Source organism: Streptomyces aurantiogriseus, assembly GCF_014649375.1.
GTDB classification, from domain to species: domain Bacteria; phylum Actinomycetota; class Actinomycetes; order Streptomycetales; family Streptomycetaceae; genus Streptomyces; species Streptomyces aurantiogriseus.
The window spans coordinates 57,672-114,252 of the sequence record NZ_BMSX01000015.1 but is presented as its reverse complement, the minus strand read 5'-3'; the positions used below and the strand labels follow the sequence as shown (position 1 = coordinate 114,252).

Below are 56,581 nucleotides of genomic sequence, written 5' to 3'. Positions count from 1 at the left end.
AGGCCATGGACCAACACCGAGATTGAACACCTGGTCCGCGTGCCGGCCGAGCGACTCACCGCCCTGTTGCTCTTGGGCGCTGAGCGGCGCAGCGTCAGAGGTCGTCGCCCGCGCGCGACGCTTCTGGTCGTCGTCGGCCGCCGTGTCCGCCAACGCAACCGACAGGGCGGGCCAGTTGAAGAAGGACGGGTGACCGGCTCGACACGGGCGCGGGGGCCGGCCGGGGCGGGTTCGACGCGGATGGCGATGGTGCCGCCGGCCCCGGTCATGTGCCGAGAGCCCCTCCGCGTATTGATGCAGCGGTAGGTGCGGCCGCCGCCGGAGTGACCACATCGATTGCCGCGCCCCGCAGTTTCTGGCCACGCGCCAGACATCCGGCGGCGGGTGACCAGGGAGAACGCTGAGCTCATTACCCCTCGCCCACCGGCACCCGCCACACCAGCCGTGCACCGCCGTCCGGAGGGCTGGACACCTCCAGCGTGCCGTCCAACTGCTCAGCCCGGTCGGCCATGTTGCACAGGCCGCTGCGGCGACCCCCGGACGGGATACCGACGCCGTTGTCGGAGACGGTGAGGCGCAGCTCGTCGCCGTCGGTCTCCACTATGATCTCTGCCCGGTCGGCGTGTGCGTGCCGGGCGATGTTGGTCAGGGCCTCGGTGAGGACGGCCATCACATGCTCGGCGGTCTCATTGGGGACGTGGGTGTCCAGCAGCCCTTCCATGCGCAGGCTGGGTGCGAAACCCAGTACTGGGGCGGCCTCCCCGGCCGCGCGGACGATCCGGGCCCGCAGGCCCTGTCCCACGGAGTCCTCGCGCGAGCGTAGCCCGAAGATCGTCGACCTGATGATCTTGATGGTTTCGTCCAGGTCGTCCACGGCCTGCAGCACCCGCTCCGATGCCTGCGGATGCTCGATGAAGCGCCCCGCGCTCTGCAGCGTCATTCCGGTGGCGAACAGCCGTTGGATCGCCAGGTCGTGCAGGTCGCGGGCGATCCGGTCACGGTCCTGCAGGAGCGCGATCCGCTCGGCGTCCCTGCGGTGTTCCGCTAGTTCCATCGCGACCGCGGCCTGGGCGGCGAAGCCCTGCAGCGGCTCGGTCTCCTTGTCGGTGAACACCGTCTGGCCGGCCTCACGGACGAGCAGGACGACGCCTCGTACGCCGTCTGAGCTGCCGACGGGGACGGCCACGGCCGGGCCGAGGCCGGTGAAGCGCGGCGGACCAGGCGAGACCCTCTCTCCGCCTCCGGTCGAGGGCACCCCGGTCTCGCCGCGCTCGCCGCGGGAGACGTCCGCACTGGTGACCGGGGCGGCGTTCGAGAAGGCCCGGCCGATCAGGCTGTCGTCGACGGGCAGGACCAGCCCGCGGTGCGCCTCTGCTTCCTGCCCGATGGCCAGTTCCACTGTGAGCGAGTCGGTGCCCTCCATCGGTACGGCGACCACCGCGAGTGCGGCACCTGTGATCTCTCTGGCCCGTTCGGCGATCAGCCCGAGCACCTCGCCGCGTTCGCTGTCGGACATCAGGCTGTGGGTGATCTCCGCGCTCGCCTGAAGCCAGCGTTCTCGTAGCCGGGACTCTTCGTACAGACGGGCGTTGTCGATCGCCACACCGGCCGCCACGGCCAGGGTCGACAGAACCGACTCGTCCTCCCCGTCGAACTGCGCCCCACCCCGTTTCTCGGTCAGATACAGGTTGCCGAAGACCTGATCCCGCACGCGGATCGGGACGCCGAGGAAGGTGTTCATCGGCGGGTGGTGGGGCGGGAAGCCGTACGAGGATGGATGCTCGGAGATCTTCGGCAACCGCAGCGGCTCGGGGTGCCGGATCAGCTCCCCGAGGATGCCGTGCCCCTCGGGGAAGGGACCGATCCGGGCGATCTGCTCCTCACTGACCCCGACCGTGAGGAAGTCCGACAGCCGCTTGCCGTCCGGTCCGATCACGCCCAGGGCGGCGTACTCAGCGTCCACCAGCACGGCCGCGGCCTGCACGATGCGGCGCAGCGCCTGCTCGAGATCCAGCTCGCGGCCGACCGATAGCACTGCCTCCAGCAGGCTGTGCACCCGGTCACGGGTACCGCGGGCCGCGTCCAGGCGCGCCTGGAGCTCCTCCAACAGCTCGTCCAGCCTCAGCTGGGGCAACCGTACGCGGGCCTCCCCGCTTCCCATGGGGCTTCCCACCGGCGATCCTCCAGGTCCCCTCGGCATACCCACCGCTGACCGATCCGGTCATGTGCCACCGTATCGGTCCACGTCAGGGGACGGTACGGGATCAGGGCGGCGGCCTGGGGCCACGACGGCAGTAGGCGGCGACAGCCGCGGTGATCGGCCACAGGCCCCGGACCCGGTCCATTGGTCCCGGGGTCGGATGCCCGATCGGCCCCTGTCCCGCTTCACCGCCGCGGGATGTGCTGGGAAGGGGAAGGGGGCGTGTCGCCTGCCGCCCCGCCGTACGGCACTGGTGATGAGGTGAAGCGGCATGACCACGGCGATCTCCGTGTCCGGCCTGGTCAAGCAGTTCGGCACGACCCGGGCCCTGGACGGTCTCGACCTGACCGTCCGGGCCGGGGAGGTGCACGGCTTCCTGGGGCCGAACGGGGCCGGCAAGACGACCACACTCCGGATCCTGCTGGGGCTGCTGCGTGCGGACGGCGGCTCGGTGCGCTTGCTGGGCGGGGATCCGTGGCGGGAGGCCGTCAACCTGCACCGTCGTCTGGCCTACGTACCAGGCGAGGTGAACCTGTGGCCCAACCTCACCGGGGGCGAGGTGATCGACCTGCTGGGCGCCCTGCGCGGTGGTCTCGACCTGAAGCGCCGTACCGTCCTGCTGGAGCGGTTCCAGCTCGACCCGGCCAAGAAGTGCCGTGCCTACTCCAAGGGCAACCGGCAGAAGGTGGCCCTGGTGGCCGCGCTGGCGTCCGACGTCGAGCTGTATCTCCTGGACGAGCCGACTTCCGGTCTCGATCCCCTGATGGAGGCGGTCTTCCAGGGCGTCGTCCAGGAGCTGCGGGACGCCGGCCGCACGGTGCTGTTGTCGAGCCACATCCTCGCCGAGGTGGAGACGCTGTGCGACCGCGTCACCATCATCCGGGCGGGCCGGACCGCGGAGTCGGGGACCTTCGACGAGCTGCGCCACCTGTCCCGTACGACCGTCGCCGTCGAGACCCGCAGGCCGCTCGGCACCCTGCGGGAGCTGCCCGGGATACACGACGTCCGCGTGGACGGCACCCGGGCGTGCTTCAGCGTCGACCCGGACGAACTGGGCGGTGTACTGCGCCACTTGGTGGAGTTCGACGTGCGCTCGCTGACCAGCTCCCCGCCGACCCTCGAAGAGCTGTTCCTGCGCCACTACGAAGACGGCGCCGCGGCACAGGCCGCCCCGGGCCCCGGAGGTGCGCGATGAGTGCGCTGACCGGAACGGTTGCGCTCACCCGGCTCGCGTTCCGGCGCGATCGGGTCGCTCTGCCCGCCTGGATCACCGGTCTGTCCGCCCTGATGGCCGCCTTCGCCGCCATGACCGTCGGCGCTCTGGCGACGGAACAGGACGTGATCCACGAGACGGAGTTCATGGCGGGCAACCCCGCGCTGCGGATGCTCGGTCTCGCCTCGGGGCCCACGGTCGGCGGGTACGCGATGATCCGGAGCCATGTCACGCTGGCGATCCTCGCCGTGTTGATGAGCGTCTTCGCCGTGGTGCGGCACACGAGGCAGAGCGAGGCCACCGGCCGCAGCGAGCTGGTCGGTTCGGCCGTCGTCGGACGGTACGGCAGCCTGGCGTCGGCCGTCGTCGTCACGGTGGCCGCGAATGCTGTGCTCGCGGTGGCACTCGGTCTGGCGTTGATCGCGAACGGGCAGCCTGTGGAAGGCTCGTTCGTCGCAGGCGCCTCGATCGCCGGCGTCGGCCTGGTCTTCACCGGAGTCGCGGCGGTCACCTCTCAGCTCTCGTCGAGCTCCCGCGGCGCGAACGGAACGGCCGTGGCGGCGCTGGGATTCGCTTTCCTGCTCAGCGGTGTCGGGAACATGCTCGGCAGCGTGGACACGAGCGGGCTGCGGGTGGTCAGCGCGTGGCCTGCCTGGCTCTCGCCAATCGGTTGGGGACAGCAGATGCGTCCCTTCGGCGGCGACCACTGGTGGCCGCTCATTCTGTTCGCGGCATCCTTCATCGTCCTGCTGGGCATCGCGGGCGCTCTCGCCGCAAGGCGGGACTTCGGCCGAGGCCTGCTCCGGGAGCAGCCGGGGCCCGCCGACGCCCGCCCCGGACTTCTCAGCCCCCTCGGGCTGATCCGGCGTCTGCAGCGCGGTGCGGTGCGCGGCTGGGCGATCGGCATGCTCGGATTTGGGCTGGTCTTCGGCGCCGTCAGCGGCTCGGCCGACGACCTCGAGGGCTCCGCCCGGGAGTGGTACCGGCGCATGGGCGGCACGGACGAGATCGCCGACGCCTACCTCACGTCAATCGTCTCGATGGCTGCTATGGCCATCGCGGTCTGCACCGTCCAGCTCCTCCTGCGGGTGCGCGCCGAGGAGCCCGAGGGCCCGCTGGAATCCGTCCTCGCCACTGCGGTGAGCAGGCCACGCTGGGCTGTGAGCCAGGTCCTGAGCACCTGGCTCACCGCGGCGGGCCTCCTCCTGCTCTTCGCGCTGGGCATGGGTCTGACCGCCGGGCAGGTGCTGGGCGACACCGCCGGACAGCTTCGTGGCCTGACCGGGGCGGTCCTGGCGCAGCTGCCGGGGATCATGGTCATCAGCGGCTGCGTGACGGCCGCCGTCGGAGTGCTGCCGAGGTGGTCGGTCCCGGTCTCCTGGTCGGTGCTCCTCGCCTCCATCCTGCTGGGCCCACTGTTCGGCCCGACCCTGAACATGCCGCAGTGGGCGCAGAACATCTCCGTGTTCACCCACGCGGCCAGGGCGCCGGCGGCGGAGGTCACGGCCGGCCCGATCGCCGTCCTGACCGTGATCTCCCTGGCCCTCGTCGCGGCGGGCACCGTGTCGTTCCGCCGTCGGAGTCTCGTCCTGCCGGCATGAACGTGCTTCGGCTCCTCGGGGCCGTTTGGTCTGGTCGGGCCACGGTCGGGGGCCTGTCGGCCCATGGAGCGGTGCCCCACCGCGGCGGACACTGGAACGAGCACCACAACCCGACTTCAGGAGGCGGGAGCCATGCAGCACCGGATGGTGAGCGACCTCATGACGACATCGGTCGTATCGGTACGCCGGGACACCGGCTTCAAGGAGATCGCCCAGCTGCTCGCCGAGCACGACATCACGGCCGTACCGGTCGTGGACGACGACGAGCGTCCCATGGGCGTGGTCTCGGAGGCGGACCTGCTGCGCAAGGAGGCGGCACAGCTGGACCCGGCCCGTCTGCTGCCGGTCCTGCACCCGAAGCCCGCCGACCGGGCGAAGGCCGAGGCATCGACGGCCGAGGGGCTGATGAACAGCCCGGCCGTGACCGCCAGGCCGCAGTGGACGGTCGTGGAGGCCGCCCAGGTCATGGAACGCCACCGGGTCAAGCGGCTGCCGGTCGTCGACGAGGCCGGGCGGCTGGTCGGTGTGATCAGCCGGGCCGATCTGCTCCGCGTCTTCCTGCGCGGTGACCGCGCCATCCGCGAGGAGATCTCCCGGGACGTCCTCGTCCGCACTCTCGGCATCGCGCCCTCCGCCATCACCGTGCACGTGGTCGACGGCCGGGTCTCGCTGAAGGGCTCCGTCGAGCGCAAGTCCCTGATCCCGGTCGCCGTACGCCTTTGCCGGGGCGTGGACGGAGTGGTCGACGTCTCTGCCGAACTCGACCACCGGCTGGATGACACCTCCGCGACGCCGGAGACGGGAGCGTCACGCCGCGCTCAGCTGGCGCCCTGAGCAGGTCCCCTGGGAGAGGGCCCACCATCGAGACCGGACGGAACAGCCGCCGTCCTCGGCACGCGTGTGTCGAGCCTCGTGCTGTAACCGCCTTGTCGCACCGGCAGCCGGTACCTGATGCTGCTCGGCTTCCTCGCTGAGGCCCCGCCCCCAGGAGCACCACCTGTCGGATGCCGCTCTCCGTCCTGCCCTTTTCACCGCCCCGATCCGCGTGGCGCTTGGCGCCCTGAACGTGTGGACCGCGCAGGAGCATGACCTGACCGCGGTGCCGTGACATCTGCTGGCCTTCGTCCTGATGGCCAGGCAGACCGACGAGCCCCTGCCTTCCCGGGGGTGATGGCGCCTCTGCGGGTGCCTGGCGGAGACGGGCGGCCCGGACGAGGCTGGCCGACAAGGCGTTTTCTCCCGTGTCATCAGGCCGACGCAGCATTTCTCCCACGGCAGACGAGAAAGGCCCTCAATAGACTGGAACCCTTGTCCGCGATGACGTGGTCGGGCCTGCAGCGTGCTCGGCCCAGACCCATGCGCGGGACCCGGATGCGTTCCAGGAGGGGGCGTGCGCAGATGCTGTCGTGGCGTTGGCCAGGTCTCACCAGGATCGCCAGTGGCCGCTCGCGACCATCGCAGGCGAGGTGAATTTTGGTGGTCAGACCTCCTCGGGATCGGCCGAGGGCGTGATCGTCCGGTTCGTCCTGCCGCAGGCGCCCACTTTTCGGCCGGTGGCTGCGGCATGTTGATGGGCGCGGACGATGGTGGAGTCGACCTGGACGAGCCAGTTGATGTCGCCGGCCGCGTCTGCGCGGGCTTGGATCTGCTGCAGGGCCCGGGTGAACACCCCGTCCAGGACGTAACGGCGGAAGCGGGTGTAGACGGTCTGCCATGGGCCGTAGCGTTGGGCCGTAGCGTTCCGGCAGGTCGCGCCAGGAGATCCCGGTCCGGATCTTGTAGACCATCCCGTCGACGACCTGCCGGTCCGATACGCGCGGCCAGCCCGTCGCAGCCCGCGGTATCAGAGGAGCGAGTACTCCCACTCCTGATCGGTGAGCTCATGACGGCGTATCACCCCATCATGATCCACCACCCGACGATCTTTGAAGACGGACCTAGTGGATCCTCTGCTGCTCCAACCACTTGAGGACATCGGTCTTCTTGTAGAGAACCTTGGCATTCCTGCCACGACCCAGCTTGTAGCCCTTCAGCCCAAGCTTCGAAGCTTCTCTGTAGACCCAGCTGGTGGACATGCTGAGCAGCCTTGCAACCTCGGACGTGTCGATGAGGACAGGCTCCACTCGGCGGCGATCGGCCGGTGGACTGGATCGGAGGGAGACTTCGTCGGCAGCGTTGCGTGGCTTCAAGGTCGGCTTGCTCCTTGACATCGGCCGGAAGCCCAATCGGGACTTCGGCTCGACATTTGTTTCTCGTGGGTTGGGTGGCGCCTGTCGCGTGCCACCGCCAAGCGTCATCGCGAGGGCGAAACAATGATCAGAGGAAATGCCGGTTTGGCTAACCGGCGATGCGCGGCTATGTTGCGCGCCGCCGGATCAGAGGACGGATCTTGTTCGACCTGATGGTCGGCTGGTCGAGCCCTGCTGTGGCGATCGTCACGAAGGTCTTCGGGGGTCGTTGCGTACGCTGATCGCGGCCGTTCGTGAGGGACACCCCGGGGACGTGAGGACGACCCCGAGCGCCCCTCCCAGCGCCTGATGCGCCGTCAGAAAAGTCAGCATTCGGTCAGCATGAGTCCTGAAAAACCCAGGGAAAGCTGCCCGAACATGCGACTCGTTGTAGGGTAAGGAAACAGCCCTTGACCTGCAAAAACGCAGGCAGGGAGCCTACTTGTGGGAGTGCCCCGATGTTGCGTACCATGTTCAAGTCCAAGATCCACCGAGCCACCGTCACCCAGGCCGACCTGCACTACGTGGGATCGGTGACCATCGACGCCGATCTGCTGGACGCCGCCGACCTGCTGCCCGGTGAGCTCGTCCACATCGTCGACATCACCAACGGGGCGCGGCTGGAGACGTACGTCATCGAGGGCGAGCGCGGCTCGGGTGTCGTCGGGATCAACGGTGCCGCCGCCCATCTCGTCCATCCCGGAGACCTGGTGATCATCATCAGTTACGCTCAGATGACCGACACCGAGGCGCGGGCCCATCGGCCGCGCGTCGTGCACGTGGACCGCGACAACCGGATCGTGGCCCTGGGCGCCGACCCCGCCGAGCCGGTACCGGGCTCCGACCAGGAGCGCAGCCCGCAGGCCGTGTCCGTCTGAGCCATCGCAGCCACCGCACCAGGAGCGTGCCCATGAGCGACATCCGGATCCGCGACGACCGGCCGGCCGGCCGCCTCGAGGCCCTCGGCGACGGCGACGAAGTCGTGGGCCGCATCGAGTACTTCGTGCTGGAGTCGCCCGGGCGCGCCCTGGTCCCGGTGCACACCATCGTCGAACCCGCCCACGAGGGGAAGGGCATCGCGGGCTCGCTGGCCCGCGAGCTGTACGCGATCTCCGCACGCGAGGAGATCCCCGTCGCCCCTCTCTGCCCGTACGTCGTGAAGTGGGCCGAGCGTCACCCCGAGGAGGCCCCGGCGGCCGACCCGGAGCTGCTCGCCGCCGCCAAGGACTGGCTGCGCGCGCACCCCGGCAGGTTCTGACCGATGGCGCTGGCCCTGCTGCACACCTCGCCCCTGCACGTGCCGGTCTTCGACGCCCTGCGCGACGAGACCCACCCGGACCTGGAACTGCGGCACTTCGTCGACGAGGGCCTGCTGTCACGTGCGCGTGAGCTGGGCCCCGAGGCGGTCGCGGCCGACGTACGGGCCGCTGTGGCCCGTGCCGCCGCGGACGGCGCCGAGGCCGTGCTGTGCACCTGCTCGACCATCGGCGCGGTCGCCGAGGCGGCCGCCTCCGGGACGAACGGCGTCCCCGTCCTGCGCGGCGACCGCCCGATGGCCGCCGCCGCGGTGGCCGCCGGAGAACGGGTCGTCGTCCTGGCGACCGTGGAGAGCACCTTCGCCCCGACCTCCGACCTGATCAAGGAGGAGGCCCACCGCGCGGGCCGCACCGTCACGATCCGCACCCTGCTGGTCGACGGCGCCTGGGCCCGCTTCGAGGCGGGCGACACCGAGACGTGCGCCCGGCTCGTCGCGGCCGCCGCCGACACGGTCACCGACGCCGACGTGATCGTCCTCGCCCAGGGCTCCATGGCCCCGGCTCAGTACCTCGTCCGGACCCCGGTACCCGTGCTCTCCAGCCCCCGGCCAGCGCTGGCGGCCGGGGCGGAGGCGGCGCGGCGGCGTTGAGCTCGCTCCCGGCCGCACCCGGGTGGGTCCGGCCGGGGGCACCCGCTGCCACCACCGGGTGACTGTCCGCGCCACCCCCGGGTACGCGGGGGAGTAGTCCAGAGCCAAGCTTCACCACTGGCCGGAGGACACGATGACCGACCCGCACCCCGACCCCGTCCAGCCTCCACCGACACCGGGCCCCCCGACGCCCGAGCCGTATCCCACCCCGGTGCCACCTCCCGAACCACCCCCGGGCCCCGAACCCACCCCCCAACCACCACCACCGCACCCGGGCCCACCCCCAGAACCGTCCCCGTCCCCGATTCCCCCGGGGCCGGAGCCGGTACCGAACCCGGAACCGGGACCACCACTCACCTGACCGGCGGCAGAAGCGAAAGGTGGGCGACGTATGAACGCCGCCCACCACAACCCCGACAGGGGCGCGGGGCTGTATCCATGTGCGGCTCCGCCGCGTGGGCGCGACCAGCTGCCCCCACGCACCGGTACCCGCCCTACGACCGAAAGCCCCCGGACACCAGGCGCTGCTACGCACCCACCTCCGACCGATCCCCACCCCACAAGGTGTGGAACGAACCCTCCCGGTCCACCCTCCGATACGTGTGCGCCCCGAAGAAGTCCCGCTGCCCCTGCGTGAGCGCCGCGGGCAACCGCTCCGCACGCAACGCGTCGTAGTACGCGAGCGCCGCCGCGAATCCCGGCGTGGGAACCCCCTGCCGCGTCGCGGCGACCAGGACCTCACGCCAGTCGCCCTGCGCGGCGGCGATCTCCGCGGCGAACGTCTCGTCGGACAACAGACTCGGCAGATCCCTCCGCGCGTCGTACGCCGCACGGATCCGGTCGAGGAACGCCGCACGGATGATGCACCCGCCGCGCCAGATCGCCGAGACGGCACCGAGGTCGATGTCCCAGCCGTACTCCTCGCTGCCCGCGGCGATCTCGTGGAAGCCCTGCGTGTACGACACGATCTTCGAGGCGTACAGCGCCTGTTCCACCCGGTCGGCGAAGGCCGCCGCCTCGGCTTCGCCGAGCGCGGCCGGAGTCGGCCCGGCGAGCCCCCGGGAGGCCGCCCGCAGGGGCGCGTGCCCCGACAAGGAGCGTGCGAAGACGGCTTCCGCGATGCCCGACACCGGGACGCCCAGGTCCAGCGCGATCTGCACGGTCCAGCGGCCGGTGCCCTTCTGCTCCGCCTGGTCGACCACCACGTCCACGAACGGCTTCCCCGTCGCCGCGTCCACGTGCGACAGCACCTCGGCCGTGATCTCGATCAGATAGGAGTCGAGCCGCCCGGTGTTCCAGGTGCGGAAGACCTCCGCGATCTGCGCGGGGGAGTACCCGGCGACGTCCCGCAGCAGCTGGTACGCCTCGCCGATCAGCTGCATGTCGGCGTACTCGATGCCGTTGTGGACCATCTTCACGAAGTGCCCCGCACCGTCGGGACCGACGTGCGTCACACAGGGCGCCCCGTCGGCCGCCTTCGCGGAGATCCTCTCCAGCATCGGGCCCAGGGAGTCGTACGACTCCGTGGAGCCGCCGGGCATGATGCTCGGTCCGTGCAGCGCGCCCTCCTCGCCGCCGGAGATGCCGGTGCCGACGAAGTGGATGCCGCGCTCGCGCAGTTCGCGTTCCCGGCGCCGGGTGTCGGCGAAGTGCGCGTTGCCGCCGTCGATGATCATGTCGCCGGGCTCCAGGAGCGGGGCGAACTCGTGGATCACGGCGTCGGTCGGCTCCCCGGCCTTCACCATGACGACCAGGCGGCGGGGCCGCTCCAGGGCCGCCACGAACTCCTTGGCGGTCTCGGCCGCGACGAAGTCGCCCTCGTGACCGAACTCCTCGACCAGGGCGTGCGTACGCGCCACCGTCCGGTTGTGCACCGCGACCGCATAGCCGTTGCGGGCGAAGTTCCGGGCGAGGTTGCGGCCCATGACCGCGAGCCCCGTGACGCCGATCTGGGCTGACGTGCTCATACCGTTGGCTCCTCAAGGGTTCTTTGCTCGGTGGTGCGGGTCGTTCCCCCGCCAGTGTCGTCCGCCGGTCTCATCCGCGCCGGTCTCGTCCCCCGTCAGTCTCGTCCCGCCGACCATCCTGTCGCGCCCGTACGCCGACCGCACGTGTCCGGGCCGTGTGCCGTCGCATCCGGACATACGCACCGTGCGCCCCACCGGCCACAGGACTGGCGCAACAGGGGTTGATTCCCGGTCGAGTTGAGACAGGGCGGCCGATAGTCGTCTTGTCCTGTCCGGTTGGCGGCCCTTACTTTTGCCCCTCCTGACGCATGTCGAGGGGGATCTTCATGGCCGTACGCGGTCGGCACCGCCGGTATCAGCCGAACAGGATCAACCGGGCCTCGCTCACTGTCACGGCGGGCGGCGCCGGCATGGCGATACCGCTCATGGGCACGGGCGTCGCCGAGGCGGCCGACGTGGACACCTGGGACAAGGTCGCCGCGTGCGAGTCGAGCAACGACTGGGACATCAACACCGGCAACGGCTACTACGGCGGGCTGCAGTTCACCCAGTCCACCTGGGAGGCGTACGGCGGCACCGCGTACGCGCCGCGCGCCGATCTCGCCACCAAGGACCAGCAGATCGCCGTCGCGGAAAAGGTGCTGAAGGGCCAGGGGCCCGGCGCCTGGCCGGCCTGCTCGGTCCGCGCCGGACTCACCCGGGGCGGCGACACCCCCGACATCCACCCGAGCGGCACGTCCACCCAGTCCGCCAAGAGCTCGCTGAAGGACGTACAGCCGCAGACCACGCCCCAGTCGCGGGCGGGCACCGCCCGGATGTACACGGTCGTCCGCGGCGACACCCTCTCCGGCATCGCCGACGACCAGGACGTGCGCGGTGGCTGGCAGCGGCTGTACGCCGCCAACCGGGCGACCATCGGGGCCGACCCCGACCTGATCGTGCCGGGCCAGCGGCTGAAGCTGCGTGGCGGGGCGACCTCGACGGCCACGTCCCCCGGCAGCACCTCGGGCACCTCCGGCTCCCGGACGGAGAGGTCCTCCTCGGGCACCGGGGAGGGGTCCTCCTCGGGCACGGAGAAGAAGACAACCGAGAGGAAGACGTCGAGCGGCCACGCCCTCGTCGCCCCGGTCAGCGCCGGCACCGGCACGCCGTACCACGCGACGGGTTCCTCCTGGTCGAAGGGCTACCACACCGGAGTCGACTTCCCCGTGCCCACCGGCACGACCGTGAAGGCCGTCGCGGCGGGCGAGGTCGTGACCGCGGGCTGGGGCGGGTCCTTCGGCTACCAGGTGGTGATCCGGCACGCCGACGGCCGCTACTCGCAGTACGCGCACCTGTCGGCGATCTCCGTACGGGACGGTCAGTCGGTGGGCGCCGGTCAGCGCATCGGCCGTTCCGGCTCCACGGGCAACAGCACGGGCCCGCATCTGCACTTCGAGGTGCGGACGGGACCCGGTTTCGGTTCGGACATCGACCCGCTGGCCTATCTGCGGGCCGGCGGCGTCAGGATCTGATCCGCTCGCGGGGCCGGCCGGGGACGGTCAGCGGGACGTACGGGCCGCCGTAGAACGGCCCGTACAGCGGCGGGGGTTCGGGAGCCTCGGTCGAGGCCGCCACCGGCTCCTCCACGGCCTGGGCCGGTATGAACACGACGTCTTCCCGGAGGTCCTCCCGGACCTCTGCCAGCGCCTTCTCCAGCCGCGCCGTGACGGGCTCCTGCGGGAACCCGCCGGGCAGACCGGCCGCGGGCGTTGCCACTGGCTCCGCCGTCTGCGCGCCCGCGAGCCGCTCGGTCGTCAGCAGGATCAGGCCACCCGCCGCCACCACACCGCAGCTCAGCGCGAGCGCGGTGCCCGTGGTGCCGTAGCGGAAGGTCTCGCCGAACATCGTGATGCCGACCGCGGCCGCCACCACCGGGTTCACCACGGTCAGCGTCGCGAGCGGGGCCGCGAGGCCGCCGCCCTTGTAGGAGGCCTGCGACAGCAGCATGCCCGCCGTGGCCAGGACGCCGATGACGGCGAGGGAGGGCAGGTCGGCCGCCGAGACGCCACCGGTCCAGTCGACCGCGACGGTCTTGGTGAACACGGACGACATGCCGAAGGCTATGCCGGACGCGGTCGCCAGCAGCATGCTGCGGACCGCCGGGTGCCGGTGCGCCGCCCGCCCTGCGATCATCAGGGCCACGACCGCGCCGCCGGTGACGAGGGCCGCGCCTATGCGCTGCGGGGTGGTGAGCGACTGCGCGTCGGCCGCGCCGACCAGGGAGAGCAGACCGGCCAGACCGATCGTCGCCATGATGGCGCCCCGCCAGGCCGTCGCCCCGGCCTTGCGGCCCACGAACAGCGCCGCCATCGGCAGCGCGAACACGATGGTCAGCGCGCCCAGGGGCTGCACGAGGCTGAGGGGGCCGTAGGCGAGCGCCACGACGTGCAGCAGTCCGCCGAGGCCGTTCAGCGCGACCGCCGCCCACCAGCTCGGCCGGCGCAGCGGCGCGTACTGTTCGTCGGGGTGGGACACCGCGACCTGCTCCTGCACGATCGCCCCGGCCGCGTAGGCGACGGCGGAGACGAGCGACAGGACCACGGACAACGCGAGGGCGCTCATGAGCTGTTCCTCTGCGTGAGGCGGGGGCCGGGGGCCCGGCGCGGCGAACGGTCGGCTCTCATGACCAACACGATGCCTTGTAGAACTGTTCCCGTCGTCGTCCCTGAGCACGCAATGGGTCCTACTACCGATGGAGTAGGAAGCGCCCGCACTCCTCCCCAGGGTGGGTGCCACCACTGGGGGATCCCCTGATCGCGTCCCCCTACGCGCCCTTGGTACTACTGCCCTTCGTGGACCTCGACTCCGATCTCGCCGCCCTCCGCCCGCTCGGCGGCTTCTTCGTCCTGCGCACCGCATCGCCCACGGCAGGAGAACCACCCCGGCCGATGCCGACCCTCGCCGAGGTATACGCGGACACCGCCTCGGATGTTCACCGGGATCCCCTCACGTTCCGCGTCCGGAAGGTCGCCCACGCCCTGCGCGCCCCCGAGACGCGCACCGCCGCCTCCGTGGCCCAGCAGGGGCTCGCGGCCCGCCTCTGGTCGGTCGCGCTCGGCTGCGCCGCCCTGTACGGCCGGCTCCCCGACCTGGATCCGCGACTGCTGCGCTGGGACCCGGACGGCAGCGCCCCGGACGACCTGTGGCTGACCGAGGTCCACGCCCGGCCCGGCGACGCGGCGGCCCTGAGCGAATCCGTGCTGTACGGCCACCTCGAACCGCTGGCGGCGGCCCTGCGCACCCGCCACCCCGTCGCCCCCGGCCTCCTGCGCGGCAACGCCGCGTCGGCGCTGGCCGGCGCGGCCCGCCAACTGGACCGGTGGGCGCGCGGTCACGGCCGTACCGAGGTCGCCGTCCGCTCCCGCGCCCTCACCGCCGAGCTCCTCTCCCACCCCCTGCTCGCCGCCACCGGCACCCTCACCGGCACCGCCTTCCGCCGCCGCAGCTGCTGCCTCTACTACCGGGTACCGGGCGGAGGCGTCTGCGGCGACTGTTGCTTCCCACGACCCCCGCGCTCTTCCCCGCGCGCCCCGTCTGGGTGACCATGAGGGAACCGGCCGCGGAGAATTGGGGGTTCCGGGTGCGAGTGGGACTGCTGACCCGGGAGTATCCCCCGGACGTGTACGGCGGCGCGGGCGTTCATGTCGAGTTCCTCGCCCGCGAGTTGAGGACGCTGGTCGACCTCGAGGTGCACTGCTGGGGCGAGGTCTCCCTGGCGGACCGGGCCGCCGGCGTCCTGCGCCACCGCCCCTGGTCCGCCCTCGACGGCGTCAACGACGCCCTGCGCACCTTCTCCGTCGACCTCGCCATGGCCGCCGCCCTCGAAGGCCGCGAACTGGTCCACTCCCACACCTGGTACGCCAACCTCGCCGGTCACCTAGCGAAGGAGCTGTACGGCGTCCCGCACGTGGTGACCGCCCACTCGCTGGAGCCCCTGCGCCCCTGGAAGGCCGAGCAACTCGGCGGCGGATACGCCCTGTCGAGCTGGGCCGAGCGGACCGCGGTGGAGGCGGCCGACGCGGTGATCGCGGTCTCCGGCGCGATGCGCGAGGACATCCTCACCTGCTACCCGACGCTCGCCCCGGACCGGGTGCACGTCGTGCACAACGGCATCGACACCGCCCTGTACCGGCCCGACCACGGCACCGACGCCCTCGCCCGGATCGGCCTCGACCCGGCACGCCCGTACGTGCTGTTCGTCGGCCGTATCACCCGCCAGAAGGGCGTCCCCCATCTGCTGCGCGCCGTCCGGGACATCGACCCGGCCGCGCAGGTCGTGCTGTGCGCGGGCGCGCCCGACACCCCCGAGATCGACCGGGAGTTCCGCGAGCTGTTCGAGGGGCTGAGCCGCGCCCGGGACGGTGTGCACTGGATCCCGCGGATGCTGCCGCGCCCGGAGGTGATCCAACTCCTCACCCACGCGGCCGTGTTCGTCTGCCCGTCGGTGTACGAGCCCCTCGGCATCGTCAACCTGGAGGCGATGGCCTGCGGCACGCCCGTCGTGGCCTCCAGGGTCGGCGGTATCCCCGAGGTCGTCGAGGACGGCGAGACCGGTCTGCTGGTCCCCGTGGACGACGGGGGCGAGGACTTCGAGGCCGGCCTCGCGCGGGCGCTGGACACCGTCCTCGGCGATCCGGAGGGCGCCCGCCGCATGGGAGAGGCCGGACGGGCCCGCGCGGTGGGGGACTTCGGCTGGGACGCGGTGGCCCGGCGCACCGTCCGGTTGTACGAGGAGATCCTCAAACAGGCGTAGCTCGCCCCGTGCGGGGCAATGATGGATCAACCGGGTGAGGGGAGCGGCCATGCGTCGTGGTGGACCTTCGGTCCTCGGAATCGTGCTGGCGGGCGGCGAGGGCAAACGCCTGATGCCCCTCACCGCGGACCGCGCCAAACCAGCGGTCACCTTCGGCGGTACCTACCGCCTCGTCGACTTCGTCCTGTCCAACCTCGTCAACGCCGACGTCCTGCGCATCTGCGTGCTGACGCAGTACAAGTCGCACTCGCTGGACCGGCACATCACCACCACCTGGCGGATGTCCAGTCTGCTCGGCAACTACGTCACCCCGGTCCCGGCCCAGCAGCGGCTCGGCAAGCGCTGGTACCTGGGCAGCGCCGACGCCATCCTGCAGTCGCTGAACCTGATCCACGACGAACGGCCCGAGTACGTGGCCGTGTTCGGCGCCGACCACGTCTACCGCATGGACCCGCGCCAGATGCTCACCCAGCACATCGACAGCGGCGCGGGCGTGACGGTGGCCGGGATACGCGTCCCGCGCCATGAGTCCTCCTCCTTCGGGGTGATCACCCCGGGTTCGGACGGCCAGACGGTCGAGCGCTTCCTGGAGAAGCCCGCCGACCCGCCGGGCCTCGCGGACGACCCGGAGATGGTCTTCGCCTCGATGGGCAACTACCTCTTCACCACCAAGGCCCTGATCGAGGCGCTCCAGCGGGACGCCGAGGACGAGAACTCCGTGCACGACATGGGCGGCTCGATCCTGCCCCAGCTCACCGAGCGCGGCGAGGCCCGGCTGTACGACTTCAGCGACAACCACGTGCCGGGCGAGACCACCCGCGACCAGGGCTACTGGCGGGACGTCGGCACGCTCGACGCGTACTACGACGCCCACATGGACCTGATCGCCGAGCGGCCCGCGTTCAACCTGTACAACCGCAGCTGGCCCATCTACACCCACTCCAACCAGCTCTCCCCGGCCCGTTTCAACGCGGGCGGCATGGCCAGTGAGTCGATCATCAGCTCGGGGTGCCTGATCCGCGGGCAGGTCACCCGGTCGGTGCTGTCGCCGGGTGTCGTGGTCGACCCGGGAGCCGTCGTCCAGGGCTCGATCCTCCACGACAACGTCCACATCGGCCGGGGCGCGGTGGTGCGCGGGGCGGTCCTGGACAAGAACGTCGAGGTCCCGCCCGGTGCCACGATCGGCGTGAACCCGGAACGGGACGCGGAGCTGTACACGGTGTCCAAGGGCGGGGTGATCGCCCTCGGGAAGGGCCAGCAGGTGCCGTAGTCGGTCCTGTTCTCGTCGCTTCCCTTTCCGGTGTCGAGCTCGTTTTCGACACACACTTAATCGACTGTTAACTGTACGTAGCCTGATCGTACTTGACCGTAATCGCCCGGGGCGATTGACTGCTGCCTCACCCGTCGTCGACGCGAGGCAAGCCCGTGACTCCTGATGATCTGCTGGCACCCCTCGACCTGGCGTTCTGGAACATCGAGTCCCCCGAGCACCCCATGCACCTCGGCGCGCTCGGCGTCTTCTCGTCGCTCTCGCCCGCCTCGGGCGCCCACGCGGCCGACCTGCTCGCCGCCCGGGCGGCCGCCGTCCCCGGACTGCGGATGCGGATCCGGGACGTGTGGCAGCCCACCGCCTTCGGTGGCGCGGTGCGCGAGCCGGACCCGGAGTTCGACCCCCTGCACCACGTACGGCTGCACGAGCCCACCGCCGACTTCCAGGCCGCGGCCGGCCGGCTCATGGAGCGCCCCCTGGAGCGTGGCCGTCCACCATGGGAGGCCCACGTCCTGCCGGCGCGGGACGGTGACTCCTTCGCCGTCCTGTTCAAGTTCCACCACGCCCTCGCCGACGGCCTGCGCGCGCTGACCCTCGCCGCGGCCGTACTGGACCCCATGGACCTGCCCGCGCCCCGGCCCCGCCCGGCCGCGCCGCCCCGCGCTCGCCTGCCCCGGGTGCGCAGGCTGCCCGGCCTGCTGCGCGGCGCCCTGTCCGATGTGGGCCGCGCCCTCGACATCGGCGCCTCCGTCGCCGTCCACACCCTCGGCATGCGCTCCACCGCCGCGCTCACCGCCGGGCCCACCGGCACCCGCCGCACCGCGGGCGTGGTCGTCGACCTCGACGACGTGCACCGGGTCCGCAAGGTCGTCGGCGGCACCGTCAACGACGTCCTGATCGCGGTCGTCGCCGGCGCCCTGCGCCGCTGGCTGGACGAGCGCGGCGACGGCAGTGAGGGCGTGGCGCCGCGCGCGCTCATCCCCGTCTCCAAGCGCCGCCCGCGTACCGCCCACCCGCAGGGCAACCGGCTCTCCGGCTACCTGATCCAGCTCCCCGTCCACGATCCCGATCCGCTCGGCCGGCTCGGCGCCGTCCGCGCCGCCATGGACCGCAACAAGGACGCCGGCCCGGGCCGGGGCGCGGGCGCCGTCGCCCTGCTCGCCGACCACGTCCCGGCCCTCGGCCACCGCCTCGGCGGGCCGCTGGCCGGCCAGGCCGCCCGGCTCTGGTTCGACATCCTCGTCACCAGCGTGCCCCTGCCCAGCCTCGGCCTGAAGCTCGGCGGGAACCCGGTGACCGAGGTCTACCCGTACGCCCCACTCGCCCGCGGCCACTCCCTCGCGGTCGCGATCTCCACGTACCGCGGCCGCGTCCACTACGGGCTGGTCGCGGACGCCGCGGCGGTGCCCGACCTCGACCGGTTCGCGCGGGCGCTCTCCGAGGAGGTGGAGACGCTCATCACGGCCTGCGACTCTTGACTGGCGCGGGTTTGGAGGTGTGGCCCGGCGCTCCGTAAACTTCCCCGTTCGAAAGCGGGCGCGGTCGGAGCGCCGCACGGGTCAGCAGGGAAACGGCAGCGCGATGACGGTGACAGAGGACGGCTCGGCGTTCACGGACGAGGTCATGGACGACGTCGTGTACGGGCCCGGCATCGACCCGGAGCGGCTCGCCGTCTGCCTCAGCGTGCTCGAGGAACTCGACACGCTGGAGATCGACCACCCCGACGCGATCACCGTGCGCCGGGCCACCGCCGGCATCTACCGCACGGTCAAGCAGCGCCGCCGCCAGGAGCGCCGGGCCGCCAAGACCGCCCACGACAAGGCGGTCACCGAGGCCACGGCGACCGGTTCCGCCCAGCGGATCGACGACGAGACGGAGGGCCTCCTGCCGTCGTCGATCACGCAGGAGGGGAAGATCGCGGGGATACTCCAGCGCCCGCGTTCCTGCTACACCTGCAAGACCCGGTACGTGGAAGTCGACTACTTCTACCACCAGCTCTGTCCTGACTGCGCCGACCTGAACCGCGCCAAGCGCGACGCCCGCGCCGACCTCACCGGCAAGCGCGCCCTGCTCACCGGAGGCCGCGCCAAGATCGGCATGTACATCGCGCTCAGGCTGCTGCGCGACGGCGCGCACACGACGATCACCACGCGCTTCCCGAAGGACGCCATCCGCCGCTTCAAGGCGATGGACGACTCGGCGGACTGGATGCACCGCCTGGAGGTCGTCGGCATCGACCTGCGCGACCCGGCGCAGGCCGTGGCCCTCGCCGACCAGGTCGCCGAGGCGGGCCCCCTCGACATCCTCATCAACAACGCGACGCAGACCGTACGCCGTCTGCCCTCCGCCTACGCCGCCCTCGTCGAGGGCGAGAGCGCCCCGCTGCCCGCCGGCGAGCTCCCCGCCCACCACGTCATCGGCGCCTTCAACTCCGGCGCGGTCGACGGCCTCGCCGCGCTGCCGATCGGCACCAGCGGCCTCGACGCGCAGAAGGTCGCCGACCTCGCCCTGGTCGCGGGCAACGCCAGCGTCGCCCGGCACCTCGACGGCACCGCCATCGACGCGGGCGGTCTGGTCCCCGACGTCGTCGACACCAACACCTGGGTGCAGACCATCGAGCAGATCTCCCCCGTGGAGCTCCTCGAGACCCAGTTGTGCAACTACACGGCGCCGTTCATCCTGATCAGCAAGCTCCGCCCGGCCATGGCCGACGCCGCCAGGAAGGCGACGAGCGGGCGCGCGTACGTCGTGAACGTCTCGGCGATGGAAGGTGTCTTCGGTCGCGGCTACAAGGGCGCGGGCCACCCGAACACGAACGCCGCCAAGGCGGCGATGAACATGGTGACGCGGACCAGCGCACAGGAGATGTTCCAGACCGACGGCATCCTCATGACCTCGGTCGACACCGGCTGGATCACCGACGAGCGCCCCCACTTCGACAAGCTGCGCCTCGCCGAGGCCGGCTTCCACGCCCCGCTCGACCTCGTCGACGGCGCGGCCCGCGTCTACGACCCGATCGTGCGCGGCGAGGTCGGCGAGGACCTGTACGGAGTCTTCCTCAAGGACTACGCACCCGGTAAGTGGTAGTGCCCGGCGGCCGGTGGTGAGGTCTCCGGTGGCCGTTCACCGGCTGCCGGACAGGGTCAGGGCCTGCCCTGGTCGACCGCCCCGAGCCGCGAGTTCCGCGCCGCCACCAGCTCCAGCACCGTCCGCCAGTCCTCCAGCACCCCCGCGTCGAAGCCGGCGACCCGGCCGTCCTCGTCCGCCTGGCGCAGGCTGAGCAGGTCGTCGTCGGCGGGGGAGCCCTGCCAGGGGTGGCGCCGGACCAGCCGTGCCACCCGCTCGCCGAGCAGTGGCCGTACGGCGTCGGCGACGATCTCGGCGCGGCCCACGACAGTGGTGGGCCGCAGCAGGCGGCCGATGGGGTGGACGAGTCCCGTCACCTGGAGTTCCTTGTCGGCGGGGCGACTTCGACGCAGCAGCGCCGCGGTCTGCAGCGCGTGATCGTGCAGGTCGACCCCTCGCCCGCGGTGCTCCGGGGCGTCCCACACGCCCCGCCCCGCGTACAGCAGATCCAGCAGCTCCTCGACGCTGCGCAGCTCCATGCGTCAGTCCTCCCGCGAGACAGCCGTAGTGACACGTCAGCAGATCATGGCGAGCTTGCGACGGAACCAACGGCACTTGAACTGAGCCACGACGAAGCGGCGGCGAGCCGCTGTAAGCCGTTCGGGTGAAGGTCAAAGGGTGTGCCGGCGGGCGGAAGGGTTCAATTCACCTGGGGGGACATGCGGGCGACTTGCCATGGTTACCCCAAATTTTCAGCCCTATCGAGCGGCCCCCCGCTCATTTGGTTAATCTATAGCGGACGGACAGCAGGACGGAGTGCCACCCAACACCCACGGTCCGTCATGGGACAGCCGGTTGACAACGGCCTGCTCTCCTCGGAGTTACCGGCGCCACCGCGTCCGAACTGCCTGCAGACAGAACCAAGGACGCCTCGAGCGCCGGACCGCAGACTGACCGGCACGCCCGAGGGTGACCCGACACATAAGGAGTGCGCGGTGACACCAGAGAAGACGAATCGCGAACAGCGCCCCAAGGAACGCACGGAGCGCGGGGGCCGCCGGCCCGGGGAGATCGGCAGCCTCGACGTGTGGGCCCGCTCGGCACCCATCCGCCTGGCCGGCTACGAGGAGGACCTCGCCGAGCCCCACATCCTGCCCAGCGTGGACTGACCCCGGGGCAGAACCCGTCGCGATCGCCTGCCGCATGGGCGTGCCCGCCACGCCCATGCGGATTCAGCCCCTCGCGCTCACCCTCACGCGAGCGGCGCCGTCCGCCGCCACGGACGCAGCTCCTCCAACTGCTCTGCCACCCGCAGCAGTTGCGCCTCCGACCCCGGCCGTCCCACCAGCTGAACCGCGGTGGGGGCGCCCGACGGCAGCGTCCCCACCGGAACCACCGCCGCCGGCCAGCCGGTGAGGTTCCACGGCGGCGTCAGCGGCGAGTAGTTCGTGTTCGCCAGGACGTTGCTCAGCCAGCCCCGCTCGTGCCACGGCGCCGACTTCGGCGAGCGCCGGGCCAGCGCCGGCGTCAGCAGCACGTCGTATCCCTCGAAGAACGGCTCCAGCCGACGGCGCAGTTCCTCCCGCGCCGAGCCGCCCCGCACCCCGCCGAGGAAGCGTCGTCCGACGGCGGCGTGCACCCGCGTGCGGCGGGCCAACAGGCGCGCGTCCAGAGCCCGTGCGTCGACGGCGGTGCCCGCCGTCCAGTGCGCGAGCGCGGTGACGCCCAGCGACAGCGGATACGGCGGCTCGGCCCGGCGCACCCGATGCCCCGCCCGCGCCAGCACCCCGGCCGCCTCACGCGCCGCGCCCACGTACGGCTTGCTCACGGTGACCCCGGCGAGCGGACTGCGCACGGAGACCGCGATCCTGAGCGTGCCGGGCTCCTGGGCCCGTACGACCTCGGTGCCGGCCAGCACCGACAGCATCAGGCGGGCGTCCTCGACCGTCGTCGCCAGGGGGCCGTTCTCGGACATGCCGAACCAGTCGCCCTCGCCGATCCCCGCGGGAACCACGCCATGGCCCGGCTTGATGGTGACGAGGCCGCAGTTGGCCGCCGGTATGCGCAAGGAGCCCATGCCGTCGTTGCCCAGGGCGATGGGCACCATCCGGGCGGCGACCGCTGCCGCGCTGCCGCCGGACGAACCGCCCGCCGTGCGCGCGGTGTCCCACGGGTTGCGGGCGGTGCCGTGGACGCCCTCGGTGGTCCCGAAGACACACAGCTCCGGCACGTTCGTCAGCCCCACGACCACCGCACCGGCCGCCCGGAGCCGGGCCACCGTGACGTGATCGGCGTCGGCGGGCGTGTCCGCAGTCGCGGCGGAGCCGACGCGCGTGGACTCGCCCCGCACGGCGAGGTTGTCCTTGACCGCCACCGGCACACCGGCCAACGGCAGGCCGGCCAGGTCCGCGCGGGCGCCCACCTCGTCCGCCTCGTCGAGCGCCGCCCGCGCCCGCACCGTACGGAACGCCCCCACCCGCCCGTCCAGCAGCCCGATCCGCGCGAGGTGCTCGACCACCACCTCGTGGGGAGTGGCCCGCTTCTCGCGTACGGCGGCGGCGATCTCGACGGCGGTCCGGCCGACCCAGGTGCTCACGGGCGCTCCTCGGGAGTGAAGATGTGCGGTTGTGTCCGTGCACCATGGCCTCTCACCGGCCTCCTCGGCCACCCCCGGCCGGGCACGGAGTTCACGGACCTTCCGGAGCGGAGTTCACGGACCTTCCGGAGCCGGCCGTACGGGAGCCGGAGCGACTGCTGAAGAAGGTGCTCCGGCGCTGCGCTGCGCCCGCAGCCACTCCTCCACCTCGCCCACGTGCGCGGCCGCCGCCGCCCGGGCCGCCTCCGGATCCCGGGCCGCCAGGGCGCGGTGGATCGCCGCGTGCTCGCGGCGGGTGCGGGCGAAGGCGTCCTCCTCCCGGTAGCCGCGCCAGACACGGGCGCGGAAGGTGCGGGAGGACAGGCCCTCCAGGATCGCCGCCATCGTCTCGTTGCCGGCGGCGGCCGCGATCTCCCGGTGGAAGGCGAGGTCGTGGGCGAGGATCTCCTCCGGGTCGTCCGTGGCGTTCATCGCGGTCAAGTGGCCTTCCACGGCGGCAAGTTGCTCCGGAGTGATGCGGGCGGCGGCCAGCGCGGTCGCCGTCGACTCCAGAATGCGCCGCACTTCCAGGAGCTCGACCAGCCGCGGCCCGCGCGAGAGGTCGGCGACCACGCCGAACGTCTCCAGGAGGTCACCGGCCTGGAGCTGTGTCACGTAGATGCCGGAACCGTGCCGGGCCTCCACTACGCCCAGGACCGTGAGGGCGCGAATCGCCTCCCGCATCGAGCTGCGGGAGATGCCCAGCTGTGCCGCGAGGTCACGCTCGGTCGGCAGCCGCTGGCCCGGCTCCAGCAGGCCCTCCGCGATCATCGCCTTGATCCGCTCGATGGCGCGCTGCGTCACCGTGCCCTTCGCCACGGCGGGCCCGCTCCGCGGGGACTCGTCGGCCTTGTCCACGTCATCTCTCCTGTCACCGGTGCGCCTCTCCTGTCACCGGTGCGCCGCAGTCTAGTCACCGAGGTGGTCGGACCACTCGGGGTGAGAACACGTCGTTCCATGGCCCGAGGGCTGTTGTGCGAGGGAAGTGGTCTGATAAATATGCGGCATGGCGTCCCCCAGCCCCGCCCGCGTCACCGCGGTCGACACCCACGACATCCGCTTCCCCACCTCGCGTGAGCTCGACGGCTCCGACGCGATGAACCCGGACCCCGACTACTCGGCGGCCTACGTCGTCCTGCGCACCGACGCGCCCGACGGTCACGAGGGGCACGGGTTCACGTTCACCATCGGCCGGGGCAACGAGGTGCAGGTCGCCGCGATCGAGGCGCTGCGCGAGCATGTCGTCGGCCGCTCCGTGGAAGAGCTGTGCGCCGACCCGGGCACGCTGAGCCGCGACCTGATCGGCGACAGCCAGCTGCGCTGGCTCGGGCCCGAGAAGGGCGTGATGCACATGGCGATCGGCGCGGTCGTCAACGCCGCCTGGGACCTCGCCGCCAAGCGAGCCCACAAGCCCCTGTGGCGCCTGCTCGCCGACGCCGACCCCGAGTGGCTGGTCCGCCAGGTCGACTTCCGTTACCTCACCGACGCCCTCACCCCCGACGAGGCCCTCGACCTGCTGCGCCGGGGCAAGGAGGGCGCCGAGGAACGCCGGGCCCGGCTCCTGGAGCGCGGCTACCCCGCCTACACCACCTCCGCCGGCTGGCTCGGCTACGACGACGAGAAGCTGACCCGCCTCGCCGCCGAGGCCGTCGCCGACGGCTTCCGGCAGATCAAGCTCAAGGTCGGCGCCGACCTCGCGGACGACGTACGGCGCTGCCGCGTCGCCCGCTCGGTCGTCGGCCCGGACATCCGCATCGCGATCGACGCCAACCAGCGCTGGGACGTCGGCGAGGCGGTCCGCTGGACCCGCGCCCTCGCCGAGTTCGACCCGTACTGGATCGAGGAGCCCACCAGCCCCGACGACATCCTCGGCCACGCGGCCGTCCGTAAAGCCGTCGCCCCGGTCAAGGTGGCCACCGGCGAGCACGTCCAGAACCGCGTCGTCTTCAAGCAGCTCCTCCAGACCGGCGCCCTCGACGTCCTCCAGCTCGACGCGGCCCGCGTCGGCGGCGTCAACGAGAACCTCGCGATCCTGCTGCTCGCGGCCAAGTTCGGCGTCCCGGTCTGCCCGCACGCGGGCGGGGTCGGCCTGTGCGAACTCGTCCAGCACCTGTCGATGTTCGACTACGTCGCCCTGACCGGCACCACCGAGGACCGCGTCATCGAGTACGTCGACCATCTGCACGACCACTTCCTCGACCCGGTGGTGATCAGGGAAGGTCACTACACGGCACCCACCGTGCCGGGCTTCTCGGCGGCGATGCGGCCCGAGTCGATCGCGCGGTACACCTATCCCGGCGGCACCTTCTGGGCCGCCGACCTCCAGAGCGGTCCCGAGAGCGGGGAGGACCAGACGGCATGAGTGACTTCGAGGGCCTCAGGGCCCTGGTGACGGGCGGGGCCTCCGGTATCGGCCGGGCCACCGCCGAGCTGCTGGCCGAGCGCGGCGCACAGGTCGCCGTCCTCGACCTGGACCCCTCGGGAGTCGGCAAGCCCCTGCTCGCCCACCGCGCCGACGTCACCGACGACACCTCCGTCCGCACGGCCGTCGCGGCCGTCGTCGCCGACCTCGGCGGCCTGGACGTCCTGGTCAACAACGCGGGCATCGGAGCCCAGGGCACCGTCGAGGACAACGACGACGCCGAGTGGCACCGTGTCCTGGACGTCAACGTCGTCGGCATGGTCCGCGTGGCCCGCGCCGCCCTGCCCCACCTGCGCCGCTCCGCGCACGCCGCGATCGTCAACACCTGCTCCATCGCCGCCACCGCCGGCCTGCCGCAGCGCGCGCTCTACAGCGCGACCAAGGGGGCCGTGTACTCCCTCACCCTCGCCATGGCCGCCGACCACGTCCGCGAGGGCATCCGCGTCAACTGCGTCAACCCGGGCACGGCGGACACCCCCTGGGTCGGCCGCCTGCTCGACGCCGCCGACGACCCGGCCGCCGAACGCGCCGCCCTGGAGGCCCGCCAGCCCACCGGCCGTCTGGTCAGCGCCGCCGAGGTCGCGGGCGCCATCGCCTACCTGGCGAGCCCCCTGTCCGGCGCCACCACCGGCACCGCCCTCGCCGTCGACGGCGGCATGCAGGGCCTGCGGCTGCGCCCGGTGGCCTCGTGAACGCCCTCGGCCGCAGCGGCGTCCAGGTCACCGGTCTCGGCTTCGGCGCCGCCGGCATCGCCAACCTGTACACCGAGGTCGACGACCGGCAGGCCCACGACGCCGTGACCGCCGCCTGGCAGCAGGGCGTCCGCTACTTCGACACGGCTCCCCACTACGGCCTCGGCCTCTCCGAACGCCGCCTGGGCGCCGCCCTGCGCGAGCACCCCCGCTCCGCGTACACGGTCTCCACCAAGGTGGGCCGCCGCCTCGAACCCTCCGACAGCGGAGGCGACGACCTCGCCCACCTCTTCGCCGTCCCCGCCACTCACCGCCGCGTCTGGGACTTCACCGCCGACGGCATCCGCCGCACCCTCGAGGCGAGCCTGGAGCGCCTCGGCCTGGACCGCGTGGACGTCGTCTACCTGCACGACCCCGACGACCACCCCGAAGAGGCATTCCGTGACGGCTACCCGGCACTGGAACGCCTGCGCTCCCAGGGCGTGGTCGGCGCGATCGGCGCCGGCATGAACCAGACAGCGATGCTCACCCGCTTCGTCCGCGAGACCGACGTCGACGTGGTGCTGTGCGCCGGCCGCTACACGCTCCTCGACCAGAGCGCGCTCACCGACCTCCTCCCCGCCGCCGAGGAGCGCGGCGTCTCGGTGGTCATCGGCGGCGCCTTCAACTCGGGCCTCCTGGCCGACCCGAAACCGACGGCGACCTACAACTACACGCAGGCACCCGGGGAGTTGGTCGAACGCGCCCTGCGCATGCAGGCCGTGGCCGAACGCCATGGCACCACCCTGCGTGCCGCCGCCCTGGCCTTCTGCGCCGCCCACCCGGCCGTGGCGAGCGTCCTGGCCGGCGCCCGCTCGGCGGCCGAAGCGGACGACTGCGCCGAGCAGTTCAGGGCCGTGATCCCCCCGGCCTTCTGGCGGGAGCTGCGCGAGAGCGGCCTCCTGCCGCCCGAGGCCCCCGTCCCCGTCCCCGCCGAAGAGCCGTCCGGGGAGTCGCCGGAGAAGCCGTCGGAGGAGCCGTCATGAGAGTCGCCCTGCACACCAAGGTCCGCGCCGACCGGATCGACGCCTACGAGGCCGCACACCGCGAGGTCCCCGAGGAGCTCACCGACGCCATCCGCGCGGCCGGCGCCACCTCCTGGACCATCTGGCGCAGCGGCACCGACCTCTTCCACGTCCTGGAGTGCGAGGACTACACCAGCCTCCTCGCCGAGCTGGAGAAACTCCCCGTCAACGTGGCCTGGCAGGCCCGGATGGCCGAGCTGCTCGACGTCGTCCACGACTACTCCGACGAAGGGGCCGACGCGGGCCTGCCCGTCGTATGGGAGCTGCCGTGACCGTGGACGCGCACCACCACGTCTGGGACCTCTCGGTCCGCGACCAGGACTGGATCACCGGGCCAGAACTCCAGCCGCTGCGGCGCAACTTCACCCTGGCCGACCTCGTTCCCGAGGCCCGGGCGGCCGGCGTCGGCCGCACGGTCCTCGTCCAGACGATCACGGTGCCGGAGGAGACCCCGGAGTTCCTGGCCCTGGCCGCCGAGCATGAGCTGATCGCGGGCGTCGTCGGCTGGACCGACCTCACCCGCCCGGACATCGCCGACGAACTGGCCCGGCTGCGGGACCTCCCCGGCGGGCGCCACCTCAAGGGCATCCGTCACCAGGTCCAGGGCGAGCCCGACCCGGAGTGGCTGCTGCGCCCCGACGTCCATCGAGGCCTCGCCGCGGTCGCCGACGCGGGCCTCGTGTACGACCTCGTCGTCCTGCCCCACCAACTCCCCGCCTGCGCCCGCGCGGCCGCCGACCACCCCGGCCTCACCTTCGTCCTGGACCACCTCGGCAAACCCCCCGTCGCCGCCGGCACCCGCGAGCCCTGGCAGTCGGCCCTGGGCACCCTCGCCGCGCTGCCCAACACGGTCGCCAAACTCTCCGGCCTGGTCACCGAGGCCGACCCCGCCGCCTGGACGATCGAGGACCTGCGCCCGTACGCCGACACCGCCCTGGAGGCCTTCGGTCCGCACCGTCTGATGTTCGGCTCGGACTGGCCGGTGTGCACGCTCGCCGCCACCTACGGCGAAGTGGCAGACGCGGCGAGGGAGTTGACCGCAGGACTTACCGAGTCGGAGCGCGCCGAGGTCTTCGAGACCACCGCCACCCGCGTCTACGACCTCTGAGCCACCGTCGCCAGCCGCGTCGGCGGCAGATACTCCCGCACATACGTCCGCTCCCAGCACGCGCCCGTCTCCCGCAGCTCGCGCCAGCTCGTGTACCGGTACCGGAAGAGACGGGCACGGACGTACCGCGGGGGCTGATCCGGCGGGAACGGGGAGCGGCGCAGCAGCCTCAGGGTGGCGCGGTCGTTCTCCAGGAGCCGCTCGACCATGGCGCCGAACCAGGCACCGGCGTACCCGGGGGAGAGCGCGGCGAACCACATCATCCAGTCCAGCCGCAGGTGGTAGGGGGCGAACTGGCGCGGCCAGTGCCGCGGGTCGCCCGGCTTGCCCTTGAACTCGTACTCCCGCCATTCGGAGTCCTCGCGCGGCACGTCGTCGAGCGTGCCCTCGACCACCACCTCGTAGCGGATCCGGCTCACGCTGCCGAAGGCGCCGTAGGTGTTGACCAGATGGAGCGGGTCGAAGGAGCGGTTCATGATCTGGCGGCGGGAGAGCATGTTGAGCACCGGGCGGTGGCTGAGGAACAGCAGGAACGCGCCCACGGCGAGGACCACCACCACGTACCAGAGCGGGGCGTCGGGCACGGCCGGCGGGTCGGCCGGGAGTTCGAGGGCGGGCACCGCCAGAACGATGGTGATCCAGTTCAGCCAGGAGAAGTTGCCCGAGAGCACCAGCCACAGCTGGGTCAGGATCATCAGGGACGCGGCCGCCGTGGCGATCGGCTGCGGGGTGAACAGCAGGAACGGAATGATCAGCTGGGTGACGTGGTTGGCGGCCACCTCCACCTTGTGCAGGGGCCCCGGCAGATGGTGGAAGAACCAGCTCAGCGGGCCCGGCATCGGCTGCGTCTCGTGATGGTGGTGGAGGCAGGTGAGCTTGCGCCAGCAGGGATCGCCCCGCATCTTGATCAGGCCCGCGCCGAACTCGACCCGGAACAGGATCCAGCGGAGCAGGAACAGCACGACGATCGGCGGGGCCACCTCGTCGTTGCCGAGGAACACCGCGAGGAAGCCGGTCTCCAGCAGCAGCGACTCCCAGCCGAACCCGTACCAGGTCTGGCCGACGTTGACGATCGACAGGTACAGCGCCCACGGCACCAGCCACAGCAGCATCGCGCCCCACAGCGGCAGATACCCGTCCAGTCCCGCCAGCAGCGCCACGGACACCGCGCAGCCCGTCCACGCGCAGACGGCGAAGAAGCGGTCGGAGTAGTGCCAGTGGAACAGGCTCGGCGCCCGCCGGAACGGCACCCGCGCGGTGAAACGCGGCACCGGCAGCATCCCGCGCTCGCCCATCAGCGGGCGGAACTGCAGGGCCGCCGTCAGGAACGCGAACAGGTACACCCCGGCCAGGGCCCGCTGGAAGACCAGCCGGCTCATCCAGTACTCGGGTGCGGTGAACCACTCCACGGCCGCGCGCTCCTCTCTTCGGTGCCGACGCCCGTCACTGTGCGTGTTCCTCGCCTCCGCTCAGGTAACCCGAGGGAGTAAAGCCGACGATAGTGACGAAAGCGACCGCTGTCGGCCCTGTGGGCCGGGCAGGTGGCGCCCCGGTCGAAGAATCGGACAAATCCTGGCAAGGTGGCCCCATGTCTGATCGGGGAGCGAGCGCGCTGTCCCTCCCGGCCGACTGGCCCGCCCACCCGGATCCGATCCTGGCGCTCAACCGCATGGGCAGCTTCGACTGGGACCTGGACGCCGGGCTGTTCCACATGGACGCCCGAGCCCACGAGATCTTCGACATGCGCCCCGAGGAGTACGACGGCCGCCCGGAGAGCCTGTCCCTGCGCGTCCCGCAGGCGGAGGGCATCCGCCTCGACGCCCTGGTCGCCCAGGCCATCAAGGACGGCAGTGAGAACTACGGCGCCTACTTCCGCATCCGCCGCCGCGACGGCAGCCTGCACTGGACCCACACCCAGGGCTACATCCGGCGTGACGAGACCGGCCGCCCCCGCCGGATCATCGGCATCGTCCGCGACGCCACCGACGAGCTGAGGGACCTCGCCGCCCGCAGCGACGAGGCCGCCCTCGACAACGCGCGCCGCGAGCAGACCAACGTCGTCCAGCTCACCACCGCCGCCCTGGCGCACGCCCGCACGGTGCAGGACGTCATCGACGTCCTCAAGGACACCCACGGCCTCACCCACCTCGGTGCGACCAGCCTGGTCATGGGCCTGGTCGAGGCCGGCCGCATACGGCTGATCGCCGAGGGCCCCGAGGGCAGCTTCGTGCCCGGCACCCTCGTCACCCGGATCGACGAGCCCTACCCGATGAGCGAGGTCGTGCGCACCCTCACCCCGCGCTTCATCGAGTCGCCGGAGGAGTTCGCCGCCGGCTACCCCGTGCTGTGGCCGCACATCACCGACCTGGAGATCACCTCGGCCGCCTATCTGCCGCTCATCGTCCAGGCCCGCCCGATCGGCGCGATGGGCCTGCTCTACAGCGACCGGCGCGGCTTCACCCCCGAGGAGCGCAACATCCTCGTCGCCCTCGGCAGCAGCATCGCCCAGTCCCTGCAACGGGCCATGTTCTACGAGCAGGAGAAGGACATCGCCCAGGGCCTCCAACAGGCCATGCTGCCGCGCACCATCCCCAGCGTGCCCGGCGCCGACGTCGCCGTCCGCTACCGCGCCGCCACCATCGGCGGCTCCCTCGGCCGGGACATCGGCGGCGACTGGTACGACCTGGTCCCGCTGCCCGGCGGCCGGGTCGGCGCCGTCATCGGCGACGTCCAGGGCCACGACACGCACGCCGCCGCCGTCATGGGCCAGCTGCGCATCGTCCTGAAGGCCTACGCCGCCGAGGGACACACGCCGGCCACCGTGATGGCCCGCGCCTCCGTCTTCCTCCACGAACTCGACACCGACCGCTTCGCCACCTGTCTCTACGCCGAGGCCGACCTGTCGACCGGCGTACTCCAGGTCGTGCGGGCGGGCCACATCGACCCGCTGGTGCGGGGCACCGACGGCACCTGCCGGCGGGTCGCCGTGCCCGGCGGGCTGCCGCTCGGCCTCTCCGCCGAGTTCGGCAGCCTGGGGTATCCGGTCGCCACCCTCGAACTCGATCCCGGTCACACCCTGCTGCTGTGCACCGACGGCCTGGTCGAACAGCCCGGCGCCGACCTCGACGACGGCATGGGAGCCCTCGCCGAGCTGATCGCCGCGGCCCCCGAGGACGTCCGGAAACTCGCCGACCGGCTCATCGACGTCGCCGAGGAGCGCGGCGGGGACGACGACGTGGCCCTGCTGGTGCTGCGCCGGCGCGGCCCGGACACCGCGTTGGCCGGGAGCCGGCTCCAGCAGCACGTCGCGCCCGGCGACCCGCAGGCCCTCACCGAGGCCCGGCACATGATCCGTTCCGCCGTCCGCACCTGGGGCGCCGAGGACCGCTCCGACGAGGTCGAACTGGTCGCCGACGAACTGATCACCAACGCCCTCATGCACACCGAGGGCGCCGCGATCGTCACCCTGCGGGTCCTCACCGGCGGGGTCCGCCGGCTGCGCGTCGAGGTCGAGGACTCCTCCAGCGCCCTGCCGCGTCGCCGCGAGGCGGGGGAGTCGGGCGTGTCCGGGCGGGGCCTGCTCCTGGTCGACCTGCTCACGGACGCGTGGGGAGTGGAGGCGCGCGGCGGCGGCAAGTGCGTGTGGTGCGAGTTCGAGCTGCCGGAGCGGACCTGAACACTCCCGCCCCGGGTGGCACTCTGGACGTATGCCGGAACTCCCCGAGGTCGAAGCGCTCAAGGACTTCCTGACCGAGCACCTGGTCGGCCACGAGATCGTCCGCGTCCTGCCCGTCGCGTTCAGCGTCCTGAAGACCTACGACCCGCCCCTGACCGCCCTCGAGGGCCATGCGGTCACCGCGGTGCACCGGCACGGCAAGTTCCTCGACCTGGAGACCGCCGACGGCCTCCACCTCGTCACGCACCTCGCCCGCGCGGGCTGGCTCCACTGGAAGGACCGCCTCCCCGACGGCCCGCCCCGCCCCGGCAAAGGCCCCCTCGCCCTACGGGTCGCCCTGGAGACCGGCGAGGGCTTCGACCTCACCGAGGCCGGCACCCAGAAACGCCTCGCCGTCCACGTCGTACGGGACCCGCGGGAGGTCCCCGGCGTGGCCCGCCTCGGCCCCGATCCGCTCGCCCCCGACTTCGACGAACAGCGCTTCGCGGCCCTCCTCGCGGGCGAACGACGTCAGCTGAAGGGCGCCCTGCGCGACCAGAGCCTGATCGCGGGCGTCGGCAACGCCTACAGCGACGAGATCCTGCACGCGGCGAGGATGTCCCCCTTCAAGCTCGCCGCCTCCCTCACCCCGGCGGAGACCCACACCCTCTACGAGGCCCTGCGCACCACCCTCACGGACGCCGTCGAACGCTCCCGGGGCGTGGCCGCCGGCCGTCTCAAGGCGGAGAAGAAGACGGGCCTGCGCGTCCACGGCCGTACCGGCGAACCCTGCCCGGTCTGCGGCGACACCATCCGCGAGGTGTCCTTCAGCGACTCCTCGCTCCAGTACTGCCCGACCTGCCAGACGGGCGGGAAGCCGCTGGCGGACCGGAGGATGTCGAGACTGCTGAAGTAGCAGGACTGCTGAAGCGGCGGGTCATCAGAAGCCGCGGGTCATCAGAAGCCGCGTGTCACGAGATAGGCGACGGCCGCCAGCGTGGCGAGGACCAGGGCCGGGATCGCCAGGCCCTTCGTCACCGAGATCAGGGTCTCCGTGGCGCTCTTCGCCGCCGGAGTGCAGCGGCCCGGCCGCGCGCTCAGCTCGTGCCGGGCAAGCGCGGCCGGCACCAGTGCCGCCGCGGCGGTGAGCAGAGCCGTGGCGAGCGGCGCGATCACCCCCGCCGCTTGAGCATGGTGGCGGAGCTCGGTTCCCGGGCTGTCGAGGCGCCCGTCCACGGCTTCCACCGCCAGCTGGGCGGTGATGACGACCATGACGACGGCGGTGACGGCCAGCGCGAGAGCGGCGGTCGCGAGGGCGGGGGCGCGCAGGGACCCCGTGGCGGCCGTCGCGGCCGCACGCCGACGCGGGGTCCGGCGCGCGGCGGGCTCCTCGATGATCCTCGGGGGCACCGCCGGGGGAGTGGGGGACGGCGCGGGACGGACGAGCACCGTGTCCGGCTCGGTTCTCGGCGGAGGCTGTGCAGGCGGCTCGGGGACGACGGGCTCCGTCACGCCGGGCTCCGGCACGTGGGACTCCGGCCGTTCGGGTGCCGGTACGTGGGGCTCCGGCCGTTCGGGTGCCGGTACGTGGGGCTCCGGCCGTTCGGGTGCCGGTACGTGGGACTCCGGCGGGACGGGCTCCGGCGCGACGGGCTCCCGCACCTCGGGCTCCGGCTCACGGGCGGGAGCCACCACCGCCTCCACATGGACCACCGCGTCGTCGGCGACGCCCTTCAGCACGATGTCACCGGACAGGTGCCCCTCGGCGTGTGTCTCCACGCGGACGTTCACACCGTTCTCGGACGGTTCGACGCGCAGCCAGGACTGGGTGGACTGGGCCAGGCAGTGCCGGGCGAGGGGCGGGCCGCTCAGCGTCACCGACTGCTGCTGCGGGGTCGATCCCTGCGGCAGCAGACCGAAGTCCAGGTGGTCCGGGGAGGGCGTCGGGCGGATCTCGCGCAGGGCCCGGCACGCCTGGTCGGCGATCTGCCGGATGTCGTTGCGCGCGACCTCCTCCAGGTCCTGGCGCGCCCCTTCGGCGATGTCGACGGACTCGTCGTGCAGCCGGGCGCGCAGCTCGACGACGGCGCCCTGCCGGGTGAAGGCGTTGTCGCTGTGCACGGCGGCCGTCAGGGACGGCGGCGAGGGAACCTTGACGATCTTGATACGGCCCCGCCGGCTGTGCGCCAGATGCAGATCGCCCTGCATCTCCACGGTCCGGCTCGGCGTCTGGTTCGGGTTCTGCTCCCGTACGTGGTCGAAGACGTAGTCGTACAGGTCGTCGAGGGAGACCTCGCCGTCCGCGTCGAGATCGGCCTCGCCGGTCTCCAGGCCCTGGACCACCGCATGGGTGAACACCGACGGCCGTGGAGCGCAGTTCTCGGCGAGTTCGGGGCCCTCGAAGGCGTACTCCATGGAGTTGGACGCGGTGATGACGGCCCAGCCCCGTCCGCCGGCCGGCTTCTCGCCCGTGAAGGACTCGAGGACGTTCACGTCTCCGGCGGCGCGTACGGAGGACGACCCCCGGGAGAAGGCGCCGCCGTAGCAGCAGTCGAGGAACAGGACGGTGCTGCGGGCCCGGGTGCGTGCCATGCAGCGGCGGACGAACTGGGCCGGGACGGCGGTGGCGTCCAGGAGCCGGGGGTCGGTGTCGCGGGCGGCGAAGTACAGCTCGCCGGACTCGCTCTTGAGGCCGTGACAGGAGAAGTGCAGCACCAGGGTGTCGTCGCGCCGGCGGTCGTTGAAGAAGGTCTGGATGCGCCGGCTCATGACATGGGCCGGTTCGTTGCGCACGACCTCGACCTCGAAGTCGCCGATCTGGGGATCGTGCAGGACGTCGGCAAGGGCGGCGGCGTCCTGCGCCGGCGCTTTGAGCTTCTTGAGACCCTGGTCGTCGTAGCGGTCGTTGGCGATGATCAGCGCATGCCGGGTGTCCGTCATGGTTCAGGCCCCCGCGGGGGTGTGGCGCTGCACGAACAGGTCGAACGCCTCCGAGACCTGTTCGTCGGTCGCCTCCGAGATCTCCAGGACGTCGTCGTCCAGGGTCAGGCGCAGCGAGGGGCGCTCGTCCTGGCACCGGCCCAGCCAGCCTCTCAGGACGGTGACCACCTGGCTCAGAGCGGTGGCCGAACTGCCCAGGGCCACCAGCAGCGAGCCGATCTGGGTGACGTCCACGGCGCGCGCTCCGGGCGGAACCTCCTCGCCGGCCACGGCCGTGACGTCGTCGACGTCCAGATCGAGCAGTTCCCGGCGCAGATAGCCGGTCAGCTCCGCCACGCGTTCGGCTTCCGCCCCCTCCTCGGAGAGGAGGATCAGCAATTGGTTCTCCACCGGCTGAGCCCCTTCGCTCGTGCTCCCAGGGGCGGCGCGGAGCGGGCCCGTCCGTGGCTCCACGTCGGCCTCTTCAGTCTCCGTCCGTGGCTGTTCGACGGCAAATCAGACGATATGTGAAGGCGGAACCACCGTGGTTGCCGCGACTACCGCGGCTCCAGCGTCACCAGCCGCTCGCCTTCCTTCGTCCGCACCTCGTAGCGCGCGATCTCGTCGGGGTGGTAAGCGGCGCCACCCTGCATCGTGTTGGGGCGGGCGTCGTGGTCGGGCGCCATCCAGGTGGTGACCGTCTGCTCCGAGCCGTCGCGCCCGACGACGATCAGATGGCAGGCCCGCGGACCCGCGGCGTCCTTGATCTTGACCTCGATCTGGCTGCCGTACGCCTCGGTCTCCGTCGTCACCTGCGCCCACACGCCCGACTTCTCGTCCGTCGCGGTGATACGCACGGCCTCCTTCTCGCCGCCGCCCGCCATCATCGCGAGCGCGGGAGCGGCGAGCGCGACCACCACCGAGGCGGCCACGGCGTACAGCAGCCGGCGTTTCGCGGCCCGGTGCCGGGTGGCCACCTCGGCCAGGAGCCGGTCCAGCAGCCGCGGCCCCGGCCCGGCGAAGGGGTGCACCGCGCGCGGTGTCGCCCGCCGGTACAGCATCAACTGCCGGGTGGTGGGGCCGAACTCGGTGACCTGTGCCGCACACTGAGGACACTCCATGAGGTGGTCCTCGAAACGGAAGGCCTCCGCCTCGTCCAGCACGCCGAGCGCGTACGCGCCGACGTCGCGATGCCTCTCCAGGGACCTCATGCCGAAACCTCGTGCCGTTGAGTGCCAGTGGGGTTACTCCTTGCTCCCACCGGTACGCACCCGGCAGACGAATCACTCAAGGCCCGTACCAAATCGTGACCCAGATGTTCGGAGCGGTCCGGTCCGCGGATTGGTCGGAATCTAAAAAAGATGGATCGCGAGGTGTCCGAGGGGCAGCCCGAGCTGCCAGGCGGGCGTCCAGACCTTGGGCCCCTCGTCCTCGCCGACCACGGCGCCGCCCGGCACCGCGTTGAGGTCGGGGGCGAGCAGCTCGGTCTCCTCCAGCCACCGCCAGGCCGCCGACGCCAGCTCCAGATCGGGTGCGGGATCGCCCGACTCGGCTGCCTCGGCGGCGAGTTGGGCCATCCGCTCGTCCACCCAGTCCTGCCAGGGCTGGTCGTACGCGGTGAGCGAGAGCCAGGTCTCCAGCTGGGTGACGACCCGGATGCCGGGGAGTTCGCCGTCGGTGTCGGACAGGAAGATGGTCAGCGCCAGGGCGTCGCGTCCCGCGCGGAACTCGAAGGACGTCGGCGGCATCAGCTCGCCGGTCCGCAGCAGTTCGTCGGCGATGTACTCGGCGTACAACCAGGCCATGGGGACGGTGAGTTCACCGCCACCGGAGCCGTCCGTGCTCTGATGACCTCTGTGCAGCATCCCTTCCTGCCTTCCTCCGGTGCGTGCGTGTCACCCGTCGCCGGGACCCCTCATCCGGAACACGGATAAGGACACCCGATTACTCAACCGAGGTGGTCGGCAAGGCGCTTTACGGAGGTTTGACTCGACCGTGGGTTTCAGCGCAGGTCGGCCGCGTAACCGGGAAGCACCCGGCGCAGGGCGCGCAGCGCGTAGTACGCGCGGGACTTCACGGTACCGGGCGGGATGCCGAGGGTTTCGGCGGCCTCCGCCACACTCGCCCCCTGGAAATACACCAGCACCAGAACTTCACGGTGCTCCGGAGTGAGTGTCTTCACAGCCTCGCGCACATCGAGGGTCGCGGCCGCCCGCTCGGCGTGGTCGGCGCAGACCGGCGCGTTCTCCAGCACCGCGTCGCCGACCTCCGCCGGCCGGGCCTGCCGGGCCCGCCGCGCGTCGATCGCGAGCCGCCGGGCGACGGTGAGCAGCCAGGGCCGTACGGAGTCGAAGGCGTCGGCGCGCAGCGCCTCGGGGTGCTGCCAGGCGCGCACCAGGGTCTCCTGGACGAGGTCCTCGGCCCGCTGGCGGTCGCCGTCACACAGCCTCAGCAGCAGCGCGAAGAGCGGCCGGCCGTGCTCGCGCTGCAGCGCGGCGAGCTCGTGCTCGGCGGTCGTCGTCCTGGCGGTGAGGGTGGTTCCGGCCGTCATGGGCGTATGGCACCGCAGGGCGGCCGGGAGGGACAGGCCGCGCGCACGGCTCTGCGACGGACGGTCGATCGCGTCGACGAACGGTTCGACGAACGGTCCGGGCTACGCCGATCGCGCGCATCGGGCGGGGCGGCGGGAGCGCCGGGGCCGTGCTCCTCCGTCCATGGATTAGTAGTGATGCGTGCGTAAATATGACAATCCGTACGAAGCGGGGTGATCCGGTGATCGCACGCAGACACCTGGTGTCCCTGGCCCTGACGGCCGCTCTCACCGCCGCCGCCGGCCAGGCCCAGGAACGCCAGACAGCCGCGCGGTCCGGAGACCCGGGCCCGCCCGCGGCCCGCGGCTTCACCCTCGTGGCCTCCGGCGACGTCCTCCCGCACACCTCGGTCCTCGACCGGGCACGCTTCGACGCCGGCGGCTCGGGCTACGACTTCCACCCCATGTTCGAAGGCGCCGCACCCCTCGTCTCCGGCGCCGACGTCGCCCTCTGCCACCTGGAGACCGTCCACGGCGCGAACGGCCACCAGACCGGCCGCCCCCTCTTCAGGTCCCCGCCCGAGATCGCCGTCGCCCTCGCCGCCACCGGCTACGACAGCTGCTCCACCGCCTCCCCCCACAGCCTCGACAACGGCGCCGACGGCATCCGCCACACCCTGGACGCCCTCGACAGCGCCGGCGTACGGCACGCCGGCACCGCACGCACCGAGGCCGAGGCCGCCACCGTCACGATGCTGCCCGCCGGCCCCGCGAAGGTCGCCCATCTCGCCTACACTCACGACACCGACGGCCACCCGCTCCCCGAGGGGCAGCCCTGGGCCGTCAACCGGATCGACGAGAACCGGGTCCTCGCCGACGCCAGGGCCGCCCGGGCGGCGGGCGCCGACGTGGTCGTCGTCTCCCTGCGCTGGGGCACCGAGTGGCAGGACACGCCGGACGGCGCCCAGGTCACCCTCGCCCGGAGCCTCACCGCCTCCCGCACGGACGGCCGCCCCGACATCGACCTGGTCCTCGGCACCCACGCGCATGTCCCCCAGGCGTACGAGAAGGTCAACGGCACCTGGGTCGTCTACGGCCTGGGCGACCAGATCGCCGGTGCGATGTCCAACCGCCGGGGCCTCCTCGACCCGCGCGCCAACCAGTCCAGCGTCGCCCGCTTCACCTTCACCGCGCCCGCCCGGCCCGGCGGCCGCTGGGAGGTGACGAGAGCCGCGTTCGTCCCGCTGATGTTCGACATCGACGCCGGCCGGATCGTCGACCTCAACAAGGCCCTCGCCGCGGGCGCCGACGTACGGGGGGTGCGCGACCGGATCCACGACGTCGTGTTCAGCCGGGGGGCCGCGCAGGACGGACTGGTGATGGGGGAGTAGGACGGCTCGCTCGGCGACGGGGGTGCTACGGCACCACCGTCACCGGCCACCGCCCCGCCTTCACCAGCCGCACCGCCACCGACCCCACGAACCGGTGGCCCGCCTGCTCGGAGGCGCCCACCACCACCGCGTCGGCCTTCAGTTCGTCCGCCGCCTTCACCAGGCCGCTGTAGGCGTCGCCCCGGAACGTGTGGAACTCCCAGCGCACGTCGAATATCCCCTTGAGCCGCTCGGCGGCGTCCCGGATCTCCGCCACCAGGCCCTGGGCGATCTCGTCGGTCGTCTCCGCGACCGGCACCCCGAGCGCCGCGCCCCCCGCCATCACCGGCTGCACGTACACGACGGCGAGCAGCGCGCGCTGCCGCCGGGCCAGACCGCCGGCGTAGGCCGCGGCCCGCAGCGAGGAGTCCGAGCCGTCCACGCCGACGACGATGACCTTCGGCCCGTCCGTGCCCCGCTCGAACTGGTGCGAGTGCTGTTCCGTCACGGCTCCGAGGCTATCGGAACCCGCAGGTCCGGCCGCCCCTCGGGCCGTTCGACGGGCGGGACGCACCGAGTGTTCCCCCAGCCGGAACCAGGAACGGAACCAGGAACGGCACGAACGACGGGCCCCTGACCCAGGACACCCCGGCCCCGATACGGCCACCTGACAAAGGCGTCCCCGGCCGGGCCCCCGAGACCACCCTCGCGACGTCTCCGGCAGCCGCCGGCCGTCCCGGTCACCGCGAACCGGCCTGCGCGGGCCTGCCCCCGTCGCGGCCGGTGGCGCCACGCGCCGCCGTCGGCGCGGCCGTGACCGCCTTCCGTCGCGGCACCCCCTCTCGACCTCCACCCGCGCTGCCCATGCGCCGGCGTACAAGTGAGCGACGACAGGGCCCGCTGCTGAGCCGGGCGGGTGGAAACGTGCCTCCGGCCCAGTGTTGCCGGGGTGCGTCGGGGCGGCACCGGGCGACTGATGACTCATGCAGAAGGATCAGTTGTTCACGCGGCGCCGGATGCTGCTCGCCGGCACCGCCGCCGCCGGGGCGGCCGGGACGGCCGGGCTGTTCGCGTGGGGAACGGGCGGCGAGCCGGTCCCTCCCGCCGCTCCGGCCGCCGGCGCCCCGGTGCGCCGCCTCCCGATGAAGCCCTCCGCCTACCGCCTCCAGCCGCTGACCGGATACGGGCCGCCGAGCACCGCGCCCCGCCGGATCCCCGTGCGGCGCGTCCCGCTGCTGCGGGTCTCCGCCCGCGGCCGGACCATGGTGCTGACCTTCGACGACGGCCCCGACCCCCGCTACACCCCCGGCATCCTCGACACCCTCGCCGAGTACGACGTCCGCGCGATGTTCTTCGTCTGCGGGGCGATGGTCGCCGAGCACCCCGAACTGCTGGCCAGAATGGCCGACGAGGGGCACGTCGTCGGCAACCACACCTGGTCCCACCCCCTGCTCACCCGGCTCAGCCGCCGGCAGATCCGGTCCGAGATGTCCCGCACCTGCGATGTCATCGAGGACGCCTACGGCGAGCGCCCCCGCTGGTTCCGCGCCCCCTACGGCGCCTGGAACCGCGCCGCCTTCCAACTCGGCGCCGAACTCGGCATGGAACCGCTGGCCTGGACCGTCGACACCCTCGACTGGACCACCCCCGGCACCCACACCATCGTGAACCGGGTCGAGCAGGGCGCCGGCCCGGGCGTCGTGATCCTCTCGCACGACGCCGGGGGCGACCGCACCCAGAGCGTCCGGGCCCTGCGCAGATACCTCCCGCAGCTCCTGGACTCCGGCTACCACATCTCCGTCCCGCACCGGCAGCACCTCTAGCGGGCGATCCCTTCGCCCGCCCGGTCGGGGTCGGTCAGCGGACCTCGACCAGGCGGGCGAAGGCGACCACGTTGCCGTCGTAGCCGTTCGCCTTGGAGAAACCGCCGCCACAGGTGATCACCCGTAGTTCGGGGGAGCCCTTGGAGGCATAGACGCGGTCGCCGGGGAAGTTGTTCTTCTCGAAGACCTCGATGCCGTAGATCTCGAAGACCGCGGTCCTTCCGTCCTTGCGCGCCACCTCGACGCGCTGGCCCTTCTTCAGGGCCCCGAGGCCGTAGAACACGGCGGGGCCCTGTTTGTTGTCCACATGGCCGACGACGACCGCGGTCCCCTTCTCGCCGGGCGAGACGGCGCCGGTGAACCAGCCGGCGAGATTCGGGTCCTCCGGCGGCGGCGCGCCGACCCAGCCGTCCACGTCCAGACCGACCGGGATGACCGGGGCGTCCACCTGGATGGCCGAGATCCGGACCCGGTCGGGCACGCCGTACGGCAGCGGGTCCGGGGCCCGGCCGGCGCCCTGGGTGGCGCGGGTGTCCGCGGCCGCCGCCGAGGCGGGCTGCGGCGGGCCGACGTCGAACTCCCCCGAACCGTTCCGGATGAGCGTGAGGCCGGTCAGCAGAACAAGCGCTATCACGCCCCACGGGGCGCGCTTCTTCGGTCGCTCCTCCTCTACCGTCATCCCGGACAGCCCGTACCCAGACATTCGCCATCCCCTTTCGACGCGGCCGTCGCCACGTCATTTCGCGCATACGAGAACGCTAAGTCCCCGCGTGGGCAACCGGCGACGGGGCGGAAGCGAACGGGTGGCGCCCGCAGCCCCTCGGTGCGCCATCCGAGTTGCCGCGACCAGGAAATTTCCGACGGTCCGTGACCTGCGGCTATATCTGATTGTGTGCTTTTCGTTCGGCGTGTCGTCTCACCAGGACGGACCATTCCCGAAATGCGGGCGCGTCCTGCGCGTCTGAGGGTCTTTCCGGGAGGCGTTTTCTCGCCGACACCCGGGGACGGTCCCCGGGGGGCGCCTTCGCGGAGGATCACATGCGCAACTCACGTGCCCTGGCGGCCGCCGTCACCACGGCCGCCGTCCTCGGGCTCGCCGCCCCCGTGGCCGTCGCGGACGGCATGGGCAATCCTGGCAGCCTGATTGAGATCGGCAACCCGGGCAGCCCGGGTGAGAACGACTTCGGCGGCAACGGCCACAACAACGGTAACGGCAACGACAACGCCTTCGGCGGCAACGGCGACAACGACAATGACGGCGGCCGCCGTCCGGGGAACAACTTCGGGGGCAATGGGAACGGCAACGGCAACAACAACTTCGGGGGCAACGGCAACGGCAACGGCAACAACTTCGGCGGTAACGGGAACAACTTCGGCGGCAACGGCAACAACGGGCACAACAACTTCGGTGGGAACGGGAACGGCAACAACTTCGGGGGCAATGGGAACGGCAACGGCAACAACAACTTCGGGGGCAACGGCAACGGTAACGGCAACAACTTCGGCGGTAACGGCAACGGCAACAACGGGCACAACAACTTCGGTGGGAACGGGAACGGCAACAACTTCGGCGGCAACGGCGACAACGACAACGACGGGGGCCGCCGTCCGGGGAACAACTTCGGGGGCAACGGCAACAACGACAACGACAACGACGGGGGTCGCCGCCCGGGGAACGACGAGGGAGGACGGGGCAACAACGCCGGCGGCAACGGGAACGGCAACAACTTCGGCGGCAACGCCAACGCCGGTGGCAACGGCAACTTCGGCGGCAAGGGCAACAACTTCGCGCCGTCCCCGAGCAACATCGTGGCGCTGCCCAGCATCGTCTCCCGCGGCGGGCAGCTGACCATCACCGTGGACAACTGCCGCAACGGAGGCACCGCGAGCTCGGACGCCTTCCGGACGATCAAGCTGTCGCCGATCAGCGGCTCGAGCGGGACGGTGCGGGGCACCGCCACGGTCAACGACGACGCGAGCCCGGGTTCGCACAGCATCACGGTCAACTGCAACGGCCGGACCCTGACGAACCCGAACGCCTTCACCGTCCTCGGCGGTGTCCGCGGCGGTCTCGGCGGCAGCAGCTCCAGCGGTGCCACCACGACCGACATCGCCATCGGCGGCGGGCTCGTGGCCGCGGCCGTCATCGGTGGCGGCCTGTTCTGGATGCGCCGCCGCGCCGAACGCCGGGTCTGAGCCCGCCTTGCACGGCACCCCCCGGCATCCCTCGGCACCCCTTGGAGCACGCACGTCACAGGCCTTCGCCCCGGCACCGGCGGGACTCCGCGCGAAGGCCTGGTCCGCCGCCACCCCGTCCCCCGGCGGTGTCAGCCCTTGGCGTCCGGGAAGAGGGTGAGGAAGGGGTCGGCCGACGCGGTGATGCCCCGGCTGTAGGGCGCGTCGAAGTCCCAGATCAGGAAGAGCAGGAAGGCGATCAGGGCGGAGAACAGTCCGGCCAGGATCAGTTCGCGGGCCGTGCGCCGGATCTGCAGTGCGAAGACCATGCCGATGGTGACGACGGCCCCCGCGACGAGCCCGAACCACACCACGCCCGGCATGGTCGGTCCGGTCGAGTCGGCGCGGTCGTTGCGCGCCTGGTCCGCGGCCGCCATCTGGTCCAGGAGCGGTTGGTAGGCCTGCGCCTCGAAGTCGGACCGGGGCTCGTAGTCCGTGAGGTCGACGCGCAGCCGCTCGAGGAGTTCGTCGCCGCGCTCCGTCACCTTCCCCTTGTCGGTCATCGTCTTCCACTCGGTGGTGACGACGTGTCCGACATAAGCGTTGACATCCCCTCGAACGCGGTCACGCACCTCGGCCGGGTACACCCGCACCCGCTCCGAGATCTCGTGCAGCGCCTGGGCCTCCGTCCGGACGTGGTCCTGGGCGAGACCGCGAGCCTCCCAGACGCCGGCGATGGCCAGGCCCAGGACGATGGCGTACACCACGCCGATCCACATCGTCATGTACTCGATGACGTCAGGGGTCTCTGAGGGGTCCTCGTCCTCGGCCGCCGTGCGGTCCCGGACGAGGGTGATGACGACCACCACCGCGCACGCGGCGAGCATCGCGAGGGTGAGAACAAGCCATTCCGGCAAGAGAAGCCTCCAGGATCGGCATCAGCGCGGCCGCAGCGCGGCTACGGCGACCACCGCGGGCGCGGTGATGAGCAGGACGTAGGTGACCGGCGAGGGACCGCTGCGGATGTGTCGTTGGCGCGTCGGCGAGTGGTACGCCGGGTAGTGCACGGGAGTCGCGGAGGGACGCGGCGTGGGCCTGGGCGTGGGCGTCGGGGTGGGTGTCGGTGCCGGGACCGGGGTGGGGGGTGCGAGGGCCGGGGCCGGCGGGGAGAGCGGTGTCTCGGGCCGTGGCGGTGCCGGCGCGGGCGGAGGAGGCGGTGGCGGCGGGGGTTTCGGAGGCGGGGTCGGTGTGGGGGTCGGCCTCGGTGTGGGCGAGGGTGTGGGCGTCGGCTTCGGTGGGGGCGAAGGCGTGGGCGTCGGTTTCGGTGGGGGCGGCTCCTCGGGCGGCGGCTTCGGCTTCGGCGGTTCGGGCGTCGGCGTGGGCGTCGGTGTCGGTACCGGGCACTTGGGCGGCGTCGGCCACGGGGTGCTCCCGGCGACCGCCACCGCCTCGGTGCCGTACGGGCCCGTCGAGGCGTAGGCGCAGGCGTCGGCCACGGCCACCCCGGCCGGTGCGGCCGTGAGGATCCAGACCGCGGCCACCAGGGCCGACGCCCGTGCGGAAAGGGCGGATCGGGTCGTTTCGGGTCCATGCACGACGGAGATCATGAGGCCTCCCGCCCGGGCGTGGTCCCGTGCTCGGGGGTGATTGCCCCGAAGGGGGGAAGTCCGCCTCCGGCGGTTTGGCGGGCGGGTGTTCGCGTGTCCGGCCCGTCGTACGGGCGTGCGAGGGCGTGGCCCGGAGCGGGCCGTGTCACAGGCGACGAAAAGAATTTTGTGCCGCGTTTGAACACAACGCCCACCGGCATGCGTACCCATGGCCGTGCGGCGGCGCAGCAGGGCGCTGCAACACCCTTGTGATGATCGGGGAGTTGTTGACGATGAAGACCTCCTGGCGGAGCGCCTCACTCGCGGCGAGCGCCGTGTCCGTTCTGGCGCTGACGACGGCGTGCGGTCAGGAAAGCGGTACGTCGAACGCGAGTCAGAACGTGGGGGTCACGGCCCCGGCCGGCTCCATCGCGGGTGTGGGCAGCGGCACCGGTGGAGTCGGGGCCGGTGTCGGCGCGGGTACGGGCGCCAGCAGCCCGGCGGCCACGGGCGGTGTCGGTGCGGGCACCGGCACCGGCACCGGTGCCGGTGCCCAGACGGGCACGGCGGGCCAGCTGTCCGTCTCCGCGAACGCGGAGCTCGGCAAGGTGCTGATCGACTCCAACGGTATGACGCTGTACCGCTTCGACTCGGACACCCAGGAACCGCCCAAGTCGAACTGCGACGGTGACTGCGCGACGACCTGGCCGCCGGTTCCCGCCGACGACGCCGCGGCCGGCGACGGTATCGACAAGTCGCTGCTCGGCGAGGTCACCCGCTCCGACGGCAGCAAGCAGCTGACGGTCGACGGCTGGCCGGTCTACCGCTATGCCAAGGACGCCAATGCCGGTGACACCAACGGCCAGGGCGTGGGCGGCAAGTGGTTCGCGCTGGCCCCCGACGGCAAGAAGGCCAAGGCGGACTCCGCCCTGCCCGGGCTGTCGGTGCGCAAGGACCCCAAGCTCGGCGACATCGTCGTCGACAAGAACGGCATGACCGTCTACCGCTTCCTGAAGGACAAGGCCTGGCCCAAGCCGGTGTCGAACTGCAACGACGCCTGCCTGGAGAAGTGGCCGGCCGTAGCCCCGGTCGCCACCAACGACACCGAGGGCGTCCAGAAGAAGGGCCTGATGAGCTTCACCCGGGGCGACGGCGTCAAGCAGATGACGGTCAACTGCTCGCCGATCTACACCTTCTCCGGTGACAAGGCCCCCGGGGACATCAACGGTCAGGGCGTGGGCGGCCAGTGGTACGCCGTGGCCCCCGACGGAAAGCTGGTCGGCGCGCCGGAGCAGTAGAGATCACCTCCCCAGGGCTGATCACCGCACCTGCCACGGTACGTACGACCCCCGGTCCGCCCCCTCCGCGCCGCACGGAGGGGGCGGACCACTGTGCTGTCCGGGTGTGCCGTCCTTCGGGTAGTTTGCGCCAGGCCCCCCACGGGGCGCCGATTCGGCACGTGCCGCAGGCAGTGACCGGGAACGGACGGTCAATTTCCGTTTCCGCTCGCCCGTTTGGCGGGCGATCAGTAGCCTCTGCTCGAACACCGGATCGCCTACGCCTTGGAGAGACAGATGGAGCGACCCGCCTGGGCCCCACGGAGCATCGACATCTCCGTGCCCAGTGTCTCGCGGATCTACGACTACTACCTGGGCGGTTCGCACAACTTCGAGGTCGACCGGCAGGCGGCCCGCAGGGCCATGGAGTTCATGCCGGGACTTCCGAAGATCATGCAGGCGAACCGGGCGTTCATGCGCCGCGCGGTGCGGTACGCGGTCGGCGAGGGCATCACCCAGTTCCTCGACATCGGTTCGGGCATCCCGACCTACGGCAACGTCCACGAGGTGGCCCAGGCGGCCAGCCCCGGTGCCCGGGTCGTCTACGTCGACCACGACCCGGTGGCCGTCGCGCACAGCCAGGCGGTACTGGAGGGCAACGCGGACGCGGACGTCGTCGCGGCCGATCTGCGCAAGCCGCAGGAGATCCTGACCAGCCGGCAGGTGGAACAACTGCTCGACCTGGACCGGCCGGTGGTGCTGCTGCTCGTCGCCATACTGCACTTCGTGGAGGACGCGGACGACCCGTACACGGCGGTCGCCGAGCTGAGCGCCGCGCTCGCGCCCGGCAGCCTGCTCGTCCTCACCCATGCCTCGTACGAGGGAATCCCGCTGCCGCCGGAGCGGGCCGAGGGCGCGGTGGACGTGTACAAGGACATTCGCAACCCACTGATCATGCGCTCGCGTGACGAGATCGCGCGGTTCTTCGAGGGGTACGACATGGTGGAACCGGGACTGGTGCCGATGCCGCTCTGGCGGCCGGAGACGGCTCCGGAGGACGAGGACCCGTATGCCTTCTCCGGTTTCGCGGGCGTGGGGCGTACTTCGTGATCGCCGAGCCGGACGGGCCGGAGGACAGACTGCGGCGGTTCGCGACGATCTGGAGCCGGGCGGTGTTCCCGGTCACCTCGACGCCGCTGACCCGGCCGGAGTTCGAGGAGCAACTCCTCCCGCTGGCCCGGCGGTTGAGCGAGGCGTTGCGGGCCAGGACGTTCGACGCCGAGGCCGCCAAGGCGGTCGGGGCCGCGCTCGTCGACGCGCACTGCACCGACCCGGACGCGCTCAGCCACAGCCTGGACTGCGTCGACGCCTACCTGGTGCTCTACTGCGGCGAGGACGGTCCCCAGGAGGACCTGCGCACGCGGTGCTCGCGGCTCCAGCACGCCATGGCCGCCGGCTACGCGCAGGCGCTGCGCGAGCGCACGCTGGCCGAGCAGGAGGCCATCGCGCAGGCGGCGTTGAAGGCGCAGGGCGTGGTGGCGCAGGCGCTGCACGCCAGCGAGGCCCGCTTCCGCGCGGTCTTCGAGGGCGCCGCCATAGGAATCGGCATCGCCGACCTGGACGGCAACGTCCTCCAGGTCAACGGGGCGCTGATGCGTATGTTCGGCGGCGGGGAGCAGGCCGTGCGCGGCCGCAACGTCCGCGAGTGGACCCACGCCGACGACGCGCCCCAGGTCTGGCGGCTCTACGAGGAGCTGGTGCGCGGCGACCGCGAGCACTACCACGTGGAGAAGGCGTTCTGCCGCCCTGACGGAACGGTCCTGTGGACCAACCTGACGGTCTCCCTGCTCCGCGACGCCGACGGCAACCCGCAGTACCAGCTGGCCCTCATGGAGGACACCACCGAACGCCGCCTGCTCAACCTGAGGCTGCGCTACGAGGCCACGCACGACGCGCTCACCGGCCTGCCCAACCGCACCCTGTTCTTCGAACGCCTGGAGAAGGTGCTGTCCGCCGGCGAGAACCAGCGCTTCGGCCTGTGCTACCTCGATCTGGACGGCTTCAAGACCATCAACGACAGTCTCGGCCACGCCGCCGGCGACCGGCTGCTCGTCGAGGTCGCCGACCGGCTGCAGTCCTGCGCGACCGCGCCGGGCGAGATGGTCGCCCGGCTGGGCGGTGACGAGTTCGTGGCGCTGACCACCGGCTCCGACACCCGCCGCGAGGTCGACGAACTCGCCGCGCGCATCATGAACGCCCTGGTCGCGCCCGTGCGTATCGACGGCCGGGAACTGACCGTGCGCGGCAGCATCGGCATCGTGGAGGGCCCGGCGGGGGAGCGCAGCCCCGCGGAGGTGCTGCGCAGCGCCGACATCACCATGTACCGGGCCAAGTCGGCGGGCGGCAACCGCTTCGAGCTCGCCGACCCCGAGGCCGACGCCCGTGCGATCACCCGCCACGGGCTGACCACGTCCCTGCCGGCCGCCCTGGAGCGCGGCGAGTTCTTCATCGAGTACCAGCCGCTCGTCCACCTCGGCGACAGCAGCGTGCGCGGCGCCGAGGCCCTGGTGCGCTGGCTGCACCCGCAGCACGGCGTGCTCGGCCCCGACCGGTTCATCCCGCTCGCCGAACACACCGGGCTGATCGTTCCGCTGGGCCGCTGGGTGCTGGAGCAGTCGGTGCGCCAGGCCCGTGAGTGGCGGGAACGCAACGGGGACACGAGCCCCCTGCGTATCAACGTCAACCTCTCGCCGTGCCAGCTCAACCATCCCGGGCTGGTGCAGGACACGGTCGACATCCTGGAACGCGCGGGAGTCGAACCGGAGGCCCTCTGCCTGGAGGTGACCGAATCGGCGTTGATCGGCGCCGACGACGACCTCCTCAAGCCGCTGCGCCGGCTGGCCGAGATGGGCATCGACATCGCCCTGGACGACTTCGGCACCGGCTACTCCAACCTCGCCAACCTGCGTCGGCTGCCGGTGAGCGTGCTCAAGCTGGACCGTTCCTTCACCCAGAGCATGCAGCAGTTCCCGGCCGACCCCGTCGACCTCAAGATCGTCGAGGGAATCGTTTCGCTGGCCCACAGTCTGGACCTCGCGGTGACCGTGGAGGGCGTGGAGACCGGGGCCCAGGCCGAGCAGCTGCGGATACTGGGCTGCGACACGGCCCAGGGCTGGTACTACGCCCGCCCGGGCCCGCCGGACCGGCTGCACGAGCTGGCGCTGGTGGACGCGACGGGGTGAGGGGCGTCATTCCGTTGCGGGGGTGACGGCGGCGCGGGCGAGGATGCGTGCGTGACTCACGAAACCGACGACGTGAACGAGGCGATCGCGGGCGAGCCGGCCCTCATCGACCCCGCCGTCCGCTCCTCCCGCGCCCAGTACGAGCGGCTGCTCGACCCCGAGTTCGTCGAGGCCGGCTCCTCGGGCCGGCGCTACACCTACGAGGACATGCCGGCCTGGCTGCCCGAGCACCCGGGCAGCTCGCAGGGCGGCCCCCGCTACGAGCCGTCGGCCATCACCGGCGTCGTACTGGCCCCCGGCCTGGTTTACCTCGCGTACGAGACGGACTTCGACGGCCGACGGGCCCGCCGCAGCTCGCTCTGGCGGAAGCGGAGCGAGGAGACCGGCCGGCGGATGTACCACCACCAGGGGACACCGGTACCGCCCGAGGTGGCATAGGGCGCTTCCGGTGGATCTCCGTGGCGTCGCGGCGCCCGCCGTCAGCCCGCCGCCCGCTCCCGGACCTCGTCGGCCACGCGGACGGCGGCGCGGACCAGCGCCGCCGCGGCCGTGGAACGGGACTGCTGGGGCCATACGACGGCCCGCACGGCGGGCGGCGCGTCCGCGACGGAGCGGCAGACGACGCCCGGCCGGGGACAGCGGTCGGCGACGGACGCCGGCAGCAGGGCGACCAGGTCGCCCAGGCCGACGAGCGTGAGGAGCTGGGCGAGATCCTGGCCCTTGCCGCGGACCTCGTCGATGTACCGGTGCGCCTCGTCGGCGCGCAGCCCCAGGTCGGCGAGGCTCAGCCCGTCCCGGCCGGCGAGGGGGGTGGCTCGCGGCGAGGGCGGCGACGCGCGGTTCGGCTGCCAGGTTCTCCGCGTCGAGGGCGGTGCGGTCGTACGGCTCGTAGACCAGGGCGACATCGGCCTCGCCCCGGCGCAGCAGCCGGGACTGCTCGTGCCACGCGCACAGCCGGACGGCCACCGGTACGGCCGCGGGGTCGGCCGCGTACCGGGCGAGGATGGCCTCCAGCAGCCCCGCGTCCCCGTCGGCCTTCACGGCCAGGACGAGCTTCGGCCCGGCGGTGGCCGCCCGCCTGCTCCTCGACGCCTCCTGGACCGGGCAGGAGGACGTCCCGGTGGTCGGTCCGGACGACCTGACCCCCGAGGGCATGGCCGCCGTCCTCTCCGAGGTGCTGGACCGTCCCGTCCGTGCGGAGTTCGTCACCGGTGCGGAGCACAAGGCGCGGATGATCCGTTCCGGGGCGAGCGAGGCGTGGGCGCAGTCGATGGCCGACATGGCGGACGCGCAGAACGGCCAGGGCTTCTACGGCGCGGCCCAGCCGACCACCCCCGACCTCGCGCCCACCGGATTCCGCCAGTGGTGCGAGGAGGTGTTCAAGCCGGCGGCTCTGCCGCACTGAGCCGCACTCATCGCTCCAGCAGCATCCGCTGCAGCTCCCGAGCCGCCCTCGGCGGCGCCACATCACTGCGGTGCGCGAGCGCGATGGTCCGGTGCAGGCCGGGCCTGGCGAGCGGGGTGACCCGCAGCCCCCGGCCCGACCGGGCCGCCACCATCCGGGGCACGACGGCCACCCCGAGCCCGGCCCGCACAAAGCCGAGCACCGCGTCCATCTCCCCGCCCTCCACCGCGAAGTCCGGCTCGAACCCCTCCGCCCGGCAGGCGGCGACGGTGAGCTCGCGCAGGTCGTAGCCGTGCCGGAACATCACCAGGCGCTCGCCCTCCAGATCGGCGACGCGGACCGTGCGCCGGCCGTGTCCCGGGCGCGGGGCCTCCGGGGAGGAGACGACCACCAGGTCCTCGCGCAGCAGCTCCACCGTCGTCAGAGCGGGGGAGGGGGTCGGCAGGGGCAGCACCACCAGGGCGAGATCCAGGGCGCCGCGGGCCAGCTCGCGGACGAGGTCGTGCGAGCCGCCCTCCTCGATCAGCAACCGGATACCCGGATAGCGGTCGTGGAAGGCGCGCAGCACGTCCGGCAGCAGACCCGTGCACAGGCTGGGCGTGGCGCCCAGGCGGACCCGGCCGCTGCGCAGCTGCACCAGCTCCTGCACCTCGTACCGGGCCGTCTCCGTGTCCGCCAGGATCCGCCGGGCCAGCGGCAGCAGCGCCTCGCCCGCGTCCGTGAGCGTGATGTTGCCCCGTGCCCGCAGGAACAGATCGGCGCCCAACTCCCGCTCCAGCGCCCTGATCTGCTGCGACAGCGACGGCTGCGCGACATGCACGAGCTCGGCGGCCCGGGTGAAGTGCCGCGTCTCGGCCACCGCCACGAAGTACTGGAGCTGCTGGAACTGCATCCAGCCATGATAGGCACCAGCTATCGAAACGAGCCGGACCATGTCTTGGACTGATGGGGCCATCCGGCTCTAGCGTCCTGTGCCATGGCTCTGGCAACGCGGACGGACCGACGGCCGTCCATGGCGCGTACCGTGTGGGACTCCTCCGTCGGCAAGAAGACAGTGATGGCCGTCAGCGGCGTGATCATGCTGCTGTACCTGGTCGCCCACGTGATCGGAAACCTGAAGATCTTCTTCGGCCCGGAGGAGTTCAACCACTACGGCCACTGGCTGCGCACGGTCGGTGAACCGTTCATGCACTACGAGTGGACGCTCTGGCTGATCCGCGTCGTGCTGGTCGTCGCGGTCGTCGCCCACGCCGTCTCCGCGTACCAGCTCAGCCGCCGCGACATCAGGGCGCGCCCCAGCAAGTACGTCCACAAGAAGCCGCGGGCGAGCTACGCGACCCGCACCATGCGCTGGGGCGGCATCATCCTCGGCCTGTTCATCGTCTGGCACATCCTCGACCTGACCACCGGCACCGTGCACCCCGGCGGCTTCCAGGAGGGCCACCCGTACCAGAACGTCGTGGACACCTTCTCCACCTGGTACGGCAACGTCATCTACATCGTGGCGATGCTCGCCCTCGGCCTGCACATCCGGCACGGCTTCTGGAGCGCCGCCCAGACCCTCGGCGTCGGCAGCCGCACCCGCGACCGCGCCCTGAAGACCGTCGCCAACGTTCTCGCGCTGCTGCTCACGGCCGGCTTCATCGCCGTCCCCGTGGGCGTCATGACCGGAGTGGTGAGCTGAAGATGACCTACACCGACTACACGACCGGCGAACCCGTCGCCGACACCAAGGCCCCGTCCGGCCCGGTCAACGAGCGCTGGGACAAGCGCCGGTTCGAGGCCAAGCTGGTCAACCCGGCCAACCGGCGCAAGCACACCGTCATCGTCGTCGGCACCGGCCTCGCGGGCGGCTCCGCCGGCGCCACCCTCGCCGAACAGGGCTACCACGTCGTCCAGTTCTGCTACCAGGACTCCCCGCGCCGCGCCCACTCGATCGCCGCGCAGGGCGGCATCAACGCGGCGAAGAACTACCGCAACGACGGCGACTCGATCCACCGGCTGTTCTACGACACCGTCAAGGGCGGCGACTTCCGGGCGCGCGAGTCCAACGTCCACCGGCTCGCGCAGATCTCCGTCGAGATCATCGACCAGTGCGTGGCCCAGGGCGTGCCCTTCGCCCGCGAGTACGGCGGCCTGCTCGACACCCGCTCCTTCGGCGGCGTACAGGTGTCCCGTACGTTCTACGCCCGCGGTCAGACGGGCCAGCAGCTGCTGCTCGGCGCGTACCAGGCCCTGTCCCGGCAGATCGCCGCCGGCAACATCGAGATGCACCCGCGCACCGAGATGCTCGACCTGATCGTCATCGACGGGCGAGCGCGCGGGATCGTGGCCCGGGACCTGATCACCGGGAAGATCGACACGTACTTCGCGGACGCCGTCGTCCTCGCCAGCGGCGGCTACGGCAACGTCTTCTACCTGTCGACGAACGCCATGAACTCCAACGCCACCGCCATCTGGCGGGCGCACCGGCGTGGCGCCTGGTTCGCCAACCCGTGCTTCACGCAGATCCACCCCACCTGCATCCCGCGCACCGGCGACCACCAGTCCAAGCTGACGCTGATGAGCGAGTCGCTGCGCAACGACGGCCGGATCTGGGTGCCCAAGGCGCAGGGCGACACCCGCCCGGCGAACAGGATCCCCGAGGACGAGCGCGACTACTACCTGGAGCGCATCTACCCGTCCTTCGGCAACCTCGTCCCGCGCGACATCGCCTCCCGCGCCGCGAAGAACGTCTGCGACGAGGGCAGGGGAGTGGGCCCCGGCGGCCAGGGCGTCTACCTCGACTTCGCCGACGCGATCAAGCGCATGGGACGCAAGGCCGTGGAGGCGAAGTACGGCAACCTCTTCGACATGTACCAGCGGATCACCGACGAGGATCCGTACGAGGTGCCGATGCGGATCTACCCGGCCGTGCACTACACGATGGGCGGCCTCTGGGTCGACTACGACCTCCAGACCACCATTCCCGGCCTGTTCGCCATCGGCGAGGCCAACTTCTCCGACCACGGCGCCAACCGGCTCGGCGCCTCCGCCCTCATGCAGGGCCTGGCCGACGGCTACTTCGTACTGCCGGCGACCATCAACGACTACCTCGCCCGCCACCCGCACCAGGGCGAGGTGACCGACGAACACCCGGTCGTGCAGGAAGCGTTGGCCGAGACCCAGGACAGGCTCAACCTGCTGCTGTCCGTCGACGGCGACCGCACCCCCGACTCCTTCCACCGCGAAGTCGGCGAACTGATGTGGGAGTTCTGCGGCATGGCCCGCACGGACTCCGGACTGCGCAAGGCACTCGAGCGCATCCCGCAGATCCGCGAGGAGTTCTGGCGGCGGATCAAGGTGCCCGGCACCGGCGAGGAGTTCAACCAGTCCCTGGAGAAGGCGAACCGCGTCGTCGACTACCTGGAGCTGGCCGAGCTGATGTGCCTCGACGCGCTGCACCGCGACGAGTCCTGCGGCGGCCACTTCCGCGAGGAGTCCCAGACCCCGGACGGCGAGGCCGCCCGCAAGGACGACGCGTTCGCCTACGCGGCCGCCTGGGAGTTCACGGGAACGGGCGCGGCCCCGACCCTCCACAAGGAAGACCTGGTCTTCGAGTACGTCCACCCCACCCAGCGGAGCTACGCATGAAGCTCACCCTGCGCGTCTGGCGGCAGCAGAACGCCGACGCCGACGGCGCCATGTCCACGTACGAGGTGGACGGCGTCTCGCCCGACATGTCCTTCCTGGAGATGCTCGACACGCTCAACGAGGAGCTCATCCTCAAGGGCGAGGACCCGGTCGCCTTCGACCACGACTGCCGTGAGGGCATCTGCGGCGCGTGCTCGCTCGTCATCAACGGCGACGCGCACGGGCCCGAGCGCACCACCACCTGTCAGCTGCACATGCGGTCCTTCCAGGACGGCGACACCATCGACATCGAGCCGTGGCGGGCCTCGGCCTTCCCCGTGATCAAGGACCTGGTCGTCGACCGGTCCGCCTTCGACCGGATCATCCAGGCCGGCGGGTACATCACCGCGCCGACGGGTTCCGCGCCCGAGGCCCATGCCACGCCCGTGCCGAAGCCGGACGCCGACCTCGCCTTCGAGCACGCGGAGTGCATCGGGTGCGGGGCGTGCGTGGCCGCGTGTCCCAACGGGGCGGCGATGCTGTTCACCTCCGCCAAGGTGAACCACCTGAACGTCCTGCCGCAGGGGGCGCCCGAGCGGGAGACGCGGGTGCTGGACATGGTCGCGCAGATGGACGAGGAGGGGTTCGGCGGCTGCACGCTCACGGGGGAGTGCGCGACGGCCTGCCCCAAGGGGATTCCGCTGGTGTCCATCACCAGCATGAACAAGGAGTGGCTGCGGGCCACCCGCAAGGTGGCGAAGCGATAGCGGAACCCACGTAACACAAGGCGTTCGCCGAGACGGTGGACGGGCGGGGCCGGGAGTGGTGCTCATCCCCGGCCCCGTCTGGCTTTCCGGCTGCGCGAGTCCGCGCGCCTGGCATTCAACATTCCCACACCCGCGCTCCTGGCACAGGTCACGTACACGCCAACCGGCATCGGAAGAAACAGGGGGTACCGCTCCGTCCCCACTTCGTGCGTGCTCAGGAGAGAGCCATGACCGGCGTTTCCACCCTCGACCGTCCCCCGCGGTCCACGGCACCCGTCCGCTACACCGTCACCCTCGCCCGCGACGAGGCCGACGTGCGGGCCGCGCAGCGGCTGCGGCACGACGTCTTCGCCGGGGAGATGGGCGCGCTGCTCACGTCCTCGCAGCCCGGCCTCGACGTCGACCCCTTCGACGCCTACTGCGACCACCTGCTGGTGCGCGACGCCGACACCGGGCAGGTCGTCGGCACCTACCGGCTGCTGCCGCCGGAGCGCGCCGCGGTCGCCGGGCGCCTGTACTCGCAGAGCGAGTTCGACCTGGAGCGGCTGGACGGGATCCGCCCCGGCCTCGTCGAGGTCGGCCGCTCCTGCGTGCACCCCGACCACCGCGACGGCGCCGTCATCGGGCTCATCTGGGCCGGGATCGCCCGCTACATGGTGGACCGCGGCCACGAGTGGCTGGCCGGCTGCTGCTCCGTCCCGCTCGCCGACGGCGGCGCCGTCGCGGCCGGCACCTGGGACCGGGTGCGGGAGAAGCACCTGGCGCCGGAGGAGTTCCGGGTACGTCCGCTGCTGCCCTGGGTGCCCCCGGCCGACGTGGCGCTGCCCGAGCGCACCGAGCTGCCCGCCCTGCTGCGCGGCTACCTGCGCCTCGGCGCCTGGGTGTGCGGCGAGCCCGCCCACGACGCCGACTTCGGGGTCGCCGACCTGTACGTGCTGCTGTCGATGCGCCGGGTCAACCCGCGGTATCTGCGGCACTTCCTCTCCCTCGTCCCGGCCTGATGAGCGTCTGGCTGCCCAGCGCGCCCTGCACCCCGCGGGCGTGCGTGGAGGAGACGGGGTCCGTCACTGCCGTACCGCGGGCCGTACTGCGGCTCGTGGCGGTGGTGCTGCTCGTCCTCACCGGGGTCCTCCTGTCGCCGCTCGGCGGGAGGATCCCGGCCGGGGCGGTACGGCGGTGGAGCCGCGCGGTCGTGCGGGCGGCGGGCGTCCGGGTCCGGACGACCGGAGCCGCCGCGCCCGCCGGCGGGCTGCTGCTGGTGGCCAACCACATCTCCTGGCTGGACATCCCGCTGCTGGCCGCCGTCCGCCCGGCCCGGATGCTCGCCAAGACCGAGGTACGGCAGTGGCCGGTCGCGGGAGCGCTCGCCGCACGCGGCGGCGTCCTGTTCATCGACCGCGACCGGCTGCGCGCCCTGCCCGGCACGGTCGCCCGCGTCGCCGAGGCCCTGCGCGCCGGGCAGGCCGTCGCGGTGTTCCCCGAGGGGAGCACCTGGTGCGGCCGGGCCCAGGGCCACTTCCGGCGGGCCGTGTTCCAGGCCGCCCTGGACGCGCGCGTCCCCGTCCAGCCGGTGCGCATCCGCTACCGGGCCGAAGGGGGCACGGCCAGCACGGCACCCGCCTTCGTCGGCGACGACTCCCTGCTCGCCTCCCTGTGGCGGGTGGCGACCGCCCGGAAACTGGTGGCCGAGGTGGAGGTCGGACCGGCGATCACACCGGAGCCCCACCTCGACCGCAGAACGCTGGCCGCCGCCGCCGGAACATGGGTCCTGGGCGAGCCGGCGAGTGCGCCGCAGAGGACGCTCACAGCACGCGGACGCATCGCACGAGGAACGGCCGGATTGCACCCCGGACGCGGACCCGTGGACCTCCGCGGGACGTGGGCACCCCCCGCCGGACACGCTGCGGGGTGACGGCCGTGGCGGGGCGCCCGGCACGGAGACGATCCGTGACGCGGGCGCCCTGCGCCGGTGGTGCCGCCCGGTGGCCGGCCGACGAGTGTCCGGACGGAGACCATCCGGGGTGCCGGCGTCCCGTGGGTGGTCGCTGGTGCG

General features: G+C 71.9%; 53 protein-coding genes and 3 pseudogenes. 34 read left to right on the top strand and 22 right to left on the bottom strand.

Annotation, left to right across the window (positions count from 1 at the left end):
* Positions 1-409 precede the first annotated feature (409 nt).
* Complete coding sequence (locus tag IE263_RS28995) at positions 410-2,161, bottom strand: sensor histidine kinase (RefSeq protein WP_189940774.1); 1,752 nt, start codon at positions 2,159-2,161, stop codon at positions 410-412.
* A 310-nt stretch (positions 2,162-2,471) separates the two neighbouring features.
* Between IE263_RS28995 and IE263_RS28990 the strand changes: the two genes are divergently transcribed.
* From IE263_RS28990 to IE263_RS28980, 3 genes are all read left to right on the top strand, one after another.
* The gene (locus tag IE263_RS28990; RefSeq protein WP_189940773.1) at positions 2,472-3,395 is read left to right on the top strand and encodes an ABC transporter ATP-binding protein; all 924 of its coding nucleotides are present in this window, start codon (positions 2,472-2,474) and stop codon (positions 3,393-3,395) included.
* The gene (locus IE263_RS28985) at positions 3,392-5,014 is read left to right on the top strand and encodes an ABC transporter permease (protein ID WP_189940772.1); all 1,623 of its coding nucleotides are present in this window, start codon (positions 3,392-3,394) and stop codon (positions 5,012-5,014) included. The genes IE263_RS28990 and IE263_RS28985 overlap by 4 nt, the downstream gene beginning before the upstream one ends.
* A 132-nt stretch (positions 5,015-5,146) precedes the next feature.
* Entirely contained in the window at positions 5,147-5,848 is a 702-nt protein-coding gene (locus IE263_RS28980) for a CBS domain-containing protein (protein ID WP_189940771.1), read from the top strand.
* A gap of 413 nt (positions 5,849-6,261) precedes the next feature.
* On the opposite strand, the gene IE263_RS50100 is transcribed toward IE263_RS28980, so the two are convergent.
* From IE263_RS50100 to IE263_RS28970, 4 genes and pseudogenes are all read right to left on the bottom strand, one after another.
* Positions 6,262-6,486: a transposase gene (locus tag IE263_RS50100; RefSeq protein WP_373312109.1), complete on the bottom strand. Its 225-nt coding sequence runs from the start codon at positions 6,484-6,486 to the stop codon at positions 6,262-6,264.
* Between the two features lie 8 nt (positions 6,487-6,494).
* Entirely contained in the window at positions 6,495-6,683 is a 189-nt protein-coding gene (locus IE263_RS48825; RefSeq protein ID WP_229911215.1) for a hypothetical protein, read from the bottom strand.
* Between the two features lie 70 nt (positions 6,684-6,753).
* A pseudogene (locus tag IE263_RS50095) lies at positions 6,754-6,879 on the bottom strand (transposase); the annotation flags it as partial.
* Between the two features lie 72 nt (positions 6,880-6,951).
* Positions 6,952-7,203: a helix-turn-helix domain-containing protein gene (locus IE263_RS28970; RefSeq protein ID WP_229911214.1), complete on the bottom strand. Its 252-nt coding sequence runs from the start codon at positions 7,201-7,203 to the stop codon at positions 6,952-6,954.
* A gap of 497 nt (positions 7,204-7,700) precedes the next feature.
* Between IE263_RS28970 and panD the strand changes: the two genes are divergently transcribed.
* The 3 genes from panD to IE263_RS28955 are packed head-to-tail and all read left to right on the top strand — an operon-like array spanning position 7,701 to position 9,148.
* Positions 7,701-8,120 carry an aspartate 1-decarboxylase gene (gene panD, locus IE263_RS28965; protein ID WP_189940768.1) on the top strand — a complete coding sequence of 140 codons (420 nt, stop codon included), beginning with the start codon at positions 7,701-7,703 and terminating at the stop codon, positions 8,118-8,120.
* A gap of 32 nt (positions 8,121-8,152) precedes the next feature.
* Positions 8,153-8,500: a GNAT family N-acetyltransferase gene (locus IE263_RS28960; protein WP_189940767.1), complete on the top strand. Its 348-nt coding sequence runs from the start codon at positions 8,153-8,155 to the stop codon at positions 8,498-8,500.
* A 3-nt stretch (positions 8,501-8,503) separates the two neighbouring features.
* Positions 8,504-9,148, top strand: a complete 645-nt coding sequence (locus IE263_RS28955) for an aspartate/glutamate racemase family protein (RefSeq protein ID WP_189940766.1) — start codon at positions 8,504-8,506, stop codon at positions 9,146-9,148.
* A gap of 527 nt (positions 9,149-9,675) precedes the next feature.
* Here the strand turns inward: IE263_RS28955 and gnd are convergent.
* Entirely contained in the window at positions 9,676-11,115 is a 1,440-nt protein-coding gene (gene gnd / locus IE263_RS28950) for an NADP-dependent phosphogluconate dehydrogenase (protein ID WP_189940765.1), read from the bottom strand.
* Between the two features lie 326 nt (positions 11,116-11,441).
* Here gnd and IE263_RS28945 point away from each other — a divergent pair, with 326 nt between their 5' ends.
* The gene (locus tag IE263_RS28945) at positions 11,442-12,629 is read left to right on the top strand and encodes a transglycosylase family protein (RefSeq protein ID WP_189940764.1); all 1,188 of its coding nucleotides are present in this window, start codon (positions 11,442-11,444) and stop codon (positions 12,627-12,629) included.
* Here IE263_RS28945 and IE263_RS28940 read toward each other — a convergent pair.
* Positions 12,619-13,719, bottom strand: a complete 1,101-nt coding sequence (locus IE263_RS28940) for a DMT family transporter (RefSeq protein WP_189940763.1) — start codon at positions 13,717-13,719, stop codon at positions 12,619-12,621. The genes IE263_RS28945 and IE263_RS28940 overlap by 11 nt on opposite strands.
* A 230-nt stretch (positions 13,720-13,949) precedes the next feature.
* On the opposite strand from IE263_RS28940, the gene IE263_RS28935 reads away from it, so the two are divergent.
* From IE263_RS28935 to IE263_RS28915, 5 genes are all read left to right on the top strand, one after another.
* Positions 13,950-14,699: a (2Fe-2S)-binding protein gene (locus IE263_RS28935; RefSeq protein WP_229911213.1), complete on the top strand. Its 750-nt coding sequence runs from the start codon at positions 13,950-13,952 to the stop codon at positions 14,697-14,699.
* Positions 14,700-14,737: 38 nt separating this feature from the next.
* The gene (gene glgA / locus IE263_RS28930; protein ID WP_189940761.1) at positions 14,738-15,910 is read left to right on the top strand and encodes a glycogen synthase; all 1,173 of its coding nucleotides are present in this window, start codon (positions 14,738-14,740) and stop codon (positions 15,908-15,910) included.
* A gap of 49 nt (positions 15,911-15,959) precedes the next feature.
* Positions 15,960-17,180 carry a glucose-1-phosphate adenylyltransferase gene (gene glgC, locus IE263_RS28925; RefSeq protein ID WP_189940760.1) on the top strand — a complete coding sequence of 407 codons (1,221 nt, stop codon included), beginning with the start codon at positions 15,960-15,962 and terminating at the stop codon, positions 17,178-17,180.
* A gap of 155 nt (positions 17,181-17,335) precedes the next feature.
* The gene (locus IE263_RS28920) at positions 17,336-18,658 is read left to right on the top strand and encodes a wax ester/triacylglycerol synthase family O-acyltransferase (protein ID WP_189940759.1); all 1,323 of its coding nucleotides are present in this window, start codon (positions 17,336-17,338) and stop codon (positions 18,656-18,658) included.
* A 103-nt stretch (positions 18,659-18,761) separates the two neighbouring features.
* Positions 18,762-20,267, top strand: coding sequence for an SDR family NAD(P)-dependent oxidoreductase (locus IE263_RS28915; RefSeq protein ID WP_189940758.1), 1,506 nt, complete (start codon positions 18,762-18,764; stop codon positions 20,265-20,267).
* A 56-nt stretch (positions 20,268-20,323) separates the two neighbouring features.
* On the opposite strand, the gene IE263_RS28910 is transcribed toward IE263_RS28915, so the two are convergent.
* Positions 20,324-20,785, bottom strand: coding sequence for an inositol oxygenase family protein (locus IE263_RS28910; protein ID WP_189940757.1), 462 nt, complete (start codon positions 20,783-20,785; stop codon positions 20,324-20,326).
* 456 nt (positions 20,786-21,241) lie between these two features.
* On the opposite strand from IE263_RS28910, the gene IE263_RS28905 reads away from it, so the two are divergent.
* Positions 21,242-21,415, top strand: a complete 174-nt coding sequence (locus IE263_RS28905) for a hypothetical protein (protein WP_189940756.1) — start codon at positions 21,242-21,244, stop codon at positions 21,413-21,415.
* 83 nt (positions 21,416-21,498) lie between these two features.
* On the opposite strand, the gene IE263_RS28900 is transcribed toward IE263_RS28905, so the two are convergent.
* A complete protein-coding gene (locus IE263_RS28900; RefSeq protein WP_189940755.1) occupies positions 21,499-22,842 on the bottom strand; it encodes an amidase in 1,344 nt (447 codons plus the stop codon).
* A 114-nt stretch (positions 22,843-22,956) separates the two neighbouring features.
* A complete protein-coding gene (locus tag IE263_RS28895) occupies positions 22,957-23,739 on the bottom strand; it encodes a FadR/GntR family transcriptional regulator (RefSeq protein WP_189940754.1) in 783 nt (260 codons plus the stop codon).
* A gap of 148 nt (positions 23,740-23,887) precedes the next feature.
* Between IE263_RS28895 and IE263_RS28890 the strand changes: the two genes are divergently transcribed.
* Genes IE263_RS28890 through IE263_RS28870 form a run of 5 tightly spaced genes read left to right on the top strand, consistent with a single transcriptional unit; the run spans position 23,888 to position 28,167 of the window.
* Positions 23,888-25,243: an L-fuconate dehydratase gene (locus tag IE263_RS28890; RefSeq protein ID WP_189940753.1), complete on the top strand. Its 1,356-nt coding sequence runs from the start codon at positions 23,888-23,890 to the stop codon at positions 25,241-25,243.
* Complete coding sequence (locus IE263_RS28885) at positions 25,240-25,995, top strand: SDR family NAD(P)-dependent oxidoreductase (protein ID WP_189940752.1); 756 nt, start codon at positions 25,240-25,242, stop codon at positions 25,993-25,995. Before IE263_RS28890 ends, IE263_RS28885 begins: the two co-directional genes overlap by 4 nt.
* Complete coding sequence (locus IE263_RS28880) at positions 25,992-27,020, top strand: aldo/keto reductase (RefSeq protein WP_189940751.1); 1,029 nt, start codon at positions 25,992-25,994, stop codon at positions 27,018-27,020. The genes IE263_RS28885 and IE263_RS28880 overlap by 4 nt, the downstream gene beginning before the upstream one ends.
* Positions 27,017-27,331, top strand: a complete 315-nt coding sequence (locus tag IE263_RS28875; RefSeq protein WP_189940750.1) for an L-rhamnose mutarotase — start codon at positions 27,017-27,019, stop codon at positions 27,329-27,331. Before IE263_RS28880 ends, IE263_RS28875 begins: the two co-directional genes overlap by 4 nt.
* Positions 27,328-28,167, top strand: a complete 840-nt coding sequence (locus tag IE263_RS28870) for an amidohydrolase family protein (RefSeq protein WP_229911212.1) — start codon at positions 27,328-27,330, stop codon at positions 28,165-28,167. The genes IE263_RS28875 and IE263_RS28870 overlap by 4 nt, the downstream gene beginning before the upstream one ends.
* Here the strand turns inward: IE263_RS28870 and IE263_RS28865 are convergent.
* Complete coding sequence (locus IE263_RS28865) at positions 28,155-29,576, bottom strand: lipase maturation factor family protein (protein ID WP_189940748.1); 1,422 nt, start codon at positions 29,574-29,576, stop codon at positions 28,155-28,157. The two genes, IE263_RS28870 and IE263_RS28865, sit on opposite strands and share 13 nt — an antisense overlap.
* Positions 29,577-29,755: 179 nt before the next feature.
* Here IE263_RS28865 and IE263_RS28860 point away from each other — a divergent pair, with 179 nt between their 5' ends.
* Both IE263_RS28860 and IE263_RS28855 read left to right on the top strand, forming a co-directional pair.
* Positions 29,756-31,843 (top strand): SpoIIE family protein phosphatase, encoded by a 2,088-nt coding sequence (locus IE263_RS28860; RefSeq protein ID WP_189940747.1) that lies wholly within the window; start codon positions 29,756-29,758, stop codon positions 31,841-31,843.
* Positions 31,844-31,874: 31 nt separating this feature from the next.
* Positions 31,875-32,738: an Fpg/Nei family DNA glycosylase gene (locus IE263_RS28855; protein ID WP_189940746.1), complete on the top strand. Its 864-nt coding sequence runs from the start codon at positions 31,875-31,877 to the stop codon at positions 32,736-32,738.
* A gap of 41 nt (positions 32,739-32,779) precedes the next feature.
* On the opposite strand, the gene IE263_RS28850 is transcribed toward IE263_RS28855, so the two are convergent.
* From IE263_RS28850 to IE263_RS28830, 5 genes are all read right to left on the bottom strand, one after another.
* Entirely contained in the window at positions 32,780-34,762 is a 1,983-nt protein-coding gene (locus tag IE263_RS28850) for a caspase family protein (protein ID WP_189940745.1), read from the bottom strand.
* Between the two features lie 3 nt (positions 34,763-34,765).
* Complete coding sequence (locus IE263_RS28845) at positions 34,766-35,152, bottom strand: hypothetical protein (protein WP_189940744.1); 387 nt, start codon at positions 35,150-35,152, stop codon at positions 34,766-34,768.
* Positions 35,153-35,298: 146 nt separating this feature from the next.
* Positions 35,299-35,952, bottom strand: a complete 654-nt coding sequence (locus tag IE263_RS28840; protein WP_189940743.1) for a zf-HC2 domain-containing protein — start codon at positions 35,950-35,952, stop codon at positions 35,299-35,301.
* Between the two features lie 141 nt (positions 35,953-36,093).
* The gene (locus IE263_RS28835; RefSeq protein WP_189940742.1) at positions 36,094-36,606 is read right to left on the bottom strand and encodes a hypothetical protein; all 513 of its coding nucleotides are present in this window, start codon (positions 36,604-36,606) and stop codon (positions 36,094-36,096) included.
* A gap of 137 nt (positions 36,607-36,743) precedes the next feature.
* A complete protein-coding gene (locus IE263_RS28830; RefSeq protein ID WP_189940741.1) occupies positions 36,744-37,292 on the bottom strand; it encodes a sigma-70 family RNA polymerase sigma factor in 549 nt (182 codons plus the stop codon).
* A 221-nt stretch (positions 37,293-37,513) separates the two neighbouring features.
* Between IE263_RS28830 and IE263_RS28825 the strand changes: the two genes are divergently transcribed.
* Positions 37,514-38,662 (top strand): CapA family protein, encoded by a 1,149-nt coding sequence (locus tag IE263_RS28825; protein ID WP_189940740.1) that lies wholly within the window; start codon positions 37,514-37,516, stop codon positions 38,660-38,662.
* A 25-nt stretch (positions 38,663-38,687) separates the two neighbouring features.
* Here the strand turns inward: IE263_RS28825 and IE263_RS28820 are convergent, their stop codons facing one another.
* Positions 38,688-39,149: a universal stress protein gene (locus tag IE263_RS28820; protein WP_189940739.1), complete on the bottom strand. Its 462-nt coding sequence runs from the start codon at positions 39,147-39,149 to the stop codon at positions 38,688-38,690.
* A gap of 475 nt (positions 39,150-39,624) precedes the next feature.
* Here IE263_RS28820 and IE263_RS28815 point away from each other — a divergent pair, with 475 nt between their 5' ends.
* The gene (locus tag IE263_RS28815) at positions 39,625-40,464 is read left to right on the top strand and encodes a polysaccharide deacetylase family protein (protein WP_189940738.1); all 840 of its coding nucleotides are present in this window, start codon (positions 39,625-39,627) and stop codon (positions 40,462-40,464) included.
* Positions 40,465-40,498: 34 nt separating this feature from the next.
* On the opposite strand, the gene IE263_RS28810 is transcribed toward IE263_RS28815, so the two are convergent.
* Positions 40,499-41,167, bottom strand: coding sequence for a class F sortase (locus tag IE263_RS28810; protein ID WP_189940737.1), 669 nt, complete (start codon positions 41,165-41,167; stop codon positions 40,499-40,501).
* Positions 41,168-42,255: 1,088 nt separating this feature from the next.
* On the opposite strand from IE263_RS28810, the pseudogene IE263_RS28805 reads away from it, so the two are divergent.
* A pseudogene (locus tag IE263_RS28805) lies at positions 42,256-42,660 on the top strand (hypothetical protein); the annotation flags it as partial.
* Positions 42,661-42,791: 131 nt separating this feature from the next.
* Here IE263_RS28805 and IE263_RS28800 read toward each other — a convergent pair.
* Positions 42,792-43,556 (bottom strand): bestrophin-like domain, encoded by a 765-nt coding sequence (locus tag IE263_RS28800; protein ID WP_189940736.1) that lies wholly within the window; start codon positions 43,554-43,556, stop codon positions 42,792-42,794.
* 21 nt (positions 43,557-43,577) lie between these two features.
* The gene (locus IE263_RS49565) at positions 43,578-43,706 is read right to left on the bottom strand and encodes a hypothetical protein (protein WP_268256072.1); all 129 of its coding nucleotides are present in this window, start codon (positions 43,704-43,706) and stop codon (positions 43,578-43,580) included.
* A 181-nt stretch (positions 43,707-43,887) separates the two neighbouring features.
* Here IE263_RS49565 and IE263_RS48820 point away from each other — a divergent pair, with 181 nt between their 5' ends.
* From IE263_RS48820 to IE263_RS28775, 5 genes are all read left to right on the top strand, one after another.
* Positions 43,888-44,118 carry a hypothetical protein gene (locus IE263_RS48820; RefSeq protein ID WP_229911211.1) on the top strand — a complete coding sequence of 77 codons (231 nt, stop codon included), beginning with the start codon at positions 43,888-43,890 and terminating at the stop codon, positions 44,116-44,118.
* Between the two features lie 400 nt (positions 44,119-44,518).
* Positions 44,519-45,523 (top strand): SCO0930 family lipoprotein, encoded by a 1,005-nt coding sequence (locus IE263_RS28790; RefSeq protein WP_189940734.1) that lies wholly within the window; start codon positions 44,519-44,521, stop codon positions 45,521-45,523.
* 276 nt (positions 45,524-45,799) lie between these two features.
* On the top strand, positions 45,800-46,612 hold the full coding sequence (locus IE263_RS28785; RefSeq protein WP_189940733.1) for an SAM-dependent methyltransferase: 813 nt from the start codon (positions 45,800-45,802) through the stop codon (positions 46,610-46,612).
* Positions 46,609-48,744, top strand: a complete 2,136-nt coding sequence (locus tag IE263_RS28780) for a putative bifunctional diguanylate cyclase/phosphodiesterase (protein ID WP_189940732.1) — start codon at positions 46,609-46,611, stop codon at positions 48,742-48,744. The genes IE263_RS28785 and IE263_RS28780 overlap by 4 nt, the downstream gene beginning before the upstream one ends.
* Positions 48,745-48,795: 51 nt before the next feature.
* On the top strand, positions 48,796-49,182 hold the full coding sequence (locus tag IE263_RS28775; RefSeq protein ID WP_189940731.1) for a nuclear transport factor 2 family protein: 387 nt from the start codon (positions 48,796-48,798) through the stop codon (positions 49,180-49,182).
* Between the two features lie 41 nt (positions 49,183-49,223).
* Here the strand turns inward: IE263_RS28775 and IE263_RS28770 are convergent.
* Positions 49,224-49,830, bottom strand: a pseudogene (locus tag IE263_RS28770) (LysR substrate-binding domain-containing protein); the annotation flags it as partial.
* Between IE263_RS28770 and IE263_RS28765 the strand changes: the two are divergent.
* The gene (locus IE263_RS28765) at positions 49,748-50,149 is read left to right on the top strand and encodes a Rossmann-fold NAD(P)-binding domain-containing protein (protein ID WP_189940943.1); all 402 of its coding nucleotides are present in this window, start codon (positions 49,748-49,750) and stop codon (positions 50,147-50,149) included. The pseudogene IE263_RS28770 and the gene IE263_RS28765 overlap by 83 nt on opposite strands.
* A 7-nt stretch (positions 50,150-50,156) precedes the next feature.
* Here IE263_RS28765 and IE263_RS28760 read toward each other — a convergent pair whose 3' ends face one another.
* Positions 50,157-51,041: a LysR family transcriptional regulator gene (locus tag IE263_RS28760; RefSeq protein ID WP_189940730.1), complete on the bottom strand. Its 885-nt coding sequence runs from the start codon at positions 51,039-51,041 to the stop codon at positions 50,157-50,159.
* A gap of 120 nt (positions 51,042-51,161) precedes the next feature.
* Between IE263_RS28760 and IE263_RS28755 the strand changes: the two genes are divergently transcribed.
* From IE263_RS28755 to IE263_RS28735, 5 genes are all read left to right on the top strand, one after another.
* Entirely contained in the window at positions 51,162-51,833 is a 672-nt protein-coding gene (locus IE263_RS28755; protein WP_189940921.1) for a succinate dehydrogenase, read from the top strand.
* Between the two features lie 2 nt (positions 51,834-51,835).
* Complete coding sequence (locus tag IE263_RS28750) at positions 51,836-53,782, top strand: fumarate reductase/succinate dehydrogenase flavoprotein subunit (RefSeq protein WP_189940729.1); 1,947 nt, start codon at positions 51,836-51,838, stop codon at positions 53,780-53,782.
* Positions 53,779-54,528 carry a succinate dehydrogenase/fumarate reductase iron-sulfur subunit gene (locus IE263_RS28745; protein WP_189940728.1) on the top strand — a complete coding sequence of 250 codons (750 nt, stop codon included), beginning with the start codon at positions 53,779-53,781 and terminating at the stop codon, positions 54,526-54,528. The genes IE263_RS28750 and IE263_RS28745 overlap by 4 nt, the downstream gene beginning before the upstream one ends.
* 227 nt (positions 54,529-54,755) lie before the next feature.
* Positions 54,756-55,529, top strand: coding sequence for a GNAT family N-acetyltransferase (locus IE263_RS28740; protein ID WP_189940727.1), 774 nt, complete (start codon positions 54,756-54,758; stop codon positions 55,527-55,529).
* Positions 55,529-56,440: a lysophospholipid acyltransferase family protein gene (locus tag IE263_RS28735; protein WP_189940726.1), complete on the top strand. Its 912-nt coding sequence runs from the start codon at positions 55,529-55,531 to the stop codon at positions 56,438-56,440. Before IE263_RS28740 ends, IE263_RS28735 begins: the two co-directional genes overlap by 1 nt.
* Positions 56,441-56,581 lie beyond the last annotated feature (141 nt).

Bases quoted from the DNA above. Each gene is read 5' to 3' on its own strand.
- IE263_RS28995 (WP_189940774.1), bottom strand. From the start codon at position 2,161: ATGGGAAGCGGGGAGGCCCGCGTACGGTTGCCCCAGCTGAGGCTGGAC.
- IE263_RS28990 (WP_189940773.1), top strand. From the start codon at position 2,472: ATGACCACGGCGATCTCCGTGTCCGGCCTGGTCAAGCAGTTCGGCACG.
- IE263_RS28985 (WP_189940772.1), top strand. From the start codon at position 3,392: ATGAGTGCGCTGACCGGAACGGTTGCGCTCACCCGGCTCGCGTTCCGG.
- IE263_RS28980 (WP_189940771.1), top strand. From the start codon at position 5,147: ATGCAGCACCGGATGGTGAGCGACCTCATGACGACATCGGTCGTATCG.
- panD (WP_189940768.1), top strand. From the start codon at position 7,701: ATGTTGCGTACCATGTTCAAGTCCAAGATCCACCGAGCCACCGTCACC.
- IE263_RS28960 (WP_189940767.1), top strand. From the start codon at position 8,153: ATGAGCGACATCCGGATCCGCGACGACCGGCCGGCCGGCCGCCTCGAG.
- IE263_RS28955 (WP_189940766.1), top strand. From the start codon at position 8,504: ATGGCGCTGGCCCTGCTGCACACCTCGCCCCTGCACGTGCCGGTCTTC.
- gnd (WP_189940765.1), bottom strand. From the start codon at position 11,115: ATGAGCACGTCAGCCCAGATCGGCGTCACGGGGCTCGCGGTCATGGGC.
- IE263_RS28945 (WP_189940764.1), top strand. From the start codon at position 11,442: ATGGCCGTACGCGGTCGGCACCGCCGGTATCAGCCGAACAGGATCAAC.
- IE263_RS28940 (WP_189940763.1), bottom strand. From the start codon at position 13,719: ATGAGCGCCCTCGCGTTGTCCGTGGTCCTGTCGCTCGTCTCCGCCGTC.
- glgC (WP_189940760.1), top strand. From the start codon at position 15,960: ATGCGTCGTGGTGGACCTTCGGTCCTCGGAATCGTGCTGGCGGGCGGC.
- IE263_RS28915 (WP_189940758.1), top strand. From the start codon at position 18,762: ATGACGGTGACAGAGGACGGCTCGGCGTTCACGGACGAGGTCATGGAC.
- IE263_RS28910 (WP_189940757.1), bottom strand. From the start codon at position 20,785: ATGGAGCTGCGCAGCGTCGAGGAGCTGCTGGATCTGCTGTACGCGGGG.
- IE263_RS28890 (WP_189940753.1), top strand. From the start codon at position 23,888: ATGGCGTCCCCCAGCCCCGCCCGCGTCACCGCGGTCGACACCCACGAC.
- IE263_RS28885 (WP_189940752.1), top strand. From the start codon at position 25,240: ATGAGTGACTTCGAGGGCCTCAGGGCCCTGGTGACGGGCGGGGCCTCC.
- IE263_RS28875 (WP_189940750.1), top strand. From the start codon at position 27,017: ATGAGAGTCGCCCTGCACACCAAGGTCCGCGCCGACCGGATCGACGCC.
- IE263_RS28860 (WP_189940747.1), top strand. From the start codon at position 29,756: ATGTCTGATCGGGGAGCGAGCGCGCTGTCCCTCCCGGCCGACTGGCCC.
- IE263_RS28855 (WP_189940746.1), top strand. From the start codon at position 31,875: ATGCCGGAACTCCCCGAGGTCGAAGCGCTCAAGGACTTCCTGACCGAG.
- IE263_RS28850 (WP_189940745.1), bottom strand. From the start codon at position 34,762: ATGACGGACACCCGGCATGCGCTGATCATCGCCAACGACCGCTACGAC.
- IE263_RS28840 (WP_189940743.1), bottom strand. From the start codon at position 35,952: ATGAGGTCCCTGGAGAGGCATCGCGACGTCGGCGCGTACGCGCTCGGC.
- IE263_RS28835 (WP_189940742.1), bottom strand. From the start codon at position 36,606: ATGCTGCACAGAGGTCATCAGAGCACGGACGGCTCCGGTGGCGGTGAA.
- IE263_RS28830 (WP_189940741.1), bottom strand. From the start codon at position 37,292: ATGACGGCCGGAACCACCCTCACCGCCAGGACGACGACCGCCGAGCAC.
- IE263_RS28815 (WP_189940738.1), top strand. From the start codon at position 39,625: ATGCAGAAGGATCAGTTGTTCACGCGGCGCCGGATGCTGCTCGCCGGC.
- IE263_RS28810 (WP_189940737.1), bottom strand. From the start codon at position 41,167: ATGTCTGGGTACGGGCTGTCCGGGATGACGGTAGAGGAGGAGCGACCG.
- IE263_RS28790 (WP_189940734.1), top strand. From the start codon at position 44,519: ATGAAGACCTCCTGGCGGAGCGCCTCACTCGCGGCGAGCGCCGTGTCC.
- IE263_RS28785 (WP_189940733.1), top strand. From the start codon at position 45,800: ATGGAGCGACCCGCCTGGGCCCCACGGAGCATCGACATCTCCGTGCCC.
- IE263_RS28765 (WP_189940943.1), top strand. From the start codon at position 49,748: ATGGCCTCCAGCAGCCCCGCGTCCCCGTCGGCCTTCACGGCCAGGACG.
- IE263_RS28760 (WP_189940730.1), bottom strand. From the start codon at position 51,041: ATGCAGTTCCAGCAGCTCCAGTACTTCGTGGCGGTGGCCGAGACGCGG.
- IE263_RS28755 (WP_189940921.1), top strand. From the start codon at position 51,162: ATGGCGCGTACCGTGTGGGACTCCTCCGTCGGCAAGAAGACAGTGATG.
- IE263_RS28750 (WP_189940729.1), top strand. From the start codon at position 51,836: ATGACCTACACCGACTACACGACCGGCGAACCCGTCGCCGACACCAAG.
- IE263_RS28745 (WP_189940728.1), top strand. From the start codon at position 53,779: ATGAAGCTCACCCTGCGCGTCTGGCGGCAGCAGAACGCCGACGCCGAC.
- IE263_RS28740 (WP_189940727.1), top strand. From the start codon at position 54,756: ATGACCGGCGTTTCCACCCTCGACCGTCCCCCGCGGTCCACGGCACCC.
- IE263_RS28735 (WP_189940726.1), top strand. From the start codon at position 55,529: ATGAGCGTCTGGCTGCCCAGCGCGCCCTGCACCCCGCGGGCGTGCGTG.